The organism is Actinomadura miaoliensis (assembly GCF_039536785.1).
Taxonomy (GTDB): domain Bacteria; phylum Actinomycetota; class Actinomycetes; order Streptosporangiales; family Streptosporangiaceae; genus Spirillospora; species Spirillospora miaoliensis.
In genome coordinates this window covers 56,397-105,678 of record NZ_BAAAZG010000028.1, presented here as the reverse complement: position 1 = coordinate 105,678, position 49,282 = coordinate 56,397, and the positions used below count along the sequence as shown (strand labels likewise).

Below are 49,282 nucleotides of genomic sequence, written 5' to 3'. Positions count from 1 at the left end.
CCACGCCTCCGCGCCCCTGCGCGTCGGCGCGGCCGTCGACACCGCCCCGGCCGCCGTCGGCCAGCCCGGCGCCCCGCCCGCCGGCTCCGGCGCGTCCGTCCACGCGGGACACGGCCAGGACGCCCGAGCCCCGGCCGTCCACGGCACGCCCCGCGCCGCCGGCCGCCAAGCCGACGGCCCCGCCGGAGCGGCCGGTTCCTGCGCCCTGCCCGCCGCAGTCGCGGCGCTAGGCGCGGCCCGTACGTGTCCGCGTTGAGCACCCAGGAGGTCCGCGGCGGCGACGTCACGACGTTCGAGGAGTTCGTGACCGCCTCCGCGGGCTCCCTGCTGCGCACCGCCGTCTTCCTCGTCTACGACCGGCACGTCGCCGAGGACCTGGTGCAACTGGCCTATGAGCGGGTCGCGCGGCGGTGGCGGCGGCTGGCGTCGGGCAACCCCGAGGCGTACGCCCGGAAGATCATCGTCAACCTGGCCATCGACGAGCGAAAGCGCCGCCGCGACCTGCCGGTCGGCTCCGTCACCGAGGTGGAACGGCTGGCCGGGACCGCGCCCGCCGGACCGCCCGGCGGGGTGCCCGGCGGGGCGGACGGCGAACTGGACGAGGCGCTGCGCGCCCTGCCGCCCAAGCAGCGCGCCGTCCTGGTGCTGCGCTACTGGTGCGATCTGAGCGAACAGGAGATCGCCGAGACCCTCGGGATCTCCCGGGGAACGGTCAAGAGCCACGCCGCGCGCGCCATGGCGGCCCTGCGCGAGCACATGACGGCCGAGGAGCCGCGGCCCGCGGCGGAAGGGGACGGGGCGCATGGACGATGAGCTCGAAGCCCTGCTGCGCGACCACTACCGCCGGGCCGCCGAGGAGATCGACGCCGACCCGGCGCTCGTGCGCCGGTACCGCGCCGTCGCCCGGCCCGGGGCCGACGGCACGCGGACGCGAGGCGCCGGCGCGTGGGCGCGGAACCCGCTGCGGGACGGCGTCGGCGTCCGGCGCTGGGCGCTGCCCGTCGTCGCGGCCGCCGCCACGGCCGCCGTCGTCCTCGCCGCGGCGATCCTGCTGTGGCGATCCCCGCAGCCGACGCCGCCGCCACGGCCCGCCGCGCCGCCCTCGCCCGCGGCCACCACGACACCCACGCCCGTGCCGTCGCCGCCCCGGGCTCCGTCACGACCGCCGGTGTCGAGGTCGGCGGAGCGTTCCCGCACCACACCGCCGTCCCCGCCGACGCCCCCCGGCCCCTCGGCGCCACCGCGGCGGCCGGAGCCGACCGCGCAGCCGTCGACCAGGCGCCCGGTGGCGCCCGAACGACCGCAGGCGACGGCGGTGCCGGAGACGCCACGGCCGCCCACGGGGTCGCGTTAAAGTGACGCAATGTCCACGACCGAGATGATCATGCTCGGCGCCGTCGTCGTGCTGATCCTGGGCCTGCTGATGATCGCGGTGGCCCGGAGCGCGGAGCGACGGCGCCGGCGCCGGCACGAGACGGCCTACGTCAAACCGTCCTCCGCCGTCGTCGGCGTGCCCGCCCCCGCCCCCGATTCCGTCCCGCCCGTCGTCGGGGTCCCCGCCGCCACCCGCGACCGCGCGCTCGAACTGATCGGGCAGGGCCGGGTGATCCAGGCGATCAAGGAGGTGCGCATGGACACCGGCCTGGGACTCAAGGAGGCCAAGGACTTCGTCGACGCCCTCAAGGACGGACGCGTCCCGCCCCGGCCCGTCATCGGCGCCGCCACCCTCTCCGACCGGGTCCGGGAGTTCAAGGCCAACGCCGACGTCGAGGCGGCCATCGCCCTCGTCCGCGCCGAGACCGGCATGAGCCGCGGCGAGGCCGAACGCTTCGTCGCCGCCCTCGAATGACGCCTCACGTGACGCCTCACAAGACGTCTCAGGCGACGTAGAGGCGCACGAACGTGCCGTCCCAGCCGGTGCGCAACTCCATCAGGTCCACCAGCAACCGGACCGTCCACAGCCCGAAACCGCGCTCCAGCGCCGAGCCGGGCGGAACGAACCCCGTCAGCGAATCCGGCCGCGGACGCCACAGGCCGTGGTCACCCACCTCGCACACCACGTTCCGGCCGTCCCGCCACAGCCACAGCCCGACCGGCGGGCAGCCGTACGCCAGCGCGTTGGCGGCGACCTCGTTCGCCGCCGTCACCAGGTTCCGCGCCGAACCGCCGTACAGCCCGTGCCGCACCGCCCGCTCGCCGACGAAGGCGCGCAGCGGATACAGGTCGTTCGACCGGATCGGCAGGTAATCGGCGTCGGCGGGACGGCCGACGCGGCGGGTGCGGTCGCATTCGTCCCCGAAGTCCACCGGATCCGTGTAGCGGCGGTTGCGGACCGTCACACCGCCGTCCAGCAGCAGCGGATGCGTACGCCGGGCGTGGTCGAGGACCGCGCCGGGCAGCGCCGCCCGGTCGTACGGGCACAACGCCAGCGCGTCGACACCGCCGAACACCACGTTGATCAGCGACTCGTACCGCGCCCACTCCACCGTCTCCCGGGCGTCCCGCCCCTGCCACACCGGCTCGGCCAGGGCCCGGACGCGGCGCGGCGCCATCGCGTTGACCAGCTGCTGGTACTGCTTGAGCGTCCGCACGGGATGCCGGTAGAACTCCTCGGAGTCGTAGAACCGTACGAGCCCCTCGAAACCGGACAGGCTGTCACGCAGCGCGCCCAGCCCGGGCTCGCGGACCACCGCCACCACCGCGTCCCCCGCCCGCACCCCGTCGCGCAGGAACGGCACGGCGACCCGCAGGAACTCCTCCAGGCCGCGGTAGAGGAGCGCCCGGTGCTCCAACGCCATGAGGTCAGTTCTCCCGCGCCGGGACGGGACGGCGCCGGCCCCGCAGCAGCCCGGGCAGCCGGCGCCAGCCGACCATGTCGATCAGCTCCGCCACGCCGGCCGGCACGTCGTCCAGCACCAGGCCGCGCCCGCCGGGCAGGCCCGCGGCGTGCCGCGCCAGCAGGGCCAGCCCGGCCACGTCGATGAAGCGCAGCCCGGACAGGTCCAGGTGCGTCCGCCGCCGCGTGGCCGTGACCCGCGCGAGCCGGTCGGCGAACACCGTGTGCCGCGCCGCGTCCAGCTCGCCCTCCACCCGAAGCCCGTGCGGCTCGAACGTGCGCACGATCCTCAGGACGCCGTCGTCGTACTCCGGATTGGCCGCCACCAGCACTTCGTGCGCGTCGCGCAGCGCCGTCAGCTCGTCCCGCGGACGGGCCCCGCGGCGCACCTGGCAGATCGCCATGGTGGTGGTGCTGGGCGAGACGGCCTGGTCGACCAGGTGCTCACAGCTGAGCATCCGCGTCAGGCCGGCGGGTCCGGGCGCGGCCAGCAGCCAGCTGAAGTCGGTGGTGACGCGCACGGCCCGGAACTCCTGCCCGAACGCCGACTCCACCTCGCGCGCCACCGCGTCCAGCATGCGCGGCGGATCGAACCGCCCGGCCCGGTCCAGGCAGGTCAGCTCCCGCGACAGCACGCGCAGTTGCCGGCGGCGCACCCGGTCGAGCAGGTCCACACCGGCCAGCCGCCGCACGCCCGGCAGCCGCTCGGGCGGCGCGTCGGTGACGTACACGACCTTCTCCTCGGTGTTGCGCAACCCGTCGTGCACGAAGTCACCGATGACGTGCTCGCGTTCCTCGGGCGTGCGGTAGGCGAGCCACCCATGATCCCCCGGCCGCAACTCGCCCACGGCGCGCTCGGCGAACCACCCGCCGCCCGGCTCGCTCATGACGGGCCCCGCCGATCGAGGCCGGCGTTCCCGCCCGCGAAAGCGGGATCATGCCGACGGGGAGCGGCATGATCCACCTGAAACGGCGCCATGCCCCAGAGTAAGCCGCCCGCCCCCGCCGTTTTCGCGATGGCGGCGGCCTCAGGTGGCCGGGAATGCCGGTAAACCGGATGCGTCACCCACCCGTCCGGGCGCTAAGCTGATCGAAGTTTCCTCGCGACATTCCGGCGGGCGTGGCGAAATCCGGCATACGCGGCAGGTTTAGGTCCTGTTGGTGGTGACACCGTGGGGGTTCGAGTCCCCCCGCCCGCACCAGTCGAATGCGCGTGCTCGCCGCCTCGCGCGGGCGCCCTCGCCCGAGGGCCCTCGGCGGCCGGGCGCGCCGAGGCCCTCGGAGCCGGAGCTCACAGATCGAGGTCGCGGCGGAGGCGGTCGACGTGGCCGGTGGCCTTCACGTTGTAGTAGGCCTGCTCGATCTTGCCGTCGGGGTCGATGATGAAGGTGGAGCGGATCACGCCGACGACGACGCGGCCGTAGAGCTTCTTCTCGCCGTAGGCCCCGTACGCGCGCAGCACGTCGGCGTCGGGGTCGGACAGCAGCGGGAAGGTCAGCCCCTCCTTCTCGCGGAACTTGGCGAGCTTGGGCGGCTCGTCGGGGGAGACCCCGATGACGGTGGCGCCCGCGGCCTCGAAGTCGGCGAGGCTGGACTGGAAGTCGACCGACTCCTTGGTGCAGCCGGGGGTCATGGCCGCCGGGTAGAAGTAGAGGATCACCCGCCTGCCGCGCAGCGACGCCAGGGACACCGGGTTGCCGTCGGCGTCGGGAAGCTCGAACTCGGGGGCGACGTCGCCGGGCTGCAGCCGATCGGACACCACATCCGCCTTTCCTGCTCGAATGGACGCCTCCACCGTACCGGCTGGGGTGAGGCGGGCGTTCGGCGGGAAGACCTGACAGACTGTTCGGATCATGCGCTGCCGACGCCCGTGACACGATGCCCGGATCCGGTCCTCGAACGGGCGGGACGATCTCGAAGACCACGAACGACGATAGGAAACGGCATGGCTGACAGGGCCCGCGACCCGGAGGCGCTGGAGCGGGAGATCGAGCGCACCCGCCAGGAGCTCGCCCGCACCATCGACGCGCTGGCCGACCGGGTCAGTCCCCGCAACGTCGCCCAGCGCGGCGCCGAGCGGATCAAGGAGGAGGCCGGGCAGGTCGCCAAGGTCGCCCGCACCATGCTGACCCCGGCCGACGGCCGGGAGCCGGGGGAGCGCGCGGGCGGCGACCGCCGGGCCCTGCTGATCGGCGTCGGCGTGGCGGTGACGATCACCGCCCTGGTCGTCTGGCGCCGCAGGCGACGCTGAACGATCCCCTCGAACAGGCGCCGGTCCGCTCCCGCGGCCGGCGCCTTTTCCCTGCCCGGCAGTGAAGGGCCGCCGGTCAGCGGAGGGTCGGTTCGGCGCGGGTGACCCAGTCGGGGCCGCGTTCGAGTTCGGCCTCGGGGATGTAGGGGACGATGAAGGCGTACCGTTCGAGCACCTCGGGCGGTACTTCGCCGGTGTCGCCGAAGGCGGCGATCTCGCCCCAGCAGGGGGCGCCCAGCGAGCCGCTGTGGTGGCGGACGGACAGGCCCGCGCACAGGTTGGCGAACGACAGCCGGTGGCCGAGTGGCCAGCCGGCGAGGGTGCCGAAGACGAACCCGGCGGCGAACACGTCGCCCGCGCCGGTGGGGTCGAGGGCCTCGACCGGCAGGGCGTCGGCGTGGGCGTGTTCGCCGGTGGACGAGTCGATCGCGATGGCGCCGGCGGCGCCCTGCTTGACGACCACGACGGGGACGCGGTCGGCGAGGGCGTGCAGGGCATCCTCGGGGGTGCGGGTACGGGTGTAGGCCATGGCCTCCACGGCGTTGGGCAGGAAGACGTCGACGTGGCGGAGACGGTCGAGGACGTCGGTGGACCAGGTCTCGGTGGGGTCCCAGGCGACGTCGGCGAAGACGCGGGTGCCCGCGCGGCGCAGTTCCAGGGCCCAGCCGGGGACGGGGCGGTCGATGTCGACGAAGCAGGTCGCGGCGGCGGGCGGGTCGGTGACCAGGTCGGTGTCCCCGGCCGGGGCGGGACGGGCGTAGGTGACCATGCTGCGGTCGGAGTCGTAGGCCAGCGACACCGTGACCGGCGTGGGCCAGCCGGTGATCTCGCGGGACCAGCGCAGGTCGACGCCCTCCTGCTCGGACAGGGCGCGCCACAGGTAGGCCCCGAACATGTCGTCGCCGAACGCGCTGGCCAGGCCGGTGCGCAGGCCCAGGCGGCTCATGGCGACGGCGAGGTTGGCGACGCCGCCGGGGGCCGAGCCGAGGCCGTCGGTGACCAGTTCGGTGCCGGGCGGGGGCAGGCCGGGCAGCCCGGTGAAGATCATGTCCATGAAGACCCGGCCGGTCAGGAAGACGTCCAGGCCGTGGTGCGGCACGTCCCCGGCGTGCAGGATGTCGCCGGCGGGGCCGCGTTCGGCGCACGGGTCCCGCAGGGAGGGCTCGGGGGGCGTGCCGGGCGGCGGCCCCGGGTCGGTCACGGTCATCTCATCCCCCCGTTTCGGTGGCATGCCTGCGCGGGACCCCGTCGTCCCGTCACGCGCTCCTATCCGTCCAGGTCGGGAGCGGTCACGGTGAAGCGGGCCTCGACGGAGGAGCGCACGAGCTGGGTCTCGGGTTCCAGGACGATCGGCTCGGGTTCGGACGGCGGGACGGCGCCGTAGGTCTCGGCGGCCATGGGCGCCGCCATCATGGGCGTCGCGGCCCGGACGTTGTCCCTGATCAGGCCGGAGTCGGCGAGCTCGACCAGGCCGGTGAGGCGGGCGCCGAGCGCCTCGGCGTAGCTGCGGGCGCGGGCGACGGCCTCCTGCGCGGCCTGGCGGGCGGCCCGCGCGTAGACCTCGCTGTCGCGGCGCAGGTCCCACTGGGGGCCGTGGACGAAGGTGCGCTCCATGTCGCCGAGCCGGGTGACCAGCTCGCCGAGCACGGTGAAGTCCACGACGGTGACCTTGATCCAGGCGGTGCCCTGGTAGGCGCGGATCTCGCCCTCGCGGCGCCGCTGCCGCAGCACCGGCGAGATGGCCAGGCCGCCCGTCTCGACCCGTTCGACCGCAGCGCCGTACGACCTGATCAGGTCGAGGGCGTGCTGGTTGCGTTCGACGAGGCGGTCCAGGGCGGTGCGGCGCTCGTCCTCCTGGCTCTGGACGTGCACCGACAGCAGGGCCAGTTCGGGCTGGGCCTCCAGCACGACCTCGCCGCGGACGCTGATCACTGGGGCGTCGCTCATGCCCACAATGTACGACGCCGGCCCGCCCTTTCACCGGCGCGCGGCCGGGGAAAGGGGCCTCACAGGAACGTGCGGCCCTCGCCCCGGTAGGTGGGGACGGTCCGCACCAGGCGGTCGCCGTCGATGAGGTGGAGTTCGGCGAAGCGTTCGCACAGTTCGCCGGCCTTGGTGTGCCGGAACCAGACGCGGTCGCCGATCGCCAGCCGGTCGGCGGTCTCGCCGAGCAGCGGCGTCTGGACCTCTCCGGCGCCCTCCTCCGGGTCGTAGGACAGGCCGGTGGGCAGGTAGGGCTGGGGGAGGCGGATCGGGTCGCCGGGGCCGGACGCCAGGTAGCCGCCGCCCAGGCAGGTCACCACGCCGGGGGCGGGGCGCCGGACGACCGGCAGCGCGAACAGGGCGGCGGGGCGGCCGCGGAAGTTGGAGTAGTAGTCGAACAGGTGCGGCTGGTAGAGACCCGATCCGGCGGCGACCTCGGTGACGGCGCGTTCGGCGGCGGTCTTCTCGACGCTGCCGGTGCCGCCGCCGTTGACGAACTCCAGGTCGGTCAGTTCGCGGACGGCGGTGACGATGGCGGCGCGGCGGCGGGCGAGTTCCAGACGGGAGCGGCGCTGCATGACCTGGATGGCGCGGGCGCGTACGGGCCGGCCGGGCGGCAGGTCGCCGACGCCGGCGATCTGCCCTTCGTAGGCCATGAGCCCGACGAGTCGCAGGCCGGGCCGTTTGAGGATGCGTTCGGCGAAGGCGCGCACCTGGGCGGGGGCGTGCAGCGGGGAGCGGCGTGCGCCGACGCGCAGCCGTCCGTGCAGGGCGCGGTAGGAGGCGTCGACGTCGACGCAGACGCGGACGGGGCGGCCTTCGGCGCAGCGTTCGATGAGGTCGAGATGGTCGTCGCAGTCGACCATGAGGGTGACGGTGCGGGCGGCGTGCTCGTCGCGGGCGAGCGCGGTGAGGGCGGTGCGGTCCGTGGTGGGGTAGGCGACGAGGATGTCGTCGCTGACGCGCCGTTCGGCCAGCCAGAGGGCCTCGGGAAGGGTGAACGCCATGACGCCGGCGAAGCCGTCCATGGCGAGGGCCTCCTCCAGCAGCGCCCGGCACCGCACGGACTTGCTGGCGACGCGGATCGGCTTGCCGGCGGCGCGCCGGACGAGGTCGGCGGCGTTGGCCCGGAACGCGGCCAGGTCCACGACCGCGAACGGGGCGTCGAGGGCGGCGGTGGCCGCGTCGTAGCGCTCCCGGAGGTTCATGGGCACACCCTGCCACAGGTTCCGGCGAATATGAAAACAGTTCATATCCGGCGGAGCGCCCGGGGTGGGCGCGGGGTGCGGCCGGGCGTCAGGCGCGGGAGTGCTCGGCGAAGAAGTCCCAGAGCATGGTGCTCGCGCGGGACGGCCACTCGTGCGTGCCGCCCCGCACCCGGCACAGGGTGACCTCCGCGCCCCGCGCGCCCCTGCCGGTGGAGTCGCACTCGATCGCGCCGACGCTGATGACCTTGGGCCGCAGCCGCGGCAGGTTCCCGGCGTCGCGCCAGACGTCGACCGCGTACGAGACGGGCGGGTAGGGGCGGTCGTCGTTGACGTCGCGGCGTCCGCCGCCGTCGAACGGGACGTTGCGGTCGGCCGTCCCGTGGAAGATCATCGCGGCGACCGGGCGGTCCGGATCGCACTCGGTCACCAGCGCGCCCTCGACCACCCCGATCGCGGCGACCTTGCCGGGCTTCTCGCAGGCCATGCGGTACGCCATGCCCGCGCCGTTGGAGAAGCCGGTGACGTACACGCGCCCGGCGTCGGCCAGGCCCGCGCCGGTCAGCCGGTCGATGAGCCTGGTGAGGAACCCGACGTCGTCGATCTTGCCGATCTTGGCGGGCCCGCAGCAGTCGCCGGCGTTCCAGGTGGTCATGAAGCCGTCGGGATACGCGACCAGGAAGCCCTTGTCGTCGGCCAGTTCGTCGAACCCGGACAGCGTGCGCATCTTGTCCATGGTGGCCAGGCCCCCGTGCAGCGCCACCACGAGCGGCATGGGCTTGGCCGGCCTGCCGTCGCGCCACCGTCCGTTCGCCATCTTCGGCGGGACGTGCAGCAGGTACTCGCGGTGCCCGAACGTGCCCACGTCGAGTTTCTGCTTGTGCGTGCCGGCGGAGGTGGGGATGCCGTCCACCGTCGCGGGCCGCTTCTCGTCCGCACCCGGGCCCTTCCGCTTGCCGGGGCCGTCGCCACCGCCACTGTCGCCGCCGCCGTCCGTGCATCCGGCGAGCACCACCATGACCGTCAGGAGGAGGACGAGAAGTCGCCGCATGCGTGCGAATCTAACCCTCCGCCGCACACCGAAACTACCGCTCGGTTAACAAAGCGCGTCTCCGCAGCTCACCCTCGCACGACAACCGGCTCGGCGGCCAGCCCGGCCAGACGCGCCAGGCGCCGGTGCGAGTCAAGCCGGGCCGCGCGGTCGTAGGTGCTGGTGTGCACGAGGAACTCGTCTGCCCCCGTACGCGCGAGCAGACCGTCCAGGGCGTCGGCGACCTCGTCCTCGGTGCCGTGGACGTGGCCCTGCATCGCCTCGTCGAACAGCCTGCGCTCCCGCTCGCTCATCGACTCCGGGGCCGGGACGTCGTGCGGCGGCATCAGCGGGGGGAACTCTCCGCGCATCCGGGAGTAGGCCATCGACCACGCCTCCGGCACCAGCAGCCGCCGGGCCTGCTCGGTGGTGTCGGCGATGACGACGGTCCCGGAGATCACCACGTACGGCTCGTCGCCCCACACGGTCGGACGGAAGCCGTCGCGGTAACGGCCGATCGCGTCGAGCATGCGGCGCTCGCCCCGGACGGCCGCGATCACCAGCGGCAGCCCGAACCGCGCCGCCACGTCGGCTCCCGCGCCCGTCGCCAGGACGAACGCGGGGACCCCCAGCCCCTCGGCGGGCCACGCGTGCACCCCGGGATGCTTCGGCTGGTCGCCGGTGAAGTAGCCGAGCAGCTCGCCGAGCTGCTCGGAGAACTCGTCGGCGTCCTCCTTGCCGTGCCCGAGCGCGCGCCGCACGCCCCCCGTGAACCCGACCGAGCGTCCCAGGCCCATGTCGATCCGCCCCGGGTACAGCGACTCCAGCACGCCGAACTGCTCGGCGACCACCAGCGGCTGATGGTTGGGCAGCATCACCCCGCCGGTGCCCACGCGGATCCGCGAGGTCGCCGCCGCGACGGCCGCCGCCAGCACCGTCGGCGCCGAGCCCGCCACCCCCGGCACGCCGTGGTGCTCGGCCACCCAGAAGCGGTGGAACCCCAGCGCCTCGGCCTGCCGCGCGAACTCCACCGTCTCCCGCAGCGCCCGTTGATGGCTCTCCCCGCGCCGCGTCCGGGACCGGTCGAGCACCGACCACCGGACGCGCCCCAACGCCGCTCCCATGGTCGTGGTCAACAACGCCCGGCGCCCGGATCATCCTTCGTGGCCGGCCGGGGGAGCCGCGCCGGCGATCTGGTTGAGGAGCCGGACGTGGCGGGTGAAGGCGGCCCGGCCCTCGCCACATGCCGAGCTCTGAAGCGGGCAATCGGCGCGTCAGCCCTCCGCCGTCAGCAGCGGGGCGACGGCGGTCAGCAGGTGGGGCGGGTCGATGTTCGGGAGGGCGGTGATCTCCTCGCGGGTGAGCCAGGCGTGGCCCAGGTAGGTCTCGTTCTCCTCGGGCGTGAACCCGCCCGGACGCACCGCCGGCGAGCCGCCGAAACGCGCCAGGTAGAACGGCTCGACCTTGACGTAGTGGCGGCCCAGCCAGTGGAAGTCGCGGTCCACCCGGACGCACACGTCCCGGATCGCCTCGCCGGGCAGGCCCGTCTCCTCGCGCAGTTCGCGGCGCGCCGCGTCCAGGGGCGTCTCCCCGGGGTCGATGCCGCCGCCGGGCGGCTCCCAGAAGACCCGGCCGGACACCGGGTCGTGCCAGTGCAGCAGCAGGACGCGCCCACCGGAGTCGACGCAGATGACCCGCACGGCGGGACGGTCGGACGGCGTCTCGGTCATGGAAAATCCCCTCTCGGCGGTACGGCGCCCGGGAACGGCGGCGAGCCCGCCAGTAAGCTCGTAAGTCTCACCCAGCGTGATCGTTCCACCGTCTCCGAAAGCGGCGAAGTGACATCGTGACCAGCTCCAGCGCAAGCGAATACGTGCTGACGCTCTCCTGCCCCGACCGTCCCGGCATCGTGGCGGCCGTCTCCGGGCTGCTGGCCGAGCGCGGCTGCAACATCGTGGAGAGCCAGCAGTTCGGCGACCGCGACTCCGGCACGTTCTTCATGCGGGTGCAGTTCGTCGCGCTGCCCGACACCGATCCCGACGAGCTGCGGGGCGCGTTCGCGTCCCTGGGGCCCGAGCTGGGCCTGGACTGGCGGCTGCACGACGCGGCCGAGCGCACCCGCGTGCTCATCATGGTCTCCAAGGGCGGGCACTGCCTCAACGACCTGCTGTACCGGCAGCGGTCCGGCCTGCTGGACATCGACATCGTGGCCGTGGTGTCCAACCATCCCGACCTGCGGCCGCTCACCCAGTCGTACGGGATCGACTACCACCACCTGCCGGTCACGGCGGGCGGCAAGGCGGCGCAGGAGGCCGAGGTGCTCACCCTCGTCGAGCACTACCGCGCCGACCTGGTGGTGCTCGCCCGATACATGCAGATCCTGTCCGACGACTTCTGCGCCAAGCTGCCCGGGCGAATGATCAACATCCACCACTCGTTCCTGCCGAGCTTCAAGGGCGCCCGGCCCTACCACCAGGCGCACGCGCGCGGCGTCAAGCTGATCGGCGCCACCGCGCACTACGTGACCCCCGACCTGGACGAGGGCCCGATCATCGAGCAGGAGGTCGCCCGCGTCGACCACACGCACCGTCCCGAGGACCTGATGGCGGTCGGCCGCGACATGGAGTGCCTGGCGCTGGCCCGCGCCGTGCGCTGGCACGCCGAGCACCGCGTGCTGCTGAACGGGGACCGCACCGTCGTCTTCCGCTGAGCGCCGTCCGCCGACGCCCCCGGCCGTTCCGGCGTGCGCCCGGGAGTAATGATCCGTCACTGTGGGTAGTGGCGTGGTTACGCATGCCCACTTGTCGACGGGGGTGGCGATGGGCGAAACGACACTGGTCACACAGGTGACGGAACGGACGCGCGCACCGGAGGCCGCGCAGTGGCTGACCCGGCGGGCGTTCCGGCCGCAGTGCGCGCTGGCGGCGCTGGCCGCGGCGGCCGTGGTCACGGCCGCCGGGGCGGTGACGGCGATCGAGGCGATCTGGGCCATGGCCTCGGGCGGGGCGCACCTGCTGCCGGTCGACCGGATGGCCTCCGTGCTGCGGCGCGTCACCTGGGAGGAGACGCCCGCGCTGGCCACGGCGGCCGCGCTGACCGCGCTCGGGCTGGCCATGGTGGTCTCGGCGGTGCCCCGCAGGGGCCGGACGCTGCCGATGCGCGGCGTCACCCCGTGGTCGGCGGCCGGGATGAGCCGCTCGGACGTACGACGCGTGCTGGTCGACACGGCCGCGCGCGTGCCCGGCATCACGCGCGCGCGGGTGGGGGTGCGGGGCAGGCGGGTGCGGCCCCGGGTCGTCGTGCGGACGACCACGCACTACTGCAATCCCGCCATGTTCGATTCGCGGGTGCGCCGGGCGGTGCTCGACCGGCTGGCCGAGCTCGACCTGCTGGAGGAACGGCGCGTCAGCGCCCTGACGACGTGGCGGAGGGACTGACCGATGCGAGTCGCCACGGCCCTGACCGGCACGGTGCTGCTGATGTGCGGAGCGCTCGCGCTGTGCGCCGGCCTCGGCGCGTTCGGCGCGGCGTGGCAGCTGCGGCCGGTGCTCGACCCGGCGGTGATCCGGTACGCGGCGCGCAACGCCTGGTTCTGGCCCGTCCTGGCCAGCGTCGCCGAGTTCCTGGCGCTGGTCGGGCTGGCCTGGCTGATCCGGGAGGGGCGGGCGTCGCTGCGCCGGTGGCGTCCCGCGCTGCGCGGCCACGCACGCGCGCAGGCCCGGCGGGCGGGGGAGGAACTGCTCCGCGACGCCGGGCGGGTGCCCGGCGTCGCGGAGGTGCGGATGCGGCTCACCGGCAGCGCGGCCCGGCCGCGCCTGCTGATGACCGTCACCTGCGCCGAGGACGCGTCCCCGGCCGCGATCTACGCCGCGCTGGTCGCGGGGCCGGTGGCCCGGTACCGCGCCGTGACGGCGATGGGGGGACTGGAGGCGGTCATCGACTTCCGGCTGCGGCGGTCCGGGAGGCCGAGTCGCCGTCCGGTCCCGACCCGGGCGCCGCGCCGCTGGGGGCCGCGGACGCCGTGGCGGCGGCCGTCCCGGACGCACCGGACGGTTCGGGTGCGGATCGCCCGGACGGCTCGGACGATGTCGCCGGCTCGGCTGCTGCGGCGTGGTCGTCCAGGAGCGTCGCCTCGTTGAACGGGTCCTCGCCCGCCAGCACGCGGCGCGCCCGGGCCGAGTCCAGCTCGCCCGTCCAGGACCCGATGACCACGGTGGCGACGGCGTTGCCGGCGAAGTTGGTCAGCGCCCGCGCCTCGGACATGAACCGGTCGATGCCGACGATGAAGCCGACGCCGTCCACCAGCTCGGGCCGGTGCGACTGCAGGCCGCCCGCCAGCGTGGCCAGTCCGGCGCCGCTGACCCCGGCCGCGCCCTTGGACGCGATGATCATGAAGACCAGCAGGGACAGCTGGGCGCCCAGCGACAGCGGGTCGTCCTGCGCCGCGGCGATGAACAGGGTCGCCATGGTCAGGTAGATGGCGGTGCCGTCCAGGTTGAACGAGTAGCCGGTCGGCACGGTGATGCCGACCACCGGCCGGCTGACGCCCAGGTGCTCCATCTTGGCGATCAGCCGCGGCAGCGCCGACTCCGAGGAGGAGGTCGACAGGATCAGCAGGAACTCGCGGGCCAGGTAGCGCAGCAGCTGGAACAGGTTGATCCGGGCCACCGCCCACAGCACGGTGCCGAGCACGACCACCACGAACAGCGCACAGGTGATGTAGAACCCGAGCATGATCACCGCGAGGCTGCGCAGCGCGGACCAGCCGGTCTCGCCGACCACCGCGGCGATCGCGCCGAACGCGCCGACCGGCGCCGCCCACATGATCATCGCCAGGATGCGGAACACCAGCCGCTGGACGTGCTCGATGCCGCGCAGGATCGGCGCGCCCGCCGGGCCCATCTTCTGCAGCGCGAACCCGGCCAGCAGCGCCACCAGCAGGGTCTGCAGCACCTGGCCCTCGGTCAGCGCCGACAGCAGCGAGGTGGGGATGATGCCGAGCAGGAAGTCGACGGTGCCCTCGCCGCCCTCGGCCGACTCGTGCGCCTTGGCGGCCGAGCCCGGGTCCAGGTGCATGCCCTCGCCCGGGTGCAGGAAGTTGCCGACCGCCAGGCCGATGCCCAGCGCGAACGTCGACATGACCAGGAAGTAGCCGAGGGCGATCAGCCCGACCTTGCCGACCTTGGCGGCCTTGGCGACCGAGCCGATGCCCAGCACGATCGTGCAGAAGATGATCGGCGAGATCATCATCTTGATCAGGTTGACGAACCCGGTGCCGAGCGGCTTGAGTTCGGTCGCCACGTCCGGTGCGACCAGGCCCACCGCGATGCCGGCCACCACGGCGCCGATGACGGCCAGGTAGAGGTAGTGCACCGGGTCCCGGCGCCGCCGGGCCGGGGCGGTGCCGGTGCCGCCGGTTGTCGGCGTAGCGGACACGGTCGCCTCCTCGGGGTCTCGCGGACCGTCGCGGGTCCGGGGGGTGGATGGGGGTGCGCCGGGCATGCCGGCGCGTTCGAACAGCGACTATCCGGGTTCGTGTGATAGTCGTCACGTTTTTGTACATTTCGTTCACATGCAGGTGATGTGCTCGTCATGAAGGCAGCGCGATGAGGGTGTCGCGATGAACGGGGCGCCGCGATGAGGCCGCCGATCCCGGGAGCGAGCCGGCGGTGGAGCCTGGCCGGGCAGCTGCTGGCGCTGCAGGCGGCCGTGGTCGCCCTGCTGGTGGTGGTCGGCGCCGCGCTGGCGTACCTGGACGCGGCGCGCGCCGCCGACGACCGCGCCCGCGAGACGGTCACCGTCGTGGCCACCACGCTCGCCGACTCCCCGGGCGTGCGCGAGGCGCTGGCCGAGCGCGACCCCAGCCGCACGCTGCAGCCGCTGGCCGAACGGGTCCGCGTCGACACCGGCGTCGACTTCATCACGATCATGAACCGGAACCGGATCCGCTACTCGCACCCGAACCCGGAGCAGATCGGCCGTCCCTTCGTCGGCAACATCGGCCCCGCCCTGGCCGGGCGGCCGTTCACCGAGACCTACACCGGCACGCTGGGGCCGTCCGTGCGCGCCGTCGTGCCCGTCTTCGACGAGGAGCACCGGGTGGCGGCGCTGGTGGCGGTCGGCATCACCGTCCACGCGATCTCCGCCGAGCTGCGCGAGCGGCTGGTCACGCTGGCCCTCGTCGTGCTGGCCGTGCTGGCGGTCGGGATCGCCGGCAGCGGCCTGGTCAGCGCGCGGCTGCGCCGGCAGACCCGGGGCGCGGCGCCCGCCGACCTGCGCGCCATGTTCGACTACTACGAGTCGATCCTGCACGCGGTGCGCGAGGGCCTGGTCCTGCTCGACCGGGACGGCCGCGTCGTGCTGTGCAACGACGCCGCCCGCGAGCTGCTCGACCTGTCCGGCGACCCGCGCGGCCGCCGGGCCGCCGACCTCGGCCTGCCCGACGAGCTGACCGCCGCGCTGGTGTCGCCCGAACCCCGGTCCGACGAGATCCACGTCGCCGACACCCGGGTGCTGGTCGTCAACACCGTCCCGGTGCGGTCACGGGGCCGCGCCATGGGCACCGCCGCCACCCTGCGTGACCACACCGAGCTGCAGACGCTCACCGGCGAGCTGGGCGCCGTGCGCGGGTTCGCCGAGGCGCTGCGCGCCCAGGCGCACGAGGCCGCCAACCGCCTGCACACCGTCGTGTCGCTGGTCGAGCTGGGCCGCAGTGAGCAGGCCGTCCAGTTCGCCACCGCCGAGCTGGAGACCGCACAGCGGCTCACCGACCGGGTGGTGGACGCCGTCGGCGAGCCCGTGCTGGCCGCGCTGCTGCTCGGCAAGGGCGCCGACGCCGCCGAACGGGGCGTCGAGCTCGTCCTCACCGACGAGTCCGCGCTCGGCGACACGGTGGTCGACCAGGCCGGGATCGACCCCCGTGACCTGGTCACTATCCTCGGAAACCTGATGGACAACGCGGTCGACGCCGCGATCGAGGGCGCGGCCTCCCACCGGGAGCCGCCCCGGGTGGTGGTCACCGCCCGGACGGACGGGGGAGAGCTGGTACTGCGGGTGGCCGACAACGGTCCGGGCGTGGACCCCGAGCGCGTGCCCGCCATGTTCCGGCGCGGCTGGACAACCAAGCCCGCCGAGGGCCCGGTGGGGCACGGCCTCGGGCTCGCGCTGGTCGGCCGGGCCGTGCGGCGGTACGGCGGCACCATCGAGGTCACGCGCGACGTCGGCGCGGTCTTCACGGTCCGACTGCCGCTGCGTGCGAGGAGGACGCCGTGATCCGGGTGCTGGTGGTGGAGGACGATCCGGTCGCCGCCGAGGCGCACCGGACGTACGTCGAACGCGTGCCCGGGTTCGCCGTCGCCGGGGTCGTCCACTCGGGGGCGGATGCGCTGCGGTTCTGCGAGCGCACGCCCGTCGACCTGGTGCTGCTGGACTTCTACCTGCCCGACACCCACGGGCTGAAGGTCTGCCGGGCGCTGCGGGCCGCGGGCAGCACGGTCGACGTGATCGCGGTGACGTCCGCCCGCGACCTGGCCGCGGTGCGCTCGGCGGTGTCCGCCGGGGTGGTGCAGTACCTGCTCAAGCCGTTCACGTTCGCGGCGCTGCGCGACAAGCTGGAGCGGTACGCGCGGTTCCGGCAGCGCGCGGCGCGCTCCGGGGAGGTGACGGGCCAGGCCGACGTGGACGCGATGCTCGCCACCCTGCGCACCCCCGACCGCGGCTCGCTGCCCAAGGGCATGAGCGAGGAGACCCTCCAGGCGATCACCGAGGCGCTGGCCGGGGCGGACGAGGGGCTGTCCGCCGCGTCCGCGGCCACCCTCACCGGCGTGTCCCGGGTGACCGCGCGCCGCTACCTGGAGTACCTGGCCGACCAGGGCGTGGTGCGGCGCCGGCCGCACTACGGGCAGGTCGGCAGGCCCGAGGTGCGCTTCTACCGGGCCGGCGCGGCGGAGTAGATCTTCGCAGGTCCGGGTACGTAACCCGCTGTCCGACCAGGACCGAACGGCAACGGGGGGATGCGCTGTGGGGGACCTGCACGACAACACCGATCGCACGGGCGCCGCGCGGGCGGGCGGCCGGGCCGGGGGCAAGGGCACGGGACGGGACCGGCGCGCCGGCGGCGAGACCCGCCGCGACGACGCCCGCCGCGACGACGTCCGTCCGGATGACGCCCGGCGCAAGGGACAGGTGCGCCGGACCCCGGACAAGGCCAAACGGAACGACGCGGCGAAGAAGATCAGGGCGATGTTCGAGCCCAAGCTGTAGCGGCCGCACACGCGCGGGCCGGTGGCGCCGACTGAGGGGCCACCGGCCCTTCGGCGGACTGGACGGTTGTGTTCTCCAACTCACGGCGCTACGTTCGGGGCCAGTGAGTTGGGTTTTCCAACTCGATGACGCCGAACGTGATCTCGGAGGAACGCCGTGAGCAGTCCGACCATCCGGGCCGGGGACGCCGCAGCGGACGGGGCGGTGCGCGGGGCCCGGCCGGGGGCCGTCTTCGCCGTCGTCGCCACCGGTGTGGCGATGTCCAACCTGGACCTGTTCATCGTCAACGTGGCCCTGCCGCGGATCGGGGAGCGGTACGCGGGGGCGTCGCTGTCCGAGCTGTCCTGGGTGCTCAACGCGTACGCGGTGGTGTTCGCCGCGCTCATGGTCCCGGCCGGCGGATTCGCCGACCGGACCGGGCCCCGCCGCGCCTACCTGCTCGGCCTGGCCGTGTTCACGGCCGCGTCGGTGGCCTGTGCCGTCTCGCCGGGCGTGTGGTCGCTGATGGCCGCGCGCGTCGTCCAGGCCGCCGGGGCGGCGTTGCTCATTCCCTCCTCGCTGGGGCTCCTGCTGGCCGCGACCCCGCCGGAGCGGCGGCTGCCGGCGGTGCGCGGCTGGACCGCCGTCAGCGGGCTGGCGGCGGCGCTCGGTCCCGTCGCGGGCGGGCTGCTCACCCAGTTCGACTGGCGCTGGGTCTTCCTGGTGAACGTGCCGATCGGGCTGGCGGCGCTGGCGGCGGGCGCGCGGCTGCTGCCCCGTCCGCCCGCCCGCGCGGACGGGGCGCGACCGGACCTGCCGGGTGCGGCGCTGCTGACCGCCGGCGTCGCCGCGCTCGCCCTCGGCGTGGTCAAGAGCGACGACTGGGGCTGGACGTCGGCGCGGGTGCCGGGCTCACTGGCGGCCGGTGCCGTGCTGCTCGCGCTGTGCGCGTGGCGGTCGGCGCGGCACCCGTCGCCGGTGGTCCCGCCCGGGCTGCTGAGGCTGCCCGCGTTCGGCCCGGCCACGGTCGCCAACATCCTGTTCGCGGTGGCGTTCGCCGCGATGCTGCTGTCGGCGGTGCTGTGGTGCCAGCAGGTCTGGCACTGGTCGGCGCTGCGCACGGGGCTGGCGATCTCTCCCGGTCCGCTGATGGTGCCCGGACTGGCGGTGGGCGCGGCACCGCTGGCCCGCCGCGTGGGCGCCGGGCCGCTGTCGTTCCTCGGCTGTGTCCTCTTCGCGGCCGGGATCGGCTGGTGGATGTGGCGGATGGAGGACGGCTACGCCGCCGGCATGCTGCCCGGGATGCTGCTGACCGGAGTGGGCGTCGGGCTGACCCTGCCGACGCTGATCGGCGCGGCGGTGTCCGCGGTGCCGCCGCGCAGCTTCTCCACCGGCTCGGCGGTGGTCACCATGGCCCGGCAGGTCGGCACCGTCCTCGGCGTCGCGATGCTCGTGGCGCTGCTGGGCGCGGGGGACCCGGGCGCGATCTCGTTCGACGCCGGCTGGCTGGGCACCGTGCTCGCCGCCGCGGCCGCCGCCCTGGCCTGCCTGACGCTGCCCCGCGCCCGCCGAGCCTGAGCCCGCGCGGCGCCCGCCGGATGTGATCCCGGCCACCCGGCGAGTGGGTTGTTTTTTCCAACTAACCAGCCGAGAGTGGGATTCAGAACGGGATTCGGCCCGGTGGGGTCCGACTCATCGAAGGAGATCCAGATGCGAGACGCGGTGATCGTGGAGGCGGTGCGCACGCCGGTCGGCAAGGGCAAGCCGGGCGGGCGGCTGCACTCGGAGTACCCGGTCGACCTGCTGGCCCGTACCCTCAGGACCCTGGTGGAGCGGGCGGGGATCGATCCGGCCGAGGTCGACGACGTGGTGGGCGGCGTGGTCACCCAGGTGGGCGACCAGGCGGTGAACGTCACCCGGTCGGCCGTGCTCGCCGCCGGGTTCCCCGAGAGCGTCCCGGCGACCACCGTCGACCGGCAGTGCGGGTCCTCCCAGCAGGCCGCGCACTTCGCCGCGCAGGGAGTGATCAGCGGCGCGTACGACGTCGCGATCGCCTGCGGGCTGGAGTCGATGTCGCGCGTCCCGATGGGGTCCAGCGTGCTGCCCGGCAGCAACCCCTTCGGCGCCCTCCTCCCCGAGCGCTACCCCGGCGGGCTCATCGGGCAGGGCATCGCCGCCGAGCGGATCGCCGCCCGCTGGAAGCTCTCCCGCGAGGAGCTGGACGCGTTCGCCTACGAGTCGCACATGCGCGCGCACGCCGCCTGGGAGAACGGCGAGTTCGACCGCGAGGTCGCCTGGAGCGGGCAGCGCGACGAGACCGTCCGGCCCACCACCTCGATGGAGGCGCTGGCCGGGCTCAAGCCCGCCTACTACGACCCCGTCTACGAGGAGCGGTTCCCCGAGATCGGCTGGCAGATCACCGCGGGCAACGCCTCCCCGCTCAACGACGGCGCGGCCGCGCTGCTGATCATGAGCGGCGACGCCGCCCGGCGGCTCGGGCTGCGGCCGCGGGCCCGCTTCCACGGCTTCGCGGTGGCCGGGGACGACCCCCTGCTGATGCTCACCGCGATCATCCCCGCCACCGAGAAGGTGCTGAAGCGCTCCGGCCTGACCCCTGACGACATCGATCTGTTCGAGGTCAACGAGGCGTTCTCCTCGGTGGTGCTGGCGTGGCGGCGCGAGACCGGCGTCGCCTCCGACAGGGTCAACGTGCGCGGCGGCGCGATCGCCATCGGCCATCCGCTGGGCGCCAGCGGCGCGCGCATCATGACCACCCTCCTGCACGCCCTGGAGGACCGCGGCGCCCGCTTCGGCCTCCAGACCATGTGCGAGGCCGGCGGCATGGCCAACGCCACCGTCATCGAACGCCTCTGACCACCGTCCGCCGGGGGCCGGGCGACCCCCGGCCCTCTCCGGGGCGCACGACGAGCGGGCGCGTCGGAAAATCCAACCAACGTATTGTGGGGTCCATGCCGAAAGACGCCGACCCGCGCGAGTGCTCCATCGCCGACGCCCTGCAGATCGTCGGCGAACGCTGGAGCCTGCTGGTCATCCGCGAACTGGTCTACGGGGTGCGCCGGTTCGACGGAATCGCCCGCAACACCGGCGCCCCGCGCGACATCCTCACCGCGCGGCTGCGCAAGCTGGAGACCGCCGGAATCGTCCGGCGCGAGCTGTACAGCGAGCGTCCGGCCCGGTACGAGTACCACCTCACCGAGGCGGGCTGGGAACTGAGCGACGTGCTGGCCGTGCTCATGAGCTGGGGCGACCGGCACCTCAACCCCGACGACCCGCCCGTCCGGTGGACCCACGTCTGCGGCGAGCGCCTGCGGCCCCAGGTGGTGTGCGCCTGCTGCGGCCGCCCGGTCAGAGACGGCGCGACGCCCACCGGCCGCGGCGCCCGCACCTGACCCGCCCGTCCACCACCCTCCAGGCGGACGGACGACACGACTCCGGCGGAACTCCTCACGCGGAGACGACGCGCAGCGCCTCGGCGATCTCCTTCACCTCGATCTCCGAACACGACGTCGCGATCCGGACCACCAGATCGAACGCCTCGTCCTCGTTCAGCGCCGAGGCATACCCGCTGGCGACGAGCATGATCTCCATGGTCGCCCACGCCGTTCGCTTGTTGCCGTCGACGAACGGATGGTTGCAGACGATGGAGTGGAGGAGGGCCGCCGCCTTCTCCTCCACCTCTGGGTACGCCTCGACGCCGAAGGCGATCGTCTGGGGGCGGGCGACGGCGCTCTGCACCAGGCCGACGTCCCGCACGGCGGGCTGACCTCCGAGATGTCGCGCGTTGATCGCGATCACCTGTTCGACGGTCGGATAGATCATGTGTCGGCCAGCCGTCGGAACAGTCCTTCGCGTCGCGCGAACACTTCCTCGGTGGCAGCGGAGATGGCGGCCTCCTGCGCGCGGCGCGCCAGCAACTCTTCGGCTGCCTGAACGAGAATCGAGTTCACGGAGGTGTGGTCGGACTTGGCGAGAGCGACCAGCCGCTCGTCGATGTCGTCGGGGATGCGGACGCTGCGAGTGGTCATGTCCGCAGCATAACTCGTTGTCATACCAGGATGGTATCGCGTTATCGTGGCGCTGCGTCATCGATTGATTACGCAAGGCCATTTCGTCTGGCGGTCAGCACTCGATCACGTTGACGGCGAGGCCGCCGCGGCTCGTCTCCTTGTACTTGTCGAGCATGTCGCGGCCGGTGTCGCGCATCGTCTTGATGGCCTTGTCGAGGGAGACGAAGTGGCGGCCGTCGCCGCGCAGGGAGATGCGGGCGGCGCTGATGGCCTTGGTGGCGCCGACGGCGTTGCGCTCGATGCAGGGGATCTGCACCAGGCCGCCGATGGGGTCGCAGGTCAAGCCCAGGTTGTGCTCGATGCCGATCTCGGCGGCGTTCTCCACCTGCTCGGGGGTGCCGCCGAGCACCTCGGCGAGGCCCGCGGCGGCCATCGAGCAGGCCGAGCCGACCTCGCCCTGGCAGCCGACCTCGGCGCCGGAGATGGACGCGTTCTGCTTGAACAGCACGCCGATCGCGCCGGAGGTGAGCAGGAAGCGGACCACGCCGGTGTCGTCGGCGCGGGGCACGAAGCGGTCGTAGTAGTGCAGGACGGCGGGGATGATGCCCGCGGCGCCGTTGGTGGGGGCGGTGACGATGCGTCCCCCGGCGGCGTTCTCCTCGTTCACGGCCAGCGCGAAGAGGGTCACCCAGTCCATCGCGTGCAGGGGGTCGGCGGGGCTCTCGGCCAGGAGCTGGCGGTGCAGGTGGGGGGCGCGGCGCCGCACCTTCAGGCCGCCGGGCAGCAGCCCCTCGCGGGTGCAGCCGCGTTCGACGCACGCGCGCATCACCCGCCACAGGTCCAGCAGCCCGGAGCGGATCTCGTCCTCGGTGCGGCCGAACGCCTTCTCGTTCTCCAGCATCAGCGCGGGGATCGACAGGCCCGTGTCGCGGCAGAGCGCCAGCAGCTCGGCGGCGGACGCGAACGGGTAGGGCAGGACGGTGTCGTCGGGCTTGATGCGGTCGGCGCCGGCGGCCTCCTCGTCGACGACGAAGCCGCCGCCCACCGAGTAGTAGACGCGGGCGCGCAGCTCGCCGCCGGAGTCGTCGAACGCGGTGAAGAGCATCCCGTTGGGGTGGCCGGGCAGCGTCTGCTTGCGTTCGAAGACCAGGTGCTCGCCGACGACGAACGGGACGTCGTGGGAGCCGAACAACCGCAGCGCCTTGTTCGCCCGGATGGCGGCCAGGCGTTCGTCCACGGTGTCGACGTCGACGAGCTCGGGTTTGTCGCCTTCCAGGCCGAGGATCACGGCCTTGTCGCTGCCGTGGCCCTTGCCGGTCAGGCCGAGCGACCCGTACAGGACCGCCCGGACGGACGCGGTCTTCTCGAGCAGGCCGTCACGGGCCAGGCCGCGGGCGAAGCGGTGTGCGGCTGCCATCGGCCCGCCCGTGTGCGAGCTGGACGGTCCGATTCCGATCTTGAAAAGGTCGAAGACACTGATGGCCATCGCACGCTCCCTCCGTGACCGGGGGGTCGCCCCGGTCACGGGAGGCACTAGAGGGTCGGATACAGGGGGTGCTTGTCGGCGAGCGCCCGCACGCGGGCCGCCAGGGCCGCCTGGTCGCAGGACGGCTGCAGGGCCTCGGCGATCACGTCGGCGACCTCGGCGAAGTCCTCGGCGGTGAAGCCGCGGGTGGCCAGGGCGGGGGTGCCGATCCGCAGGCCCGAGGTGACCATCGGCGGACGCGGGTCGTTGGGCACGGCGTTGCGGTTGACGGTGATGCCGATGTCGTGCAGCCGGTCCTCGGCGTCCCGGCCGGTCAGCTCGGAGTCGACCAGGTCGACCAGGACCAGGTGGACGTCGGTGCCGCCGGTCAGCACCTTCACCCCGGCCTTGGCCGCGTCCTCGGCCAGCAGCCGCTCGGCCAGGATGCGGGCGCCCTCCAGGGTGCGGGCCTGCCGGTCGCGGAACTCCGCCGACGCGGCGATCTTCAGCGCGACCGCCTTGGCGGCGATCACGTGCTCCAGCGGGCCGCCCTGCATGCCCGGGAACACCGCCGAGTTGATCTTCTTGCCGTACTCCTCGCGGGCCAGGATCAGCCCGCCGCGCGGACCCCCGAGGGTCTTGTGCGTGGTGGTGGTGACGATGTCCGCGTACGGGACGGGCGAGGGGTGCAGCCCGGCCGCGACCAGGCCCGCGAAGTGCGCCATGTCCACCATGAGCAGGGCCCCGACGGAGTCGGCGATCTCGCGGAACGCGGCGAAGTCGAGCTGGCGCGGGTACGCCGACCAGCCCGCCACGATCATCTTGGGGCGGTGCTCGGCGGCCAGCCGGGCGACCTCCTCCATGTCGACGCGGCCGTCCTCGGGCCGCACGTGGTAGGCGACCACGTTGAGCATCTTGCCGGAGTAGTTCAGGCGCATGCCGTGGGTCAGGTGCCCGCCGTGCGCCAGGTCCAGGCCGAGGATGGTGTCGCCGGGCTGGAGCATGGCGAAGTAGACCGCCGTGTTGGCCTGCGCGCCCGAGTGCGGCTGGACGTTGGCGTGCTCGGCGCCGAACAGCTCCTTGGCCCGGTCGATCGCCAGCTGCTCGGTGACGTCGACGTGCTCGCAGCCGCCGTAGTAGCGCCGCCCCGGGTAGCCCTCGGCGTACTTGTTGGTCAGCACCGAGCCCTGCGCCTCCAGCACGGCGACGGGCGCGAAGTTCTCCGAGGCGATCATTTCCAGCGTGCCCTGCTGGCGGCGCAGCTCGGCGGCGACGGCCTCGGCCACCTGCGGGTCGACGGCCGCCAGGGACTCGTTGAGGGACACGGGTCAGCCCTCCTCGATCAGCTTGCCGTAGGCGGTGGCGTCCAGCAGGTCGCCCGGCTCCTCGCTGAGCCGCACCTTGAAGATCCAGCCCTCGCCGTACGGGTCGTCGTTGATGACCTTCGGCTCGTCGACCACCGTGGCGTTGATCGCGGTGATCTCGCCGCTGACCGGCGAGTAGATGTCGCTGACCGACTTGGTCGACTCCACCTCCCCGCAGGGCTCCCCGGCCTCGACGGTGTCGCCCTCGCCGGGCTGCAGCTCGATGAAGACGATCTCGCCCAGGGCGTCGGCGGCGTGCTGGGTGATGCCGACGGTGACGATGCCGTCCTCGTTGTCGAGGCCGGACACCCACTCGTGCTCCTCGCTGTAGCGGAGCTGTTCCGGAACGCTCACGTTCGTTTCTCCCAGGTGTTTCAGGATCGCTTGTAGAACGGCAGGGGGACGACGTCGACCGGCTCGTGCCGGCCGCGGACGTCCACGGCGAGCCCGCTCTCCGCGACGCCGCTGTCGACGTACGCCATGGCGATCGGCCTGCCCAGTGTGGGCGACGGAGCGCCGCTGGTCACGACGCCGCACGGCGTGCCGTCGGAGCCGACGACCGGGTACCCCTTGCGGGGGGCCCGGCGGCCGCGCGCGACCAGCCCCACGAGCCTACGGCCTGGCGGGGTCTGGGCCTGCGCCGCCAGGGCGGACCTGCCGACGAAGTCGGCCTTCTTGTCGAGCTTGACCACGCGGCCGAGCCCGGCCTCGTAGGGGGTGGTCTCGGTGGTCAGCTCGTTGCCGTACAGCGGCATGCCCGCCTCCAGGCGGAGGGTGTCGCGCGCCGACAGCCCGGCGGGCACCACGCCCTCGGCGGCGGCGAGCGCCCGCCACAGCGCCACGGCGTCGCCGGACGAGACGAACAGCTCGAAGCCGTCCTCGCCGGTGTAGCCCGTGCGGGCGATGAGCGCGTCCACCCCGGCGACCTCCCCCGCCATGACGGCGTAGTAACGCAGGTCGGCCAGCGGGGCCTCGGTGTATCCGGAAAGGATGTCCTGGGAGCGGGGGCCCTGCAGCGCGACCAGGCCGTAGGAGGCGGAGCGGTCGTCGACGGCGGCCTCGAAACCGGCGGCCCGCCCGGTCAGCTCCTCGCGGACGGTGTCGACGTTGGCGGCGTTGGCGACCACCATGAACGTCTCGGCCGCGAGCCGGTAGACGATCAGGTCGTCCAGCACGCCCCCGTCGTGCGCGCAGATCATCGTGTAGCGGGCCCTGCCGACCGCCATGGGGGACAGGTTCCCCACCAGCGCGTGGTCGAGCGCGGCGCCCGCCCCCGGCCCGGACACGAAGATCTCTCCCATGTGGGACAGGTCGAACAGCCCGGCCCCGGTGCGGACGGCGCGGTGCTCGGCGGTCTCGCTCTGGTAGCGCAGCGGCATCTGGTAGCCCGCGAAGTCGACGAGCGTGGCGCCGAGGTCGGCATGGACCTCGTAGAGCGGCGTCTTCCTGGACATGGGTGGGCTCCTTCATCGCGGGGGCGCGCGTCGGGACGCGCATCATCATCGTCCCATCGGCGCACCGGCGTCGTCGGTGCCTCCCCCTCTGTCATCGGCGCCTGAGAGCTTCACCCCTCGCGCGGGGTTTTCACCTTCGGCGGGGGACCGTGTCCCCGCTTTCCAGAGGGCGCCTGGCCTGCGCGGTCCTGGGGCCTGAGAGGTTCCGGGGAGGATTTGCTCCTTCGGCGGCCCCCGCCGGCTGCGAGGGCGCTCTCCCGCACGGGATCAGCGGCGCAGGGTCAGCGTATCAGCGGCCTCCCCTCCCGCGTAGATCCGCGCCGCGGCGACGAAGGACAGGAACAGCGCCGGGTCGTCGCCCACCTCGGGATGCCACTGCACGCCCAGCGCGAACGCGCGTCCGGGCAGCTCGGCGGCCTCGACGACGCCGTCGTCCGCCCAGGCCACGGCGCGCAGGCCGGTGCCGAGCCGGTCGATCGACTGGTGGTGGTAGTGCGCCACCGTCGGCGTCGTGTCGCCGCCGAGGGCCTCGGCCGTCCGCGACCCCGGCTCCACGCGGACGGGGAAGTGCCCGTAGACGCCGGGGGCGGGGGAGTGGTCGGTGCGGCCGCCGACGACGTCCGGCAGGTGCTGGACGAGCGTGCCGCCCAGCGCCACGTTCAGCACCTGCAGGCCCCGGCAGATGCCGAGGAACGGCAGGTCGCGGTCCAGCGCGGCGTGCACGAGCGCCAGCTCGGAGCCGTCGCGGAAGTCCCGGACGCCGGAGACCTCGGGGTGCGGCTCGGCGCCGTACAGCGCCGGGTCGATGTCGCCGCCGCCCGCGACGACCAGCCCGTCCAGCCGGTCCACCAGGGACGCCGGCGCCCCGACGGGCGGCAGCAGCACCGGCTGCCCGCCCGCCTCGGCCACCTGCCGGACGTAGGCGTAGGGCACCAGCGCCGACCGCATGTTCCACACGCCGAAGCTCGCGTCCTCGACGTATCCGGTGATGCCGATGACGGGGCGGCTCGTCTCGTTCGCGGTGCCGGTCATAGCGGGGTGACGTAGGCGCCGGAGATCCCGCCGTCCACCAGGAACTGGGACGCGGTGATGAACGAGGCGTCGTCGGAGGCCAGGAACGCCACCGCGGCGGCGATCTCGTCGGCCTCGGCGAACCGGCCCATCGGGATGTGCACCAGGCGCCGCGCCGCCTCCTCCGGGTTGGCCGCGTACAGCTCGCGCAGCAGCGGCGTGTCCACCGGTCCGGGGCACAGCGCGTTCACCCGGATCCCCTCGCGGGCGAACTGCACGCCCAGCTCGCGGGTCATGGCCAGCACGCCGCCCTTGGACGCGGTGTAGGAGATCTGCGAGGTGGCCGCGCCCATCACCGCCACGAACGACGCGGTGTTGACGATGGAGCCCCTGCCCTGCTCGCGCATGTACGGCAGCACGTGCTTGCAGCACAGGTACACGCTGGTCAGGTTGACCTCCTGCACGCGCCGCCAGGCGTCCAGCCCGGTGTCCAGGATGGACGCGTCGTCGGGCGGGGAGATCCCGGCGTTGTTGAACGCGACGTCGACGCGGCCGTAGGCCTCCTTGGCGGCCCGGAACAGGGCCTCGACCTCGTCCTCCCGCGCCACGTCCGTGCGGACGAACAGCCCGCCGACCTCCTCGGCGGCGGCCTTGCCCGCGGTCTCGTCGACGTCCGCGACGACGACCTTCGCGCCCTCGCGCGCGAACCGGCGCGCGGTGGCCAGCCCGATGCCGCCGCCGCCTCCGGTGACGACGGCGACCCGGTCCTGCAAGCGCTGCATCCTGAGCCACTCCTACTCGGTAGCGATGAAGACGTTCTTGACCTCGGTGAACGCGTCGAGGGCGTCCGGCCCGAGCTCGCGGCCCAGCCCGGACTGCTTGAACCCGCCGAACGGCGTCCAGAAGCGCACCGCCGAGTTGGAGTTGACCGACAGGTTCCCCGAGTCGACGGCGCGGGAGACGCGCACGGCGCGGCCCACGTCGCGGGTCCAGATCGAGCCGGACAGGCCGTACTCGGTGTCGTTGGCCAGCCGGACGGCCTCGTCCTCGTCGTCGAACGGCGCGACGACCACGACCGGGCCGAACACCTCCTCGGTCCAGGCGGGCAGGCGCGCCGGGTCGCCGGGGGCCAGCAGCACGGTCGGCGCGAACCAGAACCCCGGGCCGTCCGGGGCCGAGCCGCGGAACGCCACGTGCGCGTCGTCCGGCACGAACGAGGCGACCTTGGCGCGGTGCGCGGCGCTGATCAGCGGCCCGACCTCGGTGTCGTCCTTGCGGGGGTCGCCCACGACGACGTCGCGGACGGCCGGTTCCAGCAGCTCCATGAACCGGTCGAAGACGGGGCGCTGCACCAGGATCCGGGAGCGGGCGCAGCAGTCCTGCCCGGCGTTCTCGAACACCGCGAGCGGGGCCGCGGCGGCGGCCCGCTCCACGTCGGCGTCGGCGAAGACGATGTTGGCGCTCTTGCCGCCCAGCTCCAGCGTGACCCGCTTGACACGGGGCCCTGACGCGGCCAGGATCTCCCGGCCCACCCGCGTCGACCCGGTGAACACGATCTTGCGGACGTCCGGGTGGTTCACCAGCCGCCGGCCCGCCACCGGGCCCTCCCCGGGCAGCACCTGCAGCACGCCCTCGGGCAGGCCCGCCGCCAGCGCCAGCTCGCCGACGCGGCGGGCGGTCAGCGGGGTCAGCTCCGACGGCTTGACGATCACGGTGTTGCCCGCGGCCAGCGCCGGGGCCACGCCCCAGCCCATGATCGGCATCGGGTAGTTCCACGGGACGATCACGCCGACCACGCCCAGCGGCTCGTGGAACGTCACGTCCAGGCCGCCCGGCACGGGGATCTGCCGCCCGGTGAGGCGTTCGGGCGCGGCGGCGTAGTAGTACAGCGTGTCGCGCAGGTTGGCGACCTCCCAGCGGGCCTGGCCGAGCGGGTGCCCGCAGTTGGTCACCTCCAGGTCGACCAGCTCGTCGGCGTGGTCGTCGACCTGCGCGGCGAACGCCCGCAGCAGCCGGGCGCGGTCGCCGGGCGCCACGGCGCGCCAGGCGGGGAACGCGGCCTTGGCGCGTTCCACCGCCGCGTCGACCTCCTCGGTGGAGGCCATCGGCACGGCCGCGACGACCTCCTCGGTCGCCGGGTTGATCACATCGAAGTCCATCGGTCCCCTCACAGGCGCTCGAAGCCGCGGAACAGTTCCCAGTCGGTCACGGCACGGTCGTAGGCGTCCAGCTCCACCCGGGCGGCGTTGGCGTAGTGCTCGACGACCTCGTCCCCGAACACCTTGCGGGCGAGCGCGCTGGAGCGCCAGTCCGCGGCCGCCTCGCGCAGCGTCCCCACCACCCGCGGCGCGTCGGAGACGTAGGCGTTGCCGCGGTAGGCCTCCTCCAGCGGCAGCCGCTCGTCGACGCCGTGCAGCCCGGCGGCGACCAGCGCGGCGACGGCCAGGTAGGGGTTGACGTCGCCGCCCGGCACCCGGTTCTCCACCCGCAGCGACGGCCCGTGGCCGACCAGCCGCAGCGCGCACGTGCGGTTGTCCACCCCCCACTTGATCGCCGTCGGGGCGAACGAGCCGGGCTGGTAGCGCTTGTAGGAGTTGACGTTCGGCGCGTACAGCAGCGTGAGGTCGCGCAGGCATGCCAGCTGGCCGGCGACGAAGTGCTCCCCGATCTCCGACAGGCCGTACGGGCCGTCCCCGGCCATGACCGGCGTGCCGTCCTCGGCGCGCAGCGAGACGTGGACGTGGCAGGAGTTGCCCTCGCGCTCGTTCGGCTTGGCCATGAACGTGATCGACATGCCCTCCTGGGCGGCGATCTCCTTGGCCCCGGTCTTGTAGAGGACGTGCTGGTCGCAGGTGGTCAGCGCGTCGGCGAACCGGAAGGCGATCTCGTGCTGGCCGAGGTTGCACTCGCCCTTGGCCGACTCGACGTACATCCCGGCGCCCTCCATCGACAGCCGGATGCGGCGCAGCAGCGGCTCGACGCGGGCGCCGCCGAGCAGCGAGTAGTCGACGTTGTACTGGTTGGCCGGGGTCAGGTCGCGGTACCCCTTCGTCCAGGCCTGCTCGTAGGAGTCCTGGTAGACGACGAACTCCAGCTCGGTGCCCACGTACGCGCCCCACCCGCGTTCGGCGAGCCGGGCGAGCTGGCGCCGCAGGATCTGCCGCGGCGACGCGACGACGTCCGTCCCGTCCTCCCACGTCAGGTCGGCGAAGACCAGCGCGGCGCCCTCCTGCCAGGGGACGCGCCGCAGCGTGGCCAGGTCGGGGCGCATCACGAAGTCGCCGTACCCGGTCTCCCAGGACGACATCGCGTACCCGTCGACGGTGTTCATGTCGACGTCCACGGCCAGCAGGTAGTTGCAGCCCTCCGACCCGTGGGCGGCGACCTCGTCCAGGAAGTACCGGGCCGACAGGCGCTTGCCCTGCAGGCGGCCCTGCATGTCGGTGATCGCGATGATGACGGTGTCGATCCGGCCCGCGGCCGCCTCGTCGCGGAGCTCGTCCAGCGTGATCAGACCGGGGTTCCTCACAAGACGCTCATCTCTGTGGCATGGGGCGGACCGGGATGTCGGAGAGCGAATGGTCTGGACGAAGTCCATTTATCCGGGTCGGGGGGCCGGGGTGTCAAGAGCGGACGCGCGCGTTCGCGGGATCGAACAACGGCTCGCGGGCCACCTCGCCCGTCACCCACTCGCCGAACAGTTCGACCTCGACCTTCGCGCCGGGCGCGGCCCGGTCGGCGGGCAGGTAGGCATAGGCGATCGACGTGCCCACGGTGTAGCCGTAGCCGCCCGAGGTGACCCGCCCCACCACGTCGTCCCCGACGCGCACGGGCTCGTTGCCCAGGCAGACGGCGCGCGGGTCGTCCAGCGTCAGGCAGCGCAGCCGCTCGGCGACGCCGCGCTCCCTGGCGGCGACGAGCGCGTCACGGCCGAGGAAGCCGCCCGGCTTGTCGAGCTTGACGCAGAAGCCCAGCCCCGCCTCGTAGGGGTTGCGGTCAGGGGAGATGTCGGCGCCCCACATCCGGTAGCCCTTCTCCAGGCGGAGGCTGTCGATCGCCCGGTAGCCGCCCGGCGTCGCCCCGGTGGCGGCCAGCGCGCGCCACAGCGCCGCGCCGTACTCGCTGGAGCAGTACAGCTCCCAGCCCAGCTCACCGGCGAACGTCACGCGCAGCGCCCGCACCGGCACGTCGCCGACGACGATCTCGCGGGACGTCAGGTACGGGAACGCCGCGTCGGAGACGTCGTCGGGGGTGAGCGGCGCCAGCAGGTCGCGGGCACGCGGCCCCCACAGCGCGAAGCAGGCGTACTGCCCGGTCACGTCGCCGACGCGCACGGAGCCGTCGGACGGGGCGTGCCGCCTGATCCAGTCCAGGTCGTGGCCGCCGAACGCCGTCCCGGTGACGATCAGGAACGCGTTCCCGGCCGTGCGGGTGACGGTGAAGTCGCATTCGATGCCGCCGCGCGAGTTGAGGCACTGGGTGTAGGTGACCGCGCCGACCTCGCGGGCGACGTGGTTGTCGCACAGCCGCTCCAGCAGGCCCGCCGCGCCCGGCCCCGTCACCTCGATCTTGGCGAACGACGTCTCGTCGAACAGGCCCGCCGCGGTGCGCGTGGCGGCGTGCTCGGCGCCGATCGCCGGGGACCAGGCCCGTCCCGCCCAGCCGCGCGGACGCAGCGACTCGTCCCCGGCCGCCGCGTTCGGCTCGTACCAGTTGACCCGCTCCCAGCCCGCCTTCTCGCCGAACACCGCGCCGTGCGCCTCGTGCCAGGCGTAGACGGGGGAGACCCGCAGCGGACGCCCGGCCGTGCGCTCCCGGTCGGGATAGGGGATGTCGTAGTAGGTCTCGTAGTTCTCCACCGTGCGCTTGAGCGTGTACGACGGCGACCGGTAGTGCGGGCCGAAGCGGCGGATGTCCATGTGCCACAGGTCCATGGGCGGCTCGCCCGCCGTGATCCACTCGGCCATGACCTTGCCGATGCCGCCGGCGCCCGCGATGCCGTGCGCGCAGAACCCGGCCGCCACGAAGAATCCCGCGACCTCGGTCTCGCCCAGGCAGAACTCGTTGTCGGGGGTGAACGCCTCCGGCCCGTTGATCAGCTTGCGGATCCCGGCGTCGGCCATCGCCGGCACGCGCAGCTGGGAGTTGGCGGTGATCTCCTCGAAGCGGTCCCAGTCCTCGGCCAGCAGCCGCCCGTTGAAGTCGGCGGGGATCGCGTCGTGGCCGTTGCCGCCGTCGTCCGGCAGCGACCAGGACGCCGAGTCGCGCTCGTACCCGCCCATGAGCAGGCCGTCCACCTCCTCGCGGAAGTAGACCAGGTGGTCGGGGTCGCGCAGGGTCGGCAGCCGTCCCCGCCCGCCCCCGGGCCCGCTGCGCGTCCGCAGCGGCTCGGTCACCAGGTACTGGTGCGACATCGGCACGATCGGCACCCGCACCCCGGCCATCCGCCCGATCTCGGCGGCGAACATGCCGCCGCAGTTGACCACGATCTCCGCCTCGACGTCCCCGCGGTCGGTGCGCACGCCGGTGACGCGGCCGTCCTTCACCTCGACGCCGAGCACCCGGGTGCGGGTGAAGATCCGCACGCCGCCCGCGCGGGCCCCCGCCGCCAGCGAGTAGGTGAGCTGGGAGGGGTCCACGTACCCGTCGGTGGCCAGGTACGCCGCGCCGACCACGCCCTCGGTGCTCATCAGCGGGAACATCGCCTTGGCCTCGTCCGGCGAGATCTCGTCCAGCGGCAGCCCGAAGGTGCGGGCCCAGCCGATCTGCCGCCGGATCTCCTGCATCCGCTCGGGCGTGCCCGCCAGCCGGATGCCGCCGCACTCGACCCAGCCGGGCGGGTCGTCGCCCTGCTGGAGCCTGCGGTACAGCTCGGCCGAGTACATGTTCATGCGGGTCAGCGTGGGGTCGGCGCGCAGCTGCCCGACCAGGCCCGCCGAGTGGAACGTCGAGCCGCTGGTCAGGTCGGCCCGCTCGACCAGGACGACGTCGCGCTCGCCCAGTTCGGCCAGGTGGTAGGCGATGCTCGTGCCGCCCACGCCGCCGCCGATGACGACGACGCGCGCGCGGCCGGGGAGGTTCTTCGACACGGGGGTCCCTTCATGCGTGCCAGGGTCGGTTCGTGCGTGCCGGGATCGGTTCGTGCGTGCCGGGATCGGTTCGTGTGCGGGGGTGGCGTCCGGGCCGGGGGTCAGCGTTCTTCGGGGGACGTCCAGACGACGACGCGGGTGCGGTCGCCGCGGAACAGGTCGTCGGCGTGCTCGATCGGCTCGCCCGCCGCGTTGTAGGCGACCCGCTGCACGGCCAGCAGCGGGGTGCCGGGCGCCACGTCCAGCAGCCCGGCGGTCTCGGCGTCGGCGGCCACCGGCTCGATGCGCTCGACGGCGCGTTCGGGCGACTCGCCGTACTTGTCGCGCAGCAGGTCGTACAGCGAGCCGCCGAGCGCCTGCTCGGCCAGGTCGGGGAAGCGCCGGGCGGGGAAGCGGGAGCGTTCCAGCGCGATCGGCTCCCCGCCCGCCAGCCGCACCCGGGTGACCGCCACGACCGGCTCGTCCCGGTCCAGCCGCAGCGCCTCGGCGACCGGCGGCTCGGGGACGGTCAGCGCCACCGCGATCACCCGCGTCCCGGCGACCATGCCCTGCCGGCGGATGTACTCGGCCAGCCCGGCGAAGTGCGCCAGGTCGCGCTCCACCTTGGGCGCGGCCACGAACGTGCCGCCGCCGCGCCCGGGGCGCCGCACCACCTGCCCGGCGCGCTCCAGGTCGTGCAGGGCCAGGCGCAGCGTGGCGCGGCTGACCCCGAGACGCTCGGCCAGCTCGCGCTCGGGCGGCAGCCGGTCGCCGGGCAGGTAGCCGCCCTCGCGGATGGCCGCCAGCACGCCCTCCCAGGCCCGGCCACGCAGCGATTCGTCGCTTCCGTCCGTCATGACCGACTTCCTACCACGCCAATGGACATACCAAAAGGGGTTGCGGTCGAACCGAAAGAAAACCGTCGGCGCCCTATTGACGCGGGCCGCTCACGCTCGCAGACTTCCAGGACATCGAACGTCTTCGGGGGGCATGGACGGGCCCCCGGACGCCCAGATCGTGTTTCCAATGGGTTAAGGGCAGCCCAATCCATGTAACGCCGAACTCACACTGGGGACGGTTCATGGCCGCTGCCATCGAGGAAGTGCTCGCCCGAGCCGGTCTGCCGCCGGACCCGTCCGGCGCCGGGGTCACCTGCACCACGCTCAAGGGCGGCCTCAGCCACCGCGTCATCCGCGTCGACACCGGCGGGCGGCGCTACGTCCTGCGGATCCTCGACCCGGCGGTGAGCGAGGCCGGGCTCGGCGTCCCGCTGCGCCAGGAGATCGACAACACCGTGCGCGCGGCCCGCGCCGGCGTCGGCCCGCGCGTGCTGGCGGTCGTCGAGGACTACGCCGACGGGCGGCCCGCGCTGCTGCTGGAGTTCGTCGACGGCCGCACCCTCGGCCGGGACGACGTGCGCGACCCCGGCATGATCCCGCGCGTCGCCGCCGCCTGCCGCAGGCTGCACGCCGCGCCCGACCCGTTCGGCAACCGGTTCAGCATCTTCCGCAAGCAGGACGAGCTGGTCGCGCTGTGCCGCCGCCACGGGCTGCGGGTGCCCGACGGCTACGCCGACCACCTGCCGGTCATGGCCGGCATCGAACGCGCCATGGACGCCGCGCCGCTGCCGCTCGTCCCCTGCCACAACGACCTGCTGCCGGAGAACCTCATCGACGAGGGCGCGGCGGTGCGGATCGTCGACTACCAGCTGTCCGGCATGAACGACCCCGCCTTCGAGCTGGGCAACATCGCCGCCGAGGCCGACTTCGACCCCGACCGCGCCGCCGCCCTGGCCGCGGCCTACTTCGGCGCCGACCTGACCGAGGCGCTGGTCGCCCGGGTACGGCTCTACCTGCTGGCGTCCAACTACACGTGGACGCTGTGGTTCTCCGTCCACCACGGGCTGCTGGCCGCCGACGCGGCCGACGCCGAGTTCGACTACTGGGCCGAGGCCGCCGACAAATGGGGCCAGGCCCTGCGCGACCTCACCGACCCGGGTCTCGGTCGGCTCATCGACACCGTGCGGGCCGCCCGATGACCGGGCCGGGCCTGACGATCGCCGGGCTCCCCGGCGTCCGCGCCGCGATCTTCGACTTCAACGGCACCATCACCGACGACGAGACGCTGCAGTACGAGGTGTACGCCGAGATCCTCGCCGAGCACCTCGGCGTCGTCCTGGAACGTGACACCTACTTCACCGACCTCGCCGGGCGCAGCGACCCCGCCATCGTCACCGCCGTCCTGGAGCGCTGCGACCCGGCTCCCGCCGGGCCGGCCCGCGACGCCCTGGCGGCGCGGATCATCGAGGCGCGGGTGCGGCGGTACGCCGAGCGGGTGCGGGACGCCCCGCCGGTGCGGCCCGGGGCGGCGGCGCTGATCCGGGCGCTGGCCGGGCGGGTTCCGCTGGCCGTGGGCACCGGCGCCTTCCGGGCCGAGGTCGACCTGGTGTTGTCGGCGGCCGGGCTCGCCGGCGCGTTCGACGCGATCGTCACCGTCGAGGACGTGCGGGCGGGCAAGCCCGACCCCGAGACCTTCCTGCGCGCCCTGGACCTGCTGTCACGCCAGGCTCCCACCCCGTCCGGCCGGGGCCCCGCGCTCCGGCCGGCCGACGTCGTGGTGTTCGAGGACTCCCCGTTCGGCATCGAGGCGGCGCGCGCCGCCGGGATGCGCTGCGTCGCCGCCCACCTCACCAGCGAGGCGGGCGCCGAGGCGGCCGGGGCGGTCGTCGGCGCCCTCGGGCCGGAGCTCCTCGCCGGCCCCTGACCCCGAAACCGCCCATCGCCTCACGAGGAGGCCCCATGGCCCGACAGCCCGACCCGCACGCCGACCCAAAGGCCGACCCGCACGCCGACCCGCGGCTCGACGACGACGCCAGGCGGCTCGCCGAACTCGGATACAAGCAGGAGCTGGACCGCTCCTGGAGCGGCTTCTCCAACTTCGCCATCTCCTTCTCGATCATCTCGATCCTGTCCGGCTGCTTCACCACCTTCGGGCAGGCCTGGAACAACGGCGGGCCGGTCGCCATCGCCTGGGGCTGGCCGATCATCGCCGGCTTCATCCTGGTCATCGGCTTCTGCATGGCGGAGCTGGTGTCGGCGTACCCGACGGCGGGCGGCATCTACTGGTGGGCGGCGCGGATGGGCCGTCCGGTGCACGGCTGGTTCACCGGCTGGCTCAACCTGATCGGCCTGGTCGCGGTCACCGCGTCGGTGGACTACGGCGCCGCCACCTTCCTCAACGTGCTGCTGGGCATGCTGAACGAGGACTGGGGTGGCGACCTGGGCTTCGTCTTCGGGCTGTTCCTGGTGATCCTCGTCCTGCACGCGCTGATCAACATCTTCGGGCACCGGCTGGTGGCGCTGCTGCAGAACATCTCGGTGTGGTGGCACGTGTTCGGCGTCGCCGCCGTCGTGGCGATCCTGGTGTTCGGGCCCGACTCGCACCAGAGCGTCTCGTTCGTGTTCACCGAGCGGATCAACAACTCCGGCTTCTCCGAGGGCATGTACTGGTTCTACGTGCTGCCCCTCGGCTTCCTGCTGACCCAGTACACGATCACCGGGTTCGACGCCTGCGCGCACGTGTCGGAGGAGACGCGCGGCGCGGCCCGCACCGCCGCGCAGGGGCTGTGGCGCTCCATCGCCTACTCGGGCGTCGGCGGCTGGATCCTGCTGCTGGCCTTCCTGTTCGCCGCCACCGACGTCGACGCGGTGAACGAGCAGTTCGGCGCCGTGTCGGCGATCTTCACCACCGCGCTCAGCCCGGCGCTGGCCAAGATCGTGGTGGCGATCTCGGTGATCGGCCAGTTCTGCTGCGGGATGAGCTGCGTCACCAGCATGTCCCGGATGACCTACGCCTTCGCCCGCGACGGCGGCATCCCCGGCTCGCGGCTGTGGGCGAAGGTGGACCGCAACCGCACCCCCGTCAACGCGATCATCATGGGCTGCGCAGCCGCGCTGGTGCTGACCCTGCCCGCCCTCTACAAGAGCCCCACCGGCACGCCCGTGGCGTTCTACGCGGTGGTGTCGATCGCGGTGATCGGGCTGTACCTGGCGTTCCTCATCCCGATCTGGCTGCGGCTGCGGATGGGCGACGCCTTCCGGCCGGGCCCCTGGACGCTGGGCGCCAAGTACAAGGTCATGTGCTGGATCGCGGTCATCGAGATCGCGGTGATCTCGGTGTACTTCGTGCTGCCGCTGGCGCCCGCCGGGGTGCCGGGCGGCGGCGACTTCGACTGGACGGCGGTCAACTACGCCCCCATCGCCCTCGGCGTGGTGCTGCTGCTGGTCGGCGGCTGGTGGCTGCTGTCGGCGCGCCGCTGGTTCACCGGACCGCGCACCACCCTCGACGACACCGAGCTGGCCGTGCTCGGCGGCGAGAGGGAGCCGGGCGCGGGCGCGCCCGCCTGACCTCGCCGCGGCGGGCGACGCCGGGCCGGGCCGCCGGCCCGGCGTCTACCCTTTGCCCACGGAACGAGGACGGCGTCGGGAGGGCGGAGAAGTGACCGGGGACGAGCCCGCGACGGTCGCCTCGATCGTGTTCCGCCCCGTCCGGGAGGGCAACGCGTTCGAGGAGACCGTCGAGCGGCTGCTGCAGGCGATCAAGCTGGGCGTCGTCGACCACGGCGAGCGGCTGCCGCCCGAGCGCGAGCTGGCGCCCCGCCTGGGCGTGAGCCGGGTGACGCTGCGCGAGGCGATCCGCGCGCTGCAGCAGGAGGGGTACGTCGAGTCGCGGCGCGGCCGCGCGGGCGGCACGTTCGTCACCTACCGGCCGCCGCGTCCCCGCGACGGCGACCTGGCCCGGGTCGCCGCCGATCGCGGCGCCGAGCTGAGCGACGCCCTCACCTACCGGCTGGCCGTGGAGAGCGGCGCCGCCGCGCACCTGGCCTCCACCGGGCTGACCGGCGGGCAGGCCGACCGGCTGCGCGCCGCGCTGGCCGCCGTCAACGGCGCCGACCTGGCCGGGTACCGGCGCCTGGACGTCCGCTTCCACCTGACCATCGCCAAGCTGACCGGGTCGCCGCTGCTGGCCGCCGCCTGCGCCGACGCCCGGATGCGCGTCACCGACCTGCTCAACGCGATCCCCGTGCTGCGCCGCAACATCGAGCACGCCGCCGTCCAGCACGCCGCGATCGTCGAGGCCGTCCTCGCCGGGGACCCGGACGCGGCGCGCCGCGCCGTCGTCGAGCACCTGGAGGGCACGGGCGCCTTGCTGCGGGGTTTCCTGGCCTGAACGGCCCGGAGCGGCCAAGGTGAATTCGTACGCGGTCGGACGCGTATCTCATGACGTACCCTGAGCGGGTTGCCGGAGATCACGGAGGGATGCCACGGTGGACTGGCTGACGGGGGTGCTGATCCTCTTCCTGGGCCTGATGGCGTCCATCGCGCTGCACGAGCTCGGGCACTTCTCCTTCGCCAAGCTGTTCGGCGTGCGCACCACCCAGTTCATGGTGGGCTTCGGGCCCACGCTCTGGTCGCGCACCAAGGGGGAGACCGAGTACGGGGTCAAGTGGATCCCGCTCGGCGGCTACATCCGCATGATCGGCATGCTGCCGCCGCGCAGGGGAGACCGGCCCGGGCAGGTCCGGCAGATCTCCACCGGCCCGTGGCAGGGGCTGATCGAGTCGGCCCGCGGCGCGGCGCTGGAAGAGGTCCGGCCGGGCGACGAGGACCGCGTCTTCTACGCCAAGAAGTGGTGGCAGAAGCTCATCATCATGTTCGCCGGACCGGCCATGAACCTGGTCCTGGCCGTGATCTTCTTCGCGATCCTGCTGATGGGCATCGGCACGCCCACCCCGCAGCCGGTGATCGGCTCGGTGGCCAAGTGCGCCATCCCGGCCGGGCAGCAGACCACCGAGTGCCCGGCGAACTACACGCCCACGCCCGCCGCGCAGGCGCGGCTGCAGGCGGGGGACCGGTTCGTCTCCTACGACGGCCGCAAGATCTCCTCCTACGAGCAGCTGCAGGGGCTGATCCGCGACTCCGGCGGCCGCACCGTGCCCGTCGTCGTCGAGCGCGACGGCCGCACGATGAACCTGAACATCGCCGTCACCCGCAACCAGATGTACGACCTGGAGGACACCGACAAGGTCGTCAACGTCGGGTTCCTCGGCATCACCCCGCTGCAGGAGCGCGAGCGGCAGGGCCCGGTGGCCGTCGCCGACTACATGGGCGAGCTGACCGCGCACACCGCCGGGTCGCTGCTGCGCCTGCCCGAGCGGATGGTCGGGGTGTGGCAGGCGGCCTTCGGCGGCGAGGAACGCGACCCCAACGGGCCGATCGGCGTGGTCGGGGTGAGCCGCCTCGGCGGCGAGATCGCCGCCTCCGAGAGCCCGGTGGTGGAGAAGCTCGCCATGTTCATCGCCCTGCTCGGCTCGGTGAACCTGGCGGTCGCCCTGTTCAACCTGATCCCGCTGCTGCCGCTGGACGGCGGGCACATGGCCGGGGCGCTGCTGGAGGCGCTCAAGAAGGGCGTCGCGCGGCTGCTCGGCCGCCCCGACCCCGGGTACGTGGACGTCGCCAAGGCGCTGCCGGTGACCTACGTGATGGCCGCCGTGCTGATCGTCATGGGCGGCCTGCTGATCTACGCCGACCTCGTCAACCCCATCAGGTTCTCGGGCTGACGGGCCCGCCCGCCCGGCGTGCCCGCCGGACGGGCGCCTCGGTCACGGCATGCCGTCGTCCGACGACACGGGCATCTCGCCGGTCTTGTGGAAGGCGCGCAGCGCCTCCAGGTACGGGGTGACGTCCAGCCCCCGGTCGGCCAGCCACGCGTCCGACCCGTACGTCCCGGCGTACCGCTCCGCGCCGTCGCAGATCAGCGTGACCACGCTGCCGCGCTCGCCGCGCGCCCGCATCTGCGCGATCAGCTCGACCGCGCCCCACATGTTGGTGCCGGTGGAGCCGCCGACGCCGCGCCCGGTGACCTCGGCGGTCCAGCGCATGGCGGCGATGGACGCCGCGTCCGGCACCCGGATCATCCGGTCGATCACGGTGGGCAGGAACGACGGCTCGACCCGGGGCCGTCCGATGCCCTCGATCCGCGAGCCCGTCGCGGTGCGGGCGGGGTCCTCGTCGCGGAAGGCCCCGAAGAACGCCGAGCCCTCCGGGTCGACGACGGCCACCCGCGTCTGGTAGCGGCGGTAGCGCGCGTACCGGCCGATCGTCGCCGACGTGCCGCCGGTGCCCGCGCCGACCACGATCCACGCCGGCTCGGGGAAGCGCTCCAGCCGCATCTGCTCGTAGATCGACTCGGCGATGTTGTTGTTGCCGCGCCAGTCGGTGGCGCGCTCGGCGTAGGTGAACTGGTCCATGAAGTGCCCGCCGCACTCCTCGGCCAGGCGCCGCGACTCGTCGTAGATCGCCGCCGGGTCGTCCACCAGATGGCAGCGGCCGCCGTGGAACTCGATCAGCCCGATCTTCTCCGGGCTGGTCGCCGCCGGCATCACCGCCACGAACGGCAGGCCCAGCAGCCGCGCGAAGTACGCCTCGCTGACCGCCGTGGACCCGCTGGACGCCTCGATGATCGTCGTGCCCTCCCGGATCCACCCGTTGGCCAGCGCGTACAGGAACAGCGAACGCGCCAGCCGGTGCTTGAGCGACCCGGTCGGATGCACCGACTCGTCCTTGAGGTACAGGTCGACGCCCCATTCGGGCGGCAGCGGGAACACGTGCAGGTGCGTGTCGGCGCTGCGCCCGGCGTCCGCCTCGACCTTGCGGATGGCCTCGGCGATCCAGGCCCGCGACCCCGGATCGCAGCGGTCCACGACGCGGCTCATGAGCGGCCTCCCCTCCCCGGTTCACCGGGCACGATATCTCCCGCCCGGGGTCACGGCGACGGCTCGTCGTCCAGCACCGGGGCGACGGCGCGGACGGTGTCGATCGTGTCGGCCTCGGCGGCGGACTTGTCCGGGCGGTAGCGCAGGACGCGGGCGAACCGCAGCGCGATGCCGCCGGGGTAGCGGGGGCTGCGCTGCACCCCGTCGAACGCGATCTCGACCACCAGTTCGGGACGCACGTGCACCGTCCAGGAGTCCTCGTGCGTGGCCAGGGCCCGCAGCCGCTCGGTCTGCCAGGCCAGCAGCTCGTCGGTCAGGCCCTTGAACGTCTTGCCGAGCATCACGAACCCGCCGGTGGCCGGGTCGCGGGCGCCCAGGTGCAGGTTGGACAGGAAACCGCGGCGGCGGCCGTGCCCCCACTCCACCGCCAGCACCACCAGGTCGAGGGTGTGGCGCGGCTTGACCTTGATCCACCCGGCGCCGCGGCGGCCCGCGGTGTAGGGGGAGGCGAGCGACTTGACCACCACGCCCTCGTGGCCGTGCGCCACCGCCTCGTCGAACATCCGCTTGGCCTCGCCCGGGTCGCCGGTGACCAGCCGCGGCATGCGCAGGTCGCCGGGCACCACCCGGGCCAGCGCCGCGCCGCGCTCGGCGCCCGGCGCGTCCAGCAGGTCGACGCTGTCCAGGTGCAGCACGTCGAACAGGAACACCGACAGCGGCACCGGCTCGGCGATCTTGCGGGTGCGGGTGGCGGTGCGCGCGGCGGTGACCTGGAACGGGTGCGGCCGCCCGTCCGGACGCAGCGCGATCAGCTCCCCGTCGAACACCGCGTCCCGCACCGGCAGCCCGCGCATCACCTCCACGACCTCCGGCAGCCGCTCGGTGATCTCGTCCAGCGTCCGCGTGAAGATCCGCACCTCGACCCGGCCGGCGTCCTGCCGCGCGTCGTCGTGCCCGTGCCCGTGCGCGTCCTCGTCCTCGTGCCCGTCCTCGTGCGCGGGGACGCGGCGGATGTGGATCTGGGCGCGGATGCCGTCGAGCTTCCACTCGACGGCGGCGTCGGCGGCCTGATCGGCTCCCCCCACGGGGAGCTTGGCGAACGCCTCGTCGAGCGTGGGGGCGGAGGCCGCCAGCATGGGACGGATCGGGCGGCCGACCTGCAGCCCGAAGGCGCGCAGGCCCGGCACGCCCTCGGCGAGGGCGGCGGTGGCGACCGGGCCGAGCGCGCCGCGCAGCATGGCCGCGCGCCGCACCTCGGCGGCGGGCACCCCGGCGGCTGCGGCGATCGCCTCGGCCATCACCCCGTCCAGCGCGCCCTGGCGCAGCTCACCGGCCAGCAGGCGGATGAGGAAGTCCTGCTCGGCATGGGTGGCGCGGGCCATCAGCGCGCCCACCAGCTCGCGCCGCCGGGCCACCGAGCCCTTGCCGGACACCGCGCCGATCTCGGTGAACGCCGCGTCCACCTGCGGGACCGTCAGCGTCGCCGTGGCGGCGGGCGGCGGCAGATCGCGCAGCGCGGCGTACCCGACCCCGATCTGGCGCTGCGGAAGCTCACCGGACAGGTAGGCCACCACGATGGGCGCCTCGTCGGGGGCCGCGGCCCGCAGGCACTCGGCCAGCGCCCCGACCTTGGCCTTGCGCGCCGACGTCCCGGCCACCGTCCCCGAGGTACGGGCGATCCGCTCCAGCAACACACGACCCATTGTGGCTTCGGAGTCTGACAATTGGCGCTTCCGGGGGCCCTGGTCAGTACCTTGCTCGTCTTATTACCTTGCCTGGGGTAGGGGTGGTGCGATGCCCGGGCCCGCGCGGGGCGCGCGACGCGTGCCGCGGACGGCCGGGAGTGAGGAGCGGGAGAGTGGGCCTTCCGCGTCCGTCGGAGTTCCAGCGGGTCTACTCGGCGCCCGAGCCGCCGTCGGGACGGCGGCCGCGCCTGCTGGCCGTGGTGGTCGCGCTGGTGGCGTTCGCGCTGGCCGCAGGGGCGGTGTTCGTCCTGGCGCCGGGCGGGGACGACGGCGAGCGGGCCGCGTCCACGTCGTCGCCGCCGGACGAGGACCGCGGGTCGGTGACCGATCCGGGCGCCACGTCCACAGCCACGTCGTCGCCGTCGTCGCCCTCGTCCTCGCCCTCCGCGTCGCGGTCGCGGGCGTCCGCGTCGCCGTCGCCGGACACGGCCCACCCGATCACCTCGCTGCCGCCGCCGTGCGGTAGCGTGCCGCGGGCGACGGTCGCGCGGCTGGTGCCGAACGCCCAGCAGCGCGAGAGCTCCAACAGCACGTTGACCACCTGCACGTACTCGTCCACCGGGAAGGACTTCCGCTGGCTGCGCGTCGAGGCCCACCTGTACGCGCCGGCCAACACGGCCACGCCGGTGCAGGACGCCCGCAGCTACTACGGCGCGCAGTGGACGCAGGCCCACGAGGCCACCCTCGAGCGCACCGTCCGCCTGGAGCGTGAGCGCGGCCTCGGCGACGAGGCGTTCCGCTGGTTCAAGATGGACAAGGGTCAGCCGACGGTGGTGGGGCAGGTCACGATGCGCATCCGCAACGTGGTCGTCACGGTCGCCTACAGCGAGCAGGCCCGCGACGCGGCGGCCGCACGGGATCGGGAGAACGCTTGCCTGAGCAATGCCGGCGCGGTCGCGCGAGAAGTACGCGGCCGCTTCGGTTAACTTGGTTTCTGACCTCAATCGGCCGATCATGGCATATTCGCTGTCAAGGGAAACTAAGGTGTTTTCGTAAAGGGGAGGAAAGACACCGGTCGGGGCCCGTGCCCATGGCGGGCCCACCGGCGCCGAGCGCCTGGGGAGGAGGAGATCGGCGACGTGACCGCATATCGGACAGGAGTGTCCTGGGTGAGGTAGCCGCAGGTGAGGCGGATCGACCACAAGGCCGCGGAATGGAGCATCCGTTCCGCGGCCTTTGCCGGTCCGGCCGCGGACCAATCGTCCGGCGCCCGGGGCGGCCGCCGCGCGAACCCGTGCAGAAAATCGGCCGCCGTCCTCTTTGCGGCGGCTTTCCTCAATCGTCATCCTGACGAATGTCGACGGCCCGTAGGAATGGAGTGAAGGTGGAACCGGTTACCGTTTGGTGGGGCGAGCCCGGCTGGGCGGGCGCCGAGCACGTGGCGTTGCTCGACCCGGTGGAGCGGGGCCGGCGTGACCGCTTTCTGCGGGACGCGGACCGGAACCGGTTCACGCTCGGCGTGGCGGTGACCCGGCTGGCCGTGGGCGCGCTGCGCGGGCTGCCGCCGGAGCGGGTGCCGATCTCGCGGGCCTGCGCGGACTGCGGCAAGCCGCACGGGCGTCCGGTCGTCGAGGGCGGGCCGCACGTCTCGGTGTCGCACTCCGGCGACCGGGTGGCGGTGGCCCTGTCCCCGCACGGGCCGGTCGGCGTGGACGTGGAGGCCGCCGACCGCGAGCTGGGCGCCGGCATCGTCCGGCACGTGCTGGGCGCGTCCGAGATCGAGGCGTCCGCCGGCGGCCCGGACATGGGCCGGGACGAGCTGCTGACGTACTGGACGCGCAAGGAGGCCGTGGTCAAGGCCACCGGGGACGGGCTGCGCGTCCCCCTGACCGACGTCACCGTGTCGCCCGCCGCCGAGGCGCCCAGGCTGCTGGCGTGGGGCCGCCGTCCCGACATGCCGGGACGGATCGTCATGCGCACGCTCGACCCCGGCGAGGGCTACGCGGCGGCCATCGCCCTGCTCGACCACCCGCCGGGCGTCGCGGTCGTCGAACGCTCGGCGGCCGACCTGCTCAGACCCGCCCCACGCCCCTGAGCGTTCAGCGCAGGGGGCTCGGGACGCGGGCCAGCATGCGCATGGTGCCGGGCGACACGCGCGACAGCACGCGCGCCATGTGGCTCTCGGCGGAGACCGGCACCAGCGGCTTGTTCTTCACGATCGCCGTGACGATGTGCTCGGCGACCTTCTCCGGCGGGTAGTTGCGCACCCGCAGCGCCTTCTCCGCGCGTTCGCGCGCCCGGCGCCGCCCGGCCTCGTCCAGCCCCACGAACGTGGCGGCCTGCGCGATGCCGGTGGCGGTGAAGCCGGGGCAGACGGCGGTGACCCCGATCCGCAGGCCCGCCAGCTCGGCGCGCAGCGACTCGCTCAGCATCACCACCGCGGCCTTGGTGGTGTTGTAGGCGGCCTGCCCGCGCCAGGGCGCGAACGCGGCGGCCGAGGCAATGTTGACGATGTGCCCGCCGAAGTTGGGCGGCTCGGGCCGGACCGGCAGCGCCCGCACCCGCTCGGCCATCTGGCGGCCGAACAGGCGGCAGCCGTGGATGACGCCCCACAGGTCGACCCCGACGATCCGCTCCCAGTCGTCCAGCCCGGTCTCCAGGAACGGGCCGGTGACCAGGATGCCGGCGTTGTTGACCACGATGTCGGGCACCCGGTGCTCGGCCCGCACCCAGGCGGCGAACCGCTCCATCGCCGCTGCGTCCGACACGTCCACCTGGTAGGCGACGCCGGCCGGGCCGAGATCCCCGGTCAGCGCGGCGGTGTGCTCGGCGGCGGGCAGGTCGAGGTCGGCGGCGACGACCGTCGCGCCGCGTTCGGCCAGGGCGAGCGCGGTGGCCCGGCCGAGGCCGCGGCCGGCGCCGGTGACGACGGCCAGCGCTCCGTCGAACTGCGCGATGGGCATGGGCACCTCCGGGAGGCAAGGGGTACCCCAACCGTACTCAGCGGGCGCCCGCCGGCGCGATCACTTCAGGTACGGCGCGAGTCCGTGGCGGCAGAAATCGGTCATGTGGCGGGCCGCGTCCTCCACGGTCAGCTCCGGGTGTCCGGCCCGCCACAGCGCCAGCCGTTCGCAGGCGCCCACGATGATCTGGGTGTAGGCGGCGACGGCGGTGGCGGGGGCGTCCGGGGCGAACGTGCGCAGCACCCCGGCGATCAGCTCGCTCTGCTGGCGGCGGGTCTCCTCGATCGCCTCGGCGGTCTCCGGCGGCCCCGACAGCGGCTCCTGCAGCAGCATCGCGAAGGGACGGCTGTGGGAGTCGATGAAGGAGAAGTAGGCGACCATGCCGCGCCACAGGATGTCGTCGGGGGTGCTCGCCCCGGCCATGGCCTTCTGGGTCACCTCGTACAGCTCGGCCTTGGCCCGGCCCATGCAGGCCAGCAGCAGCCCGTCCTTGGAGCCGAAGTACTCGTAGAGCATCGGCTTGGACACCCCGCAGCGTTCGGCGATCTCGTCCATGGACGTGCCGCGGTAGCCGCGCTCGGTGAACACCTGCTCGGCGACGTCCAGCATCTGCCGCTCCCGCTCGGCGCGCGACATGCGGCGGCGCCGGGGCGGCCCCGGGTCGGCACCCGGTGTGGCGGTGTTCACAGAAGAATCCTATTCATTGGACCTACCGTCAGTAAGCTACCGCGAGTAACTTACTCATAGTAGGTCACGTGGAGGGACGAGCATGGACGAACGGCACCCCGCGATCGTCATCGTCGGCTCCGGCTTCGCCGGGCTCGGCATGGCGATCCAGCTGAAGCGGCACGGCTTCCACGACTTCGTGGTACTGGAGAAGAGCCCGGCCCTGGGCGGGACCTGGCACGACAACACCTATCCCGGCTGCGCCTGCGACGTGCCGTCGCACATGTACTCGTTCTCCTTCGAGCTCAACCCCGGCTGGTCGCGCATGTTCGCGCCGCAGCCGGAGATCCGCGCCTACCTGGAGCGCACCGCCGACAAGTACGACGTCCGGCGGCACATCCGCTTCGGCGTCGCGGTCGAGACGATGGAGTACGACGAGACGGCGCGGCGCTGGAACGTCACCACCGCCGACGGCACCGTCCTGCGCCCCCGGGCGGTCGTGTCGGGCATCGGCGCGCTGCACATCCCCAAGTACCCCGACCTGCCCGGCATCGAGAACTTCCGGGGCACCGCGTTCCACTCCGCCGAGTGGGACCACTCCTACGACCTGACCGGCAAGCGCGTGGCGGTCATCGGGACGGGCGCGTCGGCCATCCAGTTCGTCCCGAAGGTCGCCGAGCAGGCCGCCGAGCTGGTGGTGTTCCAGCGCACCGCGCCATGGATCCAGCCCAAGCCCGACTTCACGTTCCCGGCCCCGGCCCGCGGCCTGCTCAAGACGGTGCCCGGCGCCGCCCGCGCGTTCCGCAACGGCATCTACTGGGTGCTGGAGGCGCGCGCCGTCGGCTTCACCATCGACCCGCGGCTGTCCGGCCCGCAGAAGCAGGTGGCGCTGCGGCACATCCGGCGGCAGATCCCCGACCCGGAGCTGCGCGCCAAGGTGACCCCCGACTACACCATCGGCTGCAAGCGGATCCTGCTGTCCAACGACTACTATCCCGCGCTCACGCGGCCGAACGTGGAGCTGGAGACCGCCGGCATCGCCGAGGTGCGCGAGCACTCGATCGTCACCGCGGACGGCCGCGAGTACCAGGTCGACGCCATCATCTACGGCACCGGCTTCAAGGTGACCGACGCGCTGGCCGAACAGCGCGTCGTCGGCCGCGACGGCGTGAAGATCCAGGAAGTGTGGGCGAACGGCATCGAGGCGTACCGGGGCACCACCGTCCCCGGCTTCCCGAACCTGTTCTTCCTGCTGGGGCCCAACACCGGCCTCGGCCACAACTCGGTCGTCTTCATGATCGAGGTGCAGATCCAGCACGTGCTGAGCTGCCTGCGGCTGCTGGCCGAGCACGGCGCCGACGCGATCGAGCCGCGTCCGGCGGCGCTGCGCCGCTTCAACGACCGCATGCAGCGCCGCCTGCGCCGCGCGGTGTGGAACGAGGGCGGCTGCCAGAGCTGGTACCTGGACGAGGGCGGCGTCAACCGCACCCTGTGGCCCGGCCACACCTTCGAATTCTGGGCGAGCACCCGCAAGGCCAGGCCGGAGGACTACATCCTCATCCGCTGAGCGCGCGCCTGCGGACCCTTCCGGCCGGTTGCGGGGGCAGGGTGCGCAGGCGGGCCACGGTCAGGCGCTTGCCGGCGTACAGGTGGCGGGCGCGGCGCACGTCGCGGCGGCGCCGCGCCACGCGCACCCGGACGAACACGATGGCGCCCGTCGCGGTCAGCGCGGCCAGCCAGCCGGCCTGGATCGCGGCCAGGTCCCCGGCGTCCCAGCCGTCGTCCGGCATGGCCCGAAGCCCCGCCACGGGCGTGATCGGCGTCGGGCTCGGCGCCAGCTGCGGTGCGGACACCGGCGGCAGCGCCACCTGCGGCGAGCGGATCGCCGGCACCGACTGGAACGAGGAGTTGGTCAGCGGCGGCGCCACCTGGGGCGCCGCGCCGGTCAGCCCGGACGTTCCGGAACCGGACCCCGAACCCGACCCGGAGCCCGAGCCGCCGCCGCTCGACGGCGCCTCGGTCACCTTGAACGTGAACGTCCGCGACACCGGCTTGGCCTTGGCCGCGGTGACCTTCGCGGTGAGCCTGACCGTGCCGGGCTCGGCGTCGGACGGCACCCGCACCGTCACCCGCGCGGTGCGCCCGCCGGCGCCGACCTTGCCGAGCGCCACGCTGCCCGGTTTCACCGTCACGTCGGCGGCGTTGACGCTGAGCCTGGTCTCCTCCGCCGTCGCCTTGGCCGCCTTGACCTTGGCGGTCGCGGTCACCGACTCGCCGGGCCGCACCGACTTCTTCGACACCGACACGCCCAGCGACAGCACCGGCGTCCGCGGGTTCTCGCCCGGCGGCGGTTCGCTGGGCGGTGGTTCGCTGGTCGGTGGTTCGCTGGGGGGCGGCTCGCTGGTCGGCGGGTCGCTGGGAGGGGGTTCGCTGGTCGGCGGGTCGCTCGGAGGCGGCTCGCTTGACGGCGGGTCGCTCGGCGTGGGCTCCGGTGAGGTGGGCTCCTCGGACGGCTCGCTCGACGACGAGCCGCTCGGCGACGGCGTGGGATCGGCCAGCACAGGCGGCGCCATCACCCCCAGAATCGCCGCCGCTCCGAGCCCGGCCAGGACCGTACCGCCCGCCGTCCGCGAGAGCACCCGTCGCACCTCCACGCGCCGATCCCTCTGCCCGCATATCGTCGGAAGCGATCAGAGCACGAACCCCGCAGACGATTCAACCCCCGGCGGGCGGGCCTCTCCCGGGCGCCGGGTGGGTGTCGCGCCGGCGTCAGGGATGCCGTCGGGCGTTGCGGCGCACGTCGCCGCCCGGTCCGCCTCAGGCGGGGTTGCGCGCGCCGTGCAGGTTGCGGAGCAGGCCGACCTCGGCGACGTTCTTGGTCAGCTCGACGGTGACCCAGCCCGCCACGTCCGCCAGCGTCATCTCGCCCCACGGCAGGGTGGCCGTGCGCTCGGTGGAGTCCAGGTCGGCGTCGCCGAGCCGCGTCAGCTCCTCGCGCCAGCGGTCCTTGAGCCCGCCCAGCCACGCGGCCGTGGCGGCCGCGCCGCCCGGCCAGGTGATCTCCTCGCGGTCGGGGGCGCCGTCGCCGAAGCAGTGCCCGAGCACGGTGGTCCACCAGTAGCCGATGTGCCAGGTCACCCAGGCGATCGTCACGGCGGGCACCGGGTCGGGCTCGGGCACCTGCCAGTCGGCGACCCAGCGTGCCCGCTCGTCCTGCCGGACGGTCCAGCAGTGCGGCGCCGGCTCCCACAGGCACAC

General features: G+C 73.5%; 50 protein-coding genes, 1 tRNA gene and 2 riboswitches (1 of these 53 running past the window's edge). Of the genes, 22 read left to right on the top strand and 29 right to left on the bottom strand.

The features are described from left to right. The 4 genes from ABD811_RS21705 to ABD811_RS21690 all read left to right on the top strand — a co-directional run. The coding region (locus ABD811_RS21705; protein ID WP_344950591.1) for a hypothetical protein at positions 1 to 256 on the top strand (256 nt) is incomplete at its 5' end. After that, a complete protein-coding gene (locus tag ABD811_RS21700; protein WP_344950588.1) occupies positions 253 to 813 on the top strand; it encodes an RNA polymerase sigma factor in 561 nt (186 codons plus the stop codon). The genes ABD811_RS21705 and ABD811_RS21700, both read left to right, overlap by 4 nt. Further along, entirely contained in the window at positions 803 to 1,354 is a 552-nt protein-coding gene (locus tag ABD811_RS21695; protein ID WP_344950585.1) for a hypothetical protein, read from the top strand. Before ABD811_RS21700 ends, ABD811_RS21695 begins: the two co-directional genes overlap by 11 nt. 9 nt (positions 1,355 to 1,363) lie before the next feature. Further along, the gene (locus tag ABD811_RS21690) at positions 1,364 to 1,849 is read left to right on the top strand and encodes a ribosomal protein L7/L12 (protein ID WP_344950582.1); all 486 of its coding nucleotides are present in this window, start codon (positions 1,364 to 1,366) and stop codon (positions 1,847 to 1,849) included. A gap of 28 nt (positions 1,850 to 1,877) precedes the next feature. Here ABD811_RS21690 and ABD811_RS21685 read toward each other — a convergent pair whose 3' ends face one another. Both ABD811_RS21685 and ABD811_RS21680 read right to left on the bottom strand, forming a co-directional pair. Further along, complete coding sequence (locus tag ABD811_RS21685; protein ID WP_344950579.1) at positions 1,878 to 2,798, bottom strand: anti-sigma factor RsbA family regulatory protein; 921 nt, start codon at positions 2,796 to 2,798, stop codon at positions 1,878 to 1,880. A 4-nt stretch (positions 2,799 to 2,802) separates the two neighbouring features. Beyond that, complete coding sequence (locus tag ABD811_RS21680; RefSeq protein ID WP_344950576.1) at positions 2,803 to 3,723, bottom strand: MEDS domain-containing protein; 921 nt, start codon at positions 3,721 to 3,723, stop codon at positions 2,803 to 2,805. Positions 3,724 to 3,950: 227 nt separating this feature from the next. On the opposite strand from ABD811_RS21680, the gene ABD811_RS21675 reads away from it, so the two are divergent. Next, positions 3,951 to 4,038, top strand: a tRNA-Leu gene (locus ABD811_RS21675). A gap of 89 nt (positions 4,039 to 4,127) precedes the next feature. Here ABD811_RS21675 and bcp read toward each other — a convergent pair. Further along, the gene (bcp, locus tag ABD811_RS21670; protein ID WP_344950573.1) at positions 4,128 to 4,595 is read right to left on the bottom strand and encodes a thioredoxin-dependent thiol peroxidase; all 468 of its coding nucleotides are present in this window, start codon (positions 4,593 to 4,595) and stop codon (positions 4,128 to 4,130) included. A 186-nt stretch (positions 4,596 to 4,781) separates the two neighbouring features. On the opposite strand from bcp, the gene ABD811_RS21665 reads away from it, so the two are divergent. Further along, positions 4,782 to 5,087 carry a DUF3618 domain-containing protein gene (locus tag ABD811_RS21665; protein WP_344950570.1) on the top strand — a complete coding sequence of 102 codons (306 nt, stop codon included), beginning with the start codon at positions 4,782 to 4,784 and terminating at the stop codon, positions 5,085 to 5,087. Positions 5,088 to 5,163: 76 nt separating this feature from the next. On the opposite strand, the gene ABD811_RS21660 is transcribed toward ABD811_RS21665, so the two are convergent. The 6 genes from ABD811_RS21660 to ABD811_RS21635 form a co-directional block, all read right to left on the bottom strand. Continuing rightward, positions 5,164 to 6,288: a carbohydrate kinase family protein gene (locus tag ABD811_RS21660; protein WP_344950567.1), complete on the bottom strand. Its 1,125-nt coding sequence runs from the start codon at positions 6,286 to 6,288 to the stop codon at positions 5,164 to 5,166. Between the two features lie 65 nt (positions 6,289 to 6,353). Further along, a complete protein-coding gene (locus ABD811_RS21655) occupies positions 6,354 to 7,034 on the bottom strand; it encodes an SIMPL domain-containing protein (protein ID WP_344950565.1) in 681 nt (226 codons plus the stop codon). A gap of 59 nt (positions 7,035 to 7,093) precedes the next feature. Beyond that, positions 7,094 to 8,278 carry an amino acid deaminase/aldolase gene (locus ABD811_RS21650; protein ID WP_344950562.1) on the bottom strand — a complete coding sequence of 395 codons (1,185 nt, stop codon included), beginning with the start codon at positions 8,276 to 8,278 and terminating at the stop codon, positions 7,094 to 7,096. Positions 8,279 to 8,366: 88 nt separating this feature from the next. After that, positions 8,367 to 9,326, bottom strand: a complete 960-nt coding sequence (locus tag ABD811_RS21645; protein WP_344950559.1) for a CE1 family esterase — start codon at positions 9,324 to 9,326, stop codon at positions 8,367 to 8,369. A 68-nt stretch (positions 9,327 to 9,394) separates the two neighbouring features. Further along, positions 9,395 to 10,417, bottom strand: a complete 1,023-nt coding sequence (locus tag ABD811_RS21640) for an LLM class flavin-dependent oxidoreductase (protein ID WP_344950556.1) — start codon at positions 10,415 to 10,417, stop codon at positions 9,395 to 9,397. A gap of 162 nt (positions 10,418 to 10,579) precedes the next feature. Then, the gene (locus ABD811_RS21635) at positions 10,580 to 11,035 is read right to left on the bottom strand and encodes an NUDIX hydrolase (protein WP_344950553.1); all 456 of its coding nucleotides are present in this window, start codon (positions 11,033 to 11,035) and stop codon (positions 10,580 to 10,582) included. 113 nt (positions 11,036 to 11,148) lie between these two features. Here ABD811_RS21635 and purU point away from each other — a divergent pair, with 113 nt between their 5' ends. Both purU and ABD811_RS21625 read left to right on the top strand, forming a co-directional pair. Continuing rightward, positions 11,149 to 12,015 carry a formyltetrahydrofolate deformylase gene (gene purU / locus ABD811_RS21630; RefSeq protein ID WP_344950594.1) on the top strand — a complete coding sequence of 289 codons (867 nt, stop codon included), beginning with the start codon at positions 11,149 to 11,151 and terminating at the stop codon, positions 12,013 to 12,015. Between the two features lie 136 nt (positions 12,016 to 12,151). Then, on the top strand, positions 12,152 to 12,742 hold the full coding sequence (locus ABD811_RS21625) for a DUF6286 domain-containing protein (protein ID WP_344950550.1): 591 nt from the start codon (positions 12,152 to 12,154) through the stop codon (positions 12,740 to 12,742). A gap of 496 nt (positions 12,743 to 13,238) precedes the next feature. On the opposite strand, the gene ABD811_RS21620 is transcribed toward ABD811_RS21625, so the two are convergent. Continuing rightward, positions 13,239 to 14,741, bottom strand: a complete 1,503-nt coding sequence (locus ABD811_RS21620) for a cation:dicarboxylate symporter family transporter (protein WP_344950547.1) — start codon at positions 14,739 to 14,741, stop codon at positions 13,239 to 13,241. 201 nt (positions 14,742 to 14,942) lie between these two features. On the opposite strand from ABD811_RS21620, the gene ABD811_RS21615 reads away from it, so the two are divergent. The 6 genes from ABD811_RS21615 (at position 14,943) to ABD811_RS21590 (ending at position 20,956) form a co-directional block, all read left to right on the top strand. Continuing rightward, the gene (locus ABD811_RS21615) at positions 14,943 to 16,577 is read left to right on the top strand and encodes a sensor histidine kinase (RefSeq protein ID WP_344950544.1); all 1,635 of its coding nucleotides are present in this window, start codon (positions 14,943 to 14,945) and stop codon (positions 16,575 to 16,577) included. Then, positions 16,574 to 17,257: a response regulator transcription factor gene (locus ABD811_RS21610; protein ID WP_344950540.1), complete on the top strand. Its 684-nt coding sequence runs from the start codon at positions 16,574 to 16,576 to the stop codon at positions 17,255 to 17,257. Before ABD811_RS21615 ends, ABD811_RS21610 begins: the two co-directional genes overlap by 4 nt. A gap of 67 nt (positions 17,258 to 17,324) precedes the next feature. Then, a complete protein-coding gene (locus ABD811_RS21605; RefSeq protein WP_344950537.1) occupies positions 17,325 to 17,567 on the top strand; it encodes a hypothetical protein in 243 nt (80 codons plus the stop codon). Positions 17,568 to 17,723: 156 nt separating this feature from the next. Continuing rightward, positions 17,724 to 19,124: an MFS transporter gene (locus tag ABD811_RS21600; RefSeq protein ID WP_344950534.1), complete on the top strand. Its 1,401-nt coding sequence runs from the start codon at positions 17,724 to 17,726 to the stop codon at positions 19,122 to 19,124. Positions 19,125 to 19,256: 132 nt separating this feature from the next. After that, positions 19,257 to 20,420, top strand: coding sequence for a thiolase family protein (locus ABD811_RS21595; protein ID WP_344950531.1), 1,164 nt, complete (start codon positions 19,257 to 19,259; stop codon positions 20,418 to 20,420). A 95-nt stretch (positions 20,421 to 20,515) separates the two neighbouring features. Next, positions 20,516 to 20,956: a winged helix-turn-helix transcriptional regulator gene (locus tag ABD811_RS21590; RefSeq protein WP_344950528.1), complete on the top strand. Its 441-nt coding sequence runs from the start codon at positions 20,516 to 20,518 to the stop codon at positions 20,954 to 20,956. A 55-nt stretch (positions 20,957 to 21,011) separates the two neighbouring features. On the opposite strand, the gene ABD811_RS21585 is transcribed toward ABD811_RS21590, so the two are convergent. The 12 genes from ABD811_RS21585 to ABD811_RS21530 all read right to left on the bottom strand — a co-directional run bounded on the left by ABD811_RS21585 (position 21,012) and on the right by ABD811_RS21530 (position 33,793). Then, positions 21,012 to 21,386 carry a type II toxin-antitoxin system death-on-curing family toxin gene (locus ABD811_RS21585; RefSeq protein ID WP_344950525.1) on the bottom strand — a complete coding sequence of 125 codons (375 nt, stop codon included), beginning with the start codon at positions 21,384 to 21,386 and terminating at the stop codon, positions 21,012 to 21,014. Then, positions 21,383 to 21,592 (bottom strand): Arc family DNA-binding protein, encoded by a 210-nt coding sequence (locus ABD811_RS21580; RefSeq protein ID WP_344950522.1) that lies wholly within the window; start codon positions 21,590 to 21,592, stop codon positions 21,383 to 21,385. Before ABD811_RS21580 ends, ABD811_RS21585 begins: the two co-directional genes overlap by 4 nt. Positions 21,593 to 21,686: 94 nt before the next feature. Then, positions 21,687 to 23,060: an L-serine ammonia-lyase gene (locus ABD811_RS21575; protein WP_344950520.1), complete on the bottom strand. Its 1,374-nt coding sequence runs from the start codon at positions 23,058 to 23,060 to the stop codon at positions 21,687 to 21,689. Between the two features lie 47 nt (positions 23,061 to 23,107). Next, positions 23,108 to 24,364, bottom strand: a complete 1,257-nt coding sequence (locus tag ABD811_RS21570) for a serine hydroxymethyltransferase (protein WP_344950517.1) — start codon at positions 24,362 to 24,364, stop codon at positions 23,108 to 23,110. Positions 24,365 to 24,367: 3 nt separating this feature from the next. Continuing rightward, on the bottom strand, positions 24,368 to 24,757 hold the full coding sequence (gene gcvH, locus ABD811_RS21565; RefSeq protein WP_344950514.1) for a glycine cleavage system protein GcvH: 390 nt from the start codon (positions 24,755 to 24,757) through the stop codon (positions 24,368 to 24,370). Positions 24,758 to 24,777: 20 nt separating this feature from the next. Next, complete coding sequence (gcvT, locus tag ABD811_RS21560) at positions 24,778 to 25,857, bottom strand: glycine cleavage system aminomethyltransferase GcvT (protein ID WP_344950511.1); 1,080 nt, start codon at positions 25,855 to 25,857, stop codon at positions 24,778 to 24,780. Positions 25,858 to 25,941: 84 nt separating this feature from the next. Next, positions 25,942 to 26,027: riboswitch (glycine riboswitch) on the bottom strand. A 3-nt stretch (positions 26,028 to 26,030) separates the two neighbouring features. Then, positions 26,031 to 26,127: riboswitch (glycine riboswitch) on the bottom strand. Beyond that, positions 26,125 to 26,889 carry a gamma-glutamyl-gamma-aminobutyrate hydrolase family protein gene (locus tag ABD811_RS21555; protein ID WP_344950508.1) on the bottom strand — a complete coding sequence of 255 codons (765 nt, stop codon included), beginning with the start codon at positions 26,887 to 26,889 and terminating at the stop codon, positions 26,125 to 26,127. It overlaps the preceding riboswitch by 3 nt. After that, positions 26,886 to 27,650 carry a 3-oxoacyl-ACP reductase gene (locus ABD811_RS21550; protein ID WP_344950505.1) on the bottom strand — a complete coding sequence of 255 codons (765 nt, stop codon included), beginning with the start codon at positions 27,648 to 27,650 and terminating at the stop codon, positions 26,886 to 26,888. The genes ABD811_RS21555 and ABD811_RS21550 overlap by 4 nt, the downstream gene beginning before the upstream one ends. A gap of 12 nt (positions 27,651 to 27,662) precedes the next feature. After that, positions 27,663 to 29,027: an aldehyde dehydrogenase family protein gene (locus ABD811_RS21545; protein WP_344950502.1), complete on the bottom strand. Its 1,365-nt coding sequence runs from the start codon at positions 29,025 to 29,027 to the stop codon at positions 27,663 to 27,665. Between the two features lie 8 nt (positions 29,028 to 29,035). Then, on the bottom strand, positions 29,036 to 30,397 hold the full coding sequence (locus ABD811_RS21540; RefSeq protein WP_344950500.1) for a glutamine synthetase family protein: 1,362 nt from the start codon (positions 30,395 to 30,397) through the stop codon (positions 29,036 to 29,038). A gap of 94 nt (positions 30,398 to 30,491) precedes the next feature. After that, the gene (locus tag ABD811_RS21535; protein WP_344950497.1) at positions 30,492 to 32,957 is read right to left on the bottom strand and encodes a GcvT family protein; all 2,466 of its coding nucleotides are present in this window, start codon (positions 32,955 to 32,957) and stop codon (positions 30,492 to 30,494) included. Between the two features lie 101 nt (positions 32,958 to 33,058). Further along, a complete protein-coding gene (locus ABD811_RS21530; RefSeq protein WP_344950494.1) occupies positions 33,059 to 33,793 on the bottom strand; it encodes a GntR family transcriptional regulator in 735 nt (244 codons plus the stop codon). 224 nt (positions 33,794 to 34,017) lie between these two features. On the opposite strand from ABD811_RS21530, the gene ABD811_RS21525 reads away from it, so the two are divergent. From ABD811_RS21525 to ABD811_RS21505, 5 genes are all read left to right on the top strand, one after another. After that, positions 34,018 to 34,974, top strand: a complete 957-nt coding sequence (locus ABD811_RS21525; RefSeq protein ID WP_344950491.1) for a phosphotransferase — start codon at positions 34,018 to 34,020, stop codon at positions 34,972 to 34,974. Then, complete coding sequence (locus ABD811_RS21520) at positions 34,971 to 35,699, top strand: HAD family hydrolase (protein WP_344950488.1); 729 nt, start codon at positions 34,971 to 34,973, stop codon at positions 35,697 to 35,699. The genes ABD811_RS21525 and ABD811_RS21520 overlap by 4 nt, the downstream gene beginning before the upstream one ends. Positions 35,700 to 35,734: 35 nt before the next feature. After that, on the top strand, positions 35,735 to 37,342 hold the full coding sequence (locus ABD811_RS21515) for an amino acid permease (RefSeq protein WP_344950485.1): 1,608 nt from the start codon (positions 35,735 to 35,737) through the stop codon (positions 37,340 to 37,342). Positions 37,343 to 37,433: 91 nt separating this feature from the next. Then, positions 37,434 to 38,165, top strand: coding sequence for a FadR/GntR family transcriptional regulator (locus tag ABD811_RS21510; protein WP_344950482.1), 732 nt, complete (start codon positions 37,434 to 37,436; stop codon positions 38,163 to 38,165). 97 nt (positions 38,166 to 38,262) lie between these two features. Continuing rightward, on the top strand, positions 38,263 to 39,555 hold the full coding sequence (locus tag ABD811_RS21505) for a M50 family metallopeptidase (RefSeq protein ID WP_344950479.1): 1,293 nt from the start codon (positions 38,263 to 38,265) through the stop codon (positions 39,553 to 39,555). Between the two features lie 42 nt (positions 39,556 to 39,597). Here the strand turns inward: ABD811_RS21505 and cds1 are convergent, their stop codons facing one another. The 3 genes from cds1 to ABD811_RS21490 all read right to left on the bottom strand — a co-directional run bounded on the left by cds1 (position 39,598) and on the right by ABD811_RS21490 (position 42,987). Then, positions 39,598 to 40,710 (bottom strand): L-cysteine desulfhydrase Cds1, encoded by a 1,113-nt coding sequence (gene cds1 / locus ABD811_RS21500; RefSeq protein ID WP_344950476.1) that lies wholly within the window; start codon positions 40,708 to 40,710, stop codon positions 39,598 to 39,600. Between the two features lie 50 nt (positions 40,711 to 40,760). Beyond that, on the bottom strand, positions 40,761 to 42,404 hold the full coding sequence (locus ABD811_RS21495; protein WP_344950473.1) for an ATP-dependent DNA ligase: 1,644 nt from the start codon (positions 42,402 to 42,404) through the stop codon (positions 40,761 to 40,763). A 199-nt stretch (positions 42,405 to 42,603) separates the two neighbouring features. Further along, complete coding sequence (locus tag ABD811_RS21490) at positions 42,604 to 42,987, bottom strand: hypothetical protein (protein WP_344950471.1); 384 nt, start codon at positions 42,985 to 42,987, stop codon at positions 42,604 to 42,606. Between the two features lies 1 nt (position 42,988). Here ABD811_RS21490 and ABD811_RS21485 point away from each other — a divergent pair, with 1 nt between their 5' ends. Continuing rightward, positions 42,989 to 43,381, top strand: coding sequence for a hypothetical protein (locus tag ABD811_RS21485; protein WP_344950468.1), 393 nt, complete (start codon positions 42,989 to 42,991; stop codon positions 43,379 to 43,381). Positions 43,382 to 43,779: 398 nt separating this feature from the next. Beyond that, positions 43,780 to 44,490 carry a 4'-phosphopantetheinyl transferase family protein gene (locus tag ABD811_RS21480; RefSeq protein ID WP_344950465.1) on the top strand — a complete coding sequence of 237 codons (711 nt, stop codon included), beginning with the start codon at positions 43,780 to 43,782 and terminating at the stop codon, positions 44,488 to 44,490. Positions 44,491 to 44,494: 4 nt separating this feature from the next. Here ABD811_RS21480 and ABD811_RS21475 read toward each other — a convergent pair whose 3' ends face one another. Together ABD811_RS21475 and ABD811_RS21470 are read right to left on the bottom strand one after the other, a co-directional pair. Beyond that, positions 44,495 to 45,358, bottom strand: coding sequence for an SDR family NAD(P)-dependent oxidoreductase (locus tag ABD811_RS21475; protein ID WP_344950462.1), 864 nt, complete (start codon positions 45,356 to 45,358; stop codon positions 44,495 to 44,497). A 60-nt stretch (positions 45,359 to 45,418) separates the two neighbouring features. Continuing rightward, the gene (locus tag ABD811_RS21470; protein WP_344950459.1) at positions 45,419 to 46,045 is read right to left on the bottom strand and encodes a TetR/AcrR family transcriptional regulator; all 627 of its coding nucleotides are present in this window, start codon (positions 46,043 to 46,045) and stop codon (positions 45,419 to 45,421) included. 82 nt (positions 46,046 to 46,127) lie between these two features. Between ABD811_RS21470 and ABD811_RS21465 the strand changes: the two genes are divergently transcribed. Then, on the top strand, positions 46,128 to 47,591 hold the full coding sequence (locus tag ABD811_RS21465) for a flavin-containing monooxygenase (protein WP_344950456.1): 1,464 nt from the start codon (positions 46,128 to 46,130) through the stop codon (positions 47,589 to 47,591). Here ABD811_RS21465 and ABD811_RS21460 read toward each other — a convergent pair. Then, on the bottom strand, positions 47,581 to 48,678 hold the full coding sequence (locus ABD811_RS21460; RefSeq protein ID WP_344950453.1) for a hypothetical protein: 1,098 nt from the start codon (positions 48,676 to 48,678) through the stop codon (positions 47,581 to 47,583). The two genes, ABD811_RS21465 and ABD811_RS21460, sit on opposite strands and share 11 nt — an antisense overlap. A gap of 163 nt (positions 48,679 to 48,841) precedes the next feature. Then, positions 48,842 to 49,282: the 3' portion of a DinB family protein gene (locus tag ABD811_RS21455; protein ID WP_344950449.1), read on the bottom strand. It continues 90 nt past the right edge of the window; the window shows 441 of its 531 coding nt (coding positions 91–531); its start codon lies beyond the right edge, outside the window; its stop codon occupies positions 48,842 to 48,844.

Excerpts from the sequence above, each read along its gene's own strand:
- ABD811_RS21635 (WP_344950553.1), bottom strand. The coding sequence starts at position 11,035 with ATGACCGAGACGCCGTCCGACCGTCCCGCCGTGCGGGTCATCTGCGTC.
- ABD811_RS21695 (WP_344950585.1), top strand. The coding sequence starts at position 803 with ATGGACGATGAGCTCGAAGCCCTGCTGCGCGACCACTACCGCCGGGCC.
- ABD811_RS21525 (WP_344950491.1), top strand. The coding sequence starts at position 34,018 with ATGGCCGCTGCCATCGAGGAAGTGCTCGCCCGAGCCGGTCTGCCGCCG.
- ABD811_RS21655 (WP_344950565.1), bottom strand. The coding sequence starts at position 7,034 with ATGAGCGACGCCCCAGTGATCAGCGTCCGCGGCGAGGTCGTGCTGGAG.
- ABD811_RS21550 (WP_344950505.1), bottom strand. The coding sequence starts at position 27,650 with ATGCAGCGCTTGCAGGACCGGGTCGCCGTCGTCACCGGAGGCGGCGGC.
- ABD811_RS21595 (WP_344950531.1), top strand. The coding sequence starts at position 19,257 with ATGCGAGACGCGGTGATCGTGGAGGCGGTGCGCACGCCGGTCGGCAAG.
- ABD811_RS21575 (WP_344950520.1), bottom strand. The coding sequence starts at position 23,060 with ATGGCCATCAGTGTCTTCGACCTTTTCAAGATCGGAATCGGACCGTCC.
- ABD811_RS21545 (WP_344950502.1), bottom strand. The coding sequence starts at position 29,027 with ATGGACTTCGATGTGATCAACCCGGCGACCGAGGAGGTCGTCGCGGCC.
- cds1 (WP_344950476.1), bottom strand. The coding sequence starts at position 40,710 with ATGAGCCGCGTCGTGGACCGCTGCGATCCGGGGTCGCGGGCCTGGATC.
- ABD811_RS21580 (WP_344950522.1), bottom strand. The coding sequence starts at position 21,592 with ATGACCACTCGCAGCGTCCGCATCCCCGACGACATCGACGAGCGGCTG.
- ABD811_RS21680 (WP_344950576.1), bottom strand. The coding sequence starts at position 3,723 with ATGAGCGAGCCGGGCGGCGGGTGGTTCGCCGAGCGCGCCGTGGGCGAG.
- ABD811_RS21665 (WP_344950570.1), top strand. The coding sequence starts at position 4,782 with ATGGCTGACAGGGCCCGCGACCCGGAGGCGCTGGAGCGGGAGATCGAG.
- ABD811_RS21645 (WP_344950559.1), bottom strand. The coding sequence starts at position 9,326 with ATGCGGCGACTTCTCGTCCTCCTCCTGACGGTCATGGTGGTGCTCGCC.
- ABD811_RS21555 (WP_344950508.1), bottom strand. The coding sequence starts at position 26,889 with ATGACCGGCACCGCGAACGAGACGAGCCGCCCCGTCATCGGCATCACC.
- ABD811_RS21475 (WP_344950462.1), bottom strand. The coding sequence starts at position 45,358 with ATGCCCATCGCGCAGTTCGACGGAGCGCTGGCCGTCGTCACCGGCGCC.
- ABD811_RS21530 (WP_344950494.1), bottom strand. The coding sequence starts at position 33,793 with ATGACGGACGGAAGCGACGAATCGCTGCGTGGCCGGGCCTGGGAGGGC.
- ABD811_RS21690 (WP_344950582.1), top strand. The coding sequence starts at position 1,364 with ATGTCCACGACCGAGATGATCATGCTCGGCGCCGTCGTCGTGCTGATC.
- ABD811_RS21650 (WP_344950562.1), bottom strand. The coding sequence starts at position 8,278 with ATGAACCTCCGGGAGCGCTACGACGCGGCCACCGCCGCCCTCGACGCC.
- gcvT (WP_344950511.1), bottom strand. The coding sequence starts at position 25,857 with ATGTCCAGGAAGACGCCGCTCTACGAGGTCCATGCCGACCTCGGCGCC.
- ABD811_RS21515 (WP_344950485.1), top strand. The coding sequence starts at position 35,735 with ATGGCCCGACAGCCCGACCCGCACGCCGACCCAAAGGCCGACCCGCAC.
- ABD811_RS21465 (WP_344950456.1), top strand. The coding sequence starts at position 46,128 with ATGGACGAACGGCACCCCGCGATCGTCATCGTCGGCTCCGGCTTCGCC.
- ABD811_RS21520 (WP_344950488.1), top strand. The coding sequence starts at position 34,971 with ATGACCGGGCCGGGCCTGACGATCGCCGGGCTCCCCGGCGTCCGCGCC.
- ABD811_RS21590 (WP_344950528.1), top strand. The coding sequence starts at position 20,516 with ATGCCGAAAGACGCCGACCCGCGCGAGTGCTCCATCGCCGACGCCCTG.
- ABD811_RS21685 (WP_344950579.1), bottom strand. The coding sequence starts at position 2,798 with ATGGCGTTGGAGCACCGGGCGCTCCTCTACCGCGGCCTGGAGGAGTTC.
- ABD811_RS21615 (WP_344950544.1), top strand. The coding sequence starts at position 14,943 with ATGAGGCCGCCGATCCCGGGAGCGAGCCGGCGGTGGAGCCTGGCCGGG.
- ABD811_RS21585 (WP_344950525.1), bottom strand. The coding sequence starts at position 21,386 with ATGATCTATCCGACCGTCGAACAGGTGATCGCGATCAACGCGCGACAT.